Annotated in this window: 42 protein-coding genes, 1 tRNA gene and 2 pseudogenes; 27 read left to right on the forward strand and 18 right to left on the reverse strand. The window is 44.6% G+C overall.

The annotated features are described in order from the left end of the window. Positions 1-253: 253 nt before the first annotated feature. From CIK89_RS03230 to CIK89_RS13440, 4 genes and pseudogenes are all read left to right on the forward strand, one after another. Positions 254-754 carry a hypothetical protein gene (locus CIK89_RS03230; protein WP_094390065.1) on the forward strand — a complete coding sequence of 167 codons (501 nt, stop codon included), beginning with the start codon at positions 254-256 and terminating at the stop codon, positions 752-754. Further along, a complete protein-coding gene (locus CIK89_RS03235) occupies positions 751-1,344 on the forward strand; it encodes a hypothetical protein (protein ID WP_094390006.1) in 594 nt (197 codons plus the stop codon). The genes CIK89_RS03230 and CIK89_RS03235 overlap by 4 nt, the downstream gene beginning before the upstream one ends. 142 nt (positions 1,345-1,486) lie before the next feature. Then, on the forward strand, positions 1,487-2,125 hold the full coding sequence (locus tag CIK89_RS03240; protein ID WP_094390007.1) for a LexA family transcriptional regulator: 639 nt from the start codon (positions 1,487-1,489) through the stop codon (positions 2,123-2,125). Next, positions 2,126-2,266 (forward strand): annotated as a pseudogene (locus tag CIK89_RS13440) (Y-family DNA polymerase); the annotation flags it as partial. A gap of 1,125 nt (positions 2,267-3,391) precedes the next feature. Here the strand turns inward: CIK89_RS13440 and CIK89_RS13800 are convergent. The 6 genes and pseudogenes from CIK89_RS13800 to mltG all read right to left on the reverse strand — a co-directional run. Continuing rightward, positions 3,392-3,706: pseudogene (locus CIK89_RS13800) on the reverse strand (helix-turn-helix domain-containing protein); the annotation flags it as partial. Between the two features lie 315 nt (positions 3,707-4,021). Further along, entirely contained in the window at positions 4,022-5,374 is a 1,353-nt protein-coding gene (gene mnmE / locus CIK89_RS03250) for a tRNA uridine-5-carboxymethylaminomethyl(34) synthesis GTPase MnmE (protein ID WP_094390009.1), read from the reverse strand. Beyond that, entirely contained in the window at positions 5,375-6,247 is an 873-nt protein-coding gene (locus CIK89_RS03255; protein WP_094390010.1) for a nucleoside phosphorylase, read from the reverse strand. An 18-nt stretch (positions 6,248-6,265) separates the two neighbouring features. Continuing rightward, the gene (locus tag CIK89_RS03260) at positions 6,266-7,438 is read right to left on the reverse strand and encodes a hypothetical protein (protein ID WP_094390011.1); all 1,173 of its coding nucleotides are present in this window, start codon (positions 7,436-7,438) and stop codon (positions 6,266-6,268) included. A gap of 163 nt (positions 7,439-7,601) precedes the next feature. Beyond that, complete coding sequence (locus CIK89_RS03265; protein WP_094390012.1) at positions 7,602-8,336, reverse strand: tRNA 2-thiocytidine biosynthesis TtcA family protein; 735 nt, start codon at positions 8,334-8,336, stop codon at positions 7,602-7,604. A 5-nt stretch (positions 8,337-8,341) separates the two neighbouring features. After that, positions 8,342-9,367, reverse strand: a complete 1,026-nt coding sequence (gene mltG, locus CIK89_RS03270) for an endolytic transglycosylase MltG (RefSeq protein WP_094390066.1) — start codon at positions 9,365-9,367, stop codon at positions 8,342-8,344. A 105-nt stretch (positions 9,368-9,472) separates the two neighbouring features. Between mltG and CIK89_RS03275 the strand changes: the two genes are divergently transcribed. Genes CIK89_RS03275 through CIK89_RS03295 form a run of 5 tightly spaced genes read left to right on the forward strand, consistent with a single transcriptional unit; the run spans position 9,473 to position 20,557 of the window. After that, entirely contained in the window at positions 9,473-12,097 is a 2,625-nt protein-coding gene (locus tag CIK89_RS03275) for a 4-alpha-glucanotransferase (protein WP_094390013.1), read from the forward strand. A 30-nt stretch (positions 12,098-12,127) separates the two neighbouring features. Then, positions 12,128-12,778: an HAD family hydrolase gene (locus tag CIK89_RS03280; RefSeq protein ID WP_094390014.1), complete on the forward strand. Its 651-nt coding sequence runs from the start codon at positions 12,128-12,130 to the stop codon at positions 12,776-12,778. Positions 12,779-12,790: 12 nt separating this feature from the next. Beyond that, on the forward strand, positions 12,791-13,480 hold the full coding sequence (locus CIK89_RS03285; RefSeq protein WP_094390015.1) for an RluA family pseudouridine synthase: 690 nt from the start codon (positions 12,791-12,793) through the stop codon (positions 13,478-13,480). 57 nt (positions 13,481-13,537) lie between these two features. Next, entirely contained in the window at positions 13,538-18,187 is a 4,650-nt protein-coding gene (locus tag CIK89_RS03290) for a translocation/assembly module TamB domain-containing protein (protein ID WP_094390016.1), read from the forward strand. Positions 18,188-18,196: 9 nt separating this feature from the next. Next, on the forward strand, positions 18,197-20,557 hold the full coding sequence (locus tag CIK89_RS03295) for a BamA/TamA family outer membrane protein (protein WP_371593207.1): 2,361 nt from the start codon (positions 18,197-18,199) through the stop codon (positions 20,555-20,557). A 1,182-nt stretch (positions 20,558-21,739) separates the two neighbouring features. Here CIK89_RS03295 and CIK89_RS03300 read toward each other — a convergent pair. Further along, positions 21,740-23,689, reverse strand: coding sequence for a nucleoside-diphosphate sugar epimerase/dehydratase (locus tag CIK89_RS03300; protein WP_094390017.1), 1,950 nt, complete (start codon positions 23,687-23,689; stop codon positions 21,740-21,742). Between the two features lie 136 nt (positions 23,690-23,825). Continuing rightward, entirely contained in the window at positions 23,826-24,251 is a 426-nt protein-coding gene (locus tag CIK89_RS03305) for a hypothetical protein (RefSeq protein ID WP_094390018.1), read from the reverse strand. A 129-nt stretch (positions 24,252-24,380) separates the two neighbouring features. On the opposite strand from CIK89_RS03305, the gene CIK89_RS03310 reads away from it, so the two are divergent. Together CIK89_RS03310 and glgP are read left to right on the forward strand one after the other, a co-directional pair. Next, positions 24,381-26,048 (forward strand): glycogen/starch synthase, encoded by a 1,668-nt coding sequence (locus CIK89_RS03310; protein ID WP_094390019.1) that lies wholly within the window; start codon positions 24,381-24,383, stop codon positions 26,046-26,048. Between the two features lie 34 nt (positions 26,049-26,082). Further along, entirely contained in the window at positions 26,083-28,656 is a 2,574-nt protein-coding gene (gene glgP, locus CIK89_RS03315) for an alpha-glucan family phosphorylase (protein ID WP_094390020.1), read from the forward strand. Positions 28,657-28,808: 152 nt separating this feature from the next. On the opposite strand, the gene CIK89_RS03320 is transcribed toward glgP, so the two are convergent. The 3 genes from CIK89_RS03320 to CIK89_RS03330 are packed head-to-tail and all read right to left on the reverse strand — an operon-like array spanning position 28,809 to position 31,500. Continuing rightward, complete coding sequence (locus tag CIK89_RS03320; protein ID WP_094390021.1) at positions 28,809-29,906, reverse strand: TlpA disulfide reductase family protein; 1,098 nt, start codon at positions 29,904-29,906, stop codon at positions 28,809-28,811. A gap of 14 nt (positions 29,907-29,920) precedes the next feature. Beyond that, positions 29,921-30,859, reverse strand: a complete 939-nt coding sequence (locus tag CIK89_RS03325) for a ribose-phosphate pyrophosphokinase (RefSeq protein ID WP_094390022.1) — start codon at positions 30,857-30,859, stop codon at positions 29,921-29,923. 35 nt (positions 30,860-30,894) lie between these two features. After that, entirely contained in the window at positions 30,895-31,500 is a 606-nt protein-coding gene (locus CIK89_RS03330) for a thiamine phosphate synthase (protein WP_094390023.1), read from the reverse strand. 110 nt (positions 31,501-31,610) lie between these two features. Between CIK89_RS03330 and nspC the strand changes: the two genes are divergently transcribed. The 5 genes from nspC to gldE all read left to right on the forward strand — a co-directional run bounded on the left by nspC (position 31,611) and on the right by gldE (position 35,406). Further along, positions 31,611-32,738: a carboxynorspermidine decarboxylase gene (nspC, locus tag CIK89_RS03335; protein WP_094390024.1), complete on the forward strand. Its 1,128-nt coding sequence runs from the start codon at positions 31,611-31,613 to the stop codon at positions 32,736-32,738. Positions 32,739-32,840: 102 nt separating this feature from the next. Beyond that, positions 32,841-32,913 (forward strand) — tRNA-Gly (locus tag CIK89_RS03340). Between the two features lie 67 nt (positions 32,914-32,980). Continuing rightward, positions 32,981-33,520, forward strand: coding sequence for a hypothetical protein (locus tag CIK89_RS03345; RefSeq protein ID WP_094390025.1), 540 nt, complete (start codon positions 32,981-32,983; stop codon positions 33,518-33,520). Between the two features lie 47 nt (positions 33,521-33,567). Further along, a complete protein-coding gene (locus tag CIK89_RS03350) occupies positions 33,568-34,065 on the forward strand; it encodes a single-stranded DNA-binding protein (protein WP_094390026.1) in 498 nt (165 codons plus the stop codon). Between the two features lie 42 nt (positions 34,066-34,107). After that, positions 34,108-35,406, forward strand: coding sequence for a gliding motility-associated protein GldE (gene gldE / locus CIK89_RS03355; protein WP_371593216.1), 1,299 nt, complete (start codon positions 34,108-34,110; stop codon positions 35,404-35,406). A 20-nt stretch (positions 35,407-35,426) separates the two neighbouring features. Here gldE and CIK89_RS03360 read toward each other — a convergent pair whose 3' ends face one another. Beyond that, positions 35,427-36,647 carry a clostripain-related cysteine peptidase gene (locus CIK89_RS03360; RefSeq protein ID WP_094390028.1) on the reverse strand — a complete coding sequence of 407 codons (1,221 nt, stop codon included), beginning with the start codon at positions 36,645-36,647 and terminating at the stop codon, positions 35,427-35,429. A gap of 86 nt (positions 36,648-36,733) precedes the next feature. Between CIK89_RS03360 and CIK89_RS03365 the strand changes: the two genes are divergently transcribed. The 10 genes from CIK89_RS03365 to CIK89_RS03410 all read left to right on the forward strand — a co-directional run bounded on the left by CIK89_RS03365 (position 36,734) and on the right by CIK89_RS03410 (position 48,707). Then, entirely contained in the window at positions 36,734-37,438 is a 705-nt protein-coding gene (locus CIK89_RS03365; RefSeq protein ID WP_094390029.1) for a glycoside hydrolase family 25 protein, read from the forward strand. A gap of 44 nt (positions 37,439-37,482) precedes the next feature. Then, a complete protein-coding gene (locus tag CIK89_RS03370) occupies positions 37,483-38,565 on the forward strand; it encodes a zinc ribbon domain-containing protein (RefSeq protein ID WP_094390030.1) in 1,083 nt (360 codons plus the stop codon). 13 nt (positions 38,566-38,578) lie between these two features. Next, positions 38,579-38,980 (forward strand): FKBP-type peptidyl-prolyl cis-trans isomerase, encoded by a 402-nt coding sequence (locus CIK89_RS03375; RefSeq protein ID WP_094390068.1) that lies wholly within the window; start codon positions 38,579-38,581, stop codon positions 38,978-38,980. Positions 38,981-39,145: 165 nt separating this feature from the next. Continuing rightward, positions 39,146-40,543 carry an ABC transporter ATP-binding protein gene (locus CIK89_RS03380; protein ID WP_094390031.1) on the forward strand — a complete coding sequence of 466 codons (1,398 nt, stop codon included), beginning with the start codon at positions 39,146-39,148 and terminating at the stop codon, positions 40,541-40,543. Between the two features lie 19 nt (positions 40,544-40,562). Further along, positions 40,563-41,354: an ABC transporter permease gene (locus tag CIK89_RS03385; RefSeq protein WP_173815110.1), complete on the forward strand. Its 792-nt coding sequence runs from the start codon at positions 40,563-40,565 to the stop codon at positions 41,352-41,354. After that, entirely contained in the window at positions 41,351-42,148 is a 798-nt protein-coding gene (locus CIK89_RS03390; RefSeq protein ID WP_094390032.1) for an ABC transporter permease, read from the forward strand. The genes CIK89_RS03385 and CIK89_RS03390 overlap by 4 nt, the downstream gene beginning before the upstream one ends. A 24-nt stretch (positions 42,149-42,172) precedes the next feature. Continuing rightward, positions 42,173-43,513 (forward strand): ABC transporter substrate-binding protein, encoded by a 1,341-nt coding sequence (locus tag CIK89_RS03395; protein ID WP_094390033.1) that lies wholly within the window; start codon positions 42,173-42,175, stop codon positions 43,511-43,513. Between the two features lie 194 nt (positions 43,514-43,707). Further along, the gene (gyrA, locus tag CIK89_RS03400; protein WP_094390034.1) at positions 43,708-46,212 is read left to right on the forward strand and encodes a DNA gyrase subunit A; all 2,505 of its coding nucleotides are present in this window, start codon (positions 43,708-43,710) and stop codon (positions 46,210-46,212) included. Between the two features lie 55 nt (positions 46,213-46,267). Next, positions 46,268-47,482, forward strand: a complete 1,215-nt coding sequence (locus tag CIK89_RS03405; RefSeq protein WP_094390035.1) for a hypothetical protein — start codon at positions 46,268-46,270, stop codon at positions 47,480-47,482. 19 nt (positions 47,483-47,501) lie between these two features. Next, complete coding sequence (locus tag CIK89_RS03410) at positions 47,502-48,707, forward strand: tetratricopeptide repeat protein (RefSeq protein WP_094390036.1); 1,206 nt, start codon at positions 47,502-47,504, stop codon at positions 48,705-48,707. Between the two features lie 764 nt (positions 48,708-49,471). Here the strand turns inward: CIK89_RS03410 and CIK89_RS03415 are convergent. The 6 genes from CIK89_RS03415 to dnaN form a co-directional block, all read right to left on the reverse strand. Beyond that, the gene (locus CIK89_RS03415; protein WP_094390037.1) at positions 49,472-51,175 is read right to left on the reverse strand and encodes a serine protease; all 1,704 of its coding nucleotides are present in this window, start codon (positions 51,173-51,175) and stop codon (positions 49,472-49,474) included. A 23-nt stretch (positions 51,176-51,198) separates the two neighbouring features. Further along, positions 51,199-52,860 (reverse strand): DNA repair protein RecN, encoded by a 1,662-nt coding sequence (recN, locus tag CIK89_RS03420; RefSeq protein WP_094390038.1) that lies wholly within the window; start codon positions 52,858-52,860, stop codon positions 51,199-51,201. 20 nt (positions 52,861-52,880) lie between these two features. Further along, positions 52,881-53,786 carry a DUF4835 family protein gene (locus tag CIK89_RS03425; protein WP_094390039.1) on the reverse strand — a complete coding sequence of 302 codons (906 nt, stop codon included), beginning with the start codon at positions 53,784-53,786 and terminating at the stop codon, positions 52,881-52,883. Next, on the reverse strand, positions 53,783-54,976 hold the full coding sequence (coaBC, locus tag CIK89_RS03430) for a bifunctional phosphopantothenoylcysteine decarboxylase/phosphopantothenate--cysteine ligase CoaBC (protein ID WP_094390040.1): 1,194 nt from the start codon (positions 54,974-54,976) through the stop codon (positions 53,783-53,785). The genes CIK89_RS03425 and coaBC overlap by 4 nt, the downstream gene beginning before the upstream one ends. Positions 54,977-54,979: 3 nt before the next feature. Then, positions 54,980-55,840, reverse strand: a complete 861-nt coding sequence (locus CIK89_RS03435; protein ID WP_094390041.1) for a 3'-5' exonuclease — start codon at positions 55,838-55,840, stop codon at positions 54,980-54,982. Positions 55,841-55,955: 115 nt separating this feature from the next. After that, positions 55,956-57,080, reverse strand: a complete 1,125-nt coding sequence (gene dnaN / locus CIK89_RS03440; protein ID WP_094390042.1) for a DNA polymerase III subunit beta — start codon at positions 57,078-57,080, stop codon at positions 55,956-55,958. 164 nt (positions 57,081-57,244) lie between these two features. Between dnaN and CIK89_RS03445 the strand changes: the two genes are divergently transcribed. Then, positions 57,245-57,631, forward strand: coding sequence for a DUF3127 domain-containing protein (locus CIK89_RS03445; RefSeq protein ID WP_094390043.1), 387 nt, complete (start codon positions 57,245-57,247; stop codon positions 57,629-57,631). The last annotated feature ends 40 nt before the right edge of the window (positions 57,632-57,671 follow it).

A 57,671-nucleotide genomic window follows, 5' to 3' on the forward strand; every position in this document is an offset into this window, starting at 1 on the left:
TTTGTCCTCGGTGATCATAGCGATTATTGTTTGTAAACTTTTGATTTTTTAGCACCTTAAAGTTACAACAATTTTCGCTAATCACCAAATTTTTAGACACTTATATTTCGTCGAACTCACGTTAAATTAACGGCAAAAACAGGCAAAAATTGCCTATGTTCTGCGGAAATTTTGCAGAGAAGACTGAAAAATGACCGATTTTGAAGAAATCTCATCGTATAAAGTAATAGTAATAATCATATTTATACAAAGTATGGCAAAGAAAAAGAATCAGAAGAAAGCTGAATCACATGCAAAGAAGAGTGCAGTTGAGACCCTCCGCTTTCAGGCACACTGGGGACTGAAACAACTCGGTCACAAAGATGACATGTTTAACCAGCTTATTGATGCAGAGGTGGACTTCATTGCAGAACTTGAACTTGCCCAGGATTTGCTCGCTATCAAATCACTTGTTGATGGAGTAAAGCAATACTTTGCGGTGGTTCCAACTCTGGAGAAGGGCGATTTTACGAAAAGCCTTACAGCAGTGGCTCTTGGTATTGCACAGATCAATGAAATCAACAACATTGGTATTCCTCTTACATGGAGCGAGATGGTTGAGAAGAAGATGCTTACTATCTATTATCCTGAAGAATACCGAAACCAAATAATCGACTGGGCAAAAGCAAATGGTTATAACACTTCAACCTACCTTGGTCGCCCAATAGTAAAGTTCAGTAAGTTGTATATAATCATAGAAAGGACACGCGCATGAAAAGGATGACAGAGGAGAAGGCAGAGCAGATGCTCGCCTTTATTGCTGACAAGTTTGACGCAAATAATCTTCCGTTCGATGATGTTGCTACGTTTGAGTTGTTTCAACGAGCAGACACAGACGGTATCTTTATGATGGAATCCGAATGGGACAAGTATGACCTTCTCCAGATTAAGCCTAAGGATATGGATGAATTAACAGCAACAATCGCACTTAGCCATGGGTTGGCAGTTAATCCGTACATCTATACATATCTGAAAATACAGAAGATACAACCATTTACATATCCAAGGTTCACAGAAATGGAGAGGGTAAAGGAAATCCTTAGTGATACTCACGGCATCTTATTGTGGAAAGAACAGAAGGAAGAAATCATTGCCTACATAGATTCTCTTTCTGAGGAAGAGAAGGAACGTTACAAATCTGCTATTAAGATAGTTCTTCACGAGATTGAATTACGTCAGCATTCTCTCTCAAACAGGAAATTCTTCCGAAATCGTGCAATGATTTGTTATAAATTGGCGTATATTAAGACTCATATGCCAGATGAATTTACCGAATATTACAAAAAACTTTGTTCAACTGATTAATGTTAAAAAAACATTGTTATTGTCCATATTTGCCGTCTGCTCTTGGTAAATATGGTCTTTTTGCTTTATAAATCTTAATTTTATGAATAATGTAATACGGTATTCAATTAAAATAAGTACCTTTCACCAAAATTTGATTTATATGGCAGAAAAGAATAAAAAATCAGGTCGAGGCGGTGCAAGACCTGGGGCAGGAAGACCTCGTAAACAGGAGGGAAGTAAACTGTACACATTCCGAGCTTCGGGGGAAATTGCCAGATTTCTCGATGCCCAGGAGCAAAGGACGGAGTTCATCAAGGAGTGCATAGATCGTTCCATGATGGAATCAGAGCCATACTTCTCACAGATAGGTACTGCCTATCCTGCAACGATGGTCAAGAAAATGAAGATGCATTTCTTTGACGTTGGCATTGTTGCCGGCTTTCCTATTTCTTTGGATAACGACGAGAAGGCTCAGAGCATTGAACTTCTGCAAATGCTTTGTCCTTATCCTGAATCTTCATACCTCATTCGAGTAGAAGGTAACTCAATGATAGATGCCGACATCTATTCAGGCGACATTGTTATCGTGGATAAGAGCAATCGTAATCCTTCTCCAAGTGAGGTTGCCGTCTGTGAACTGAACGGCGAATACACTTTGAAGCGTTTTGAGAAACGTGATGGAGTAGGATGGCTGATACCTGCCAATCCCGATTATCCTGAGATAAAGGTTACTGAAGATGATGCTTTCAGTATCTGGGGAACTGTTACCTACATCATTCACAAGCCACATAACAAATAAATGTACTCTCTCGTTGACTGCAACTCTTTCTTCTGTTCTGTGGAAAAGGTCTTCCATCCTGGACTTGAAGGTAAACCCGTCTGTGTTCTCTCGAACAACGATGGGTGCATTGTTGCGTTGACTCCAGAGGCAAAGGCAATAGTAGGTAATTCCATATTCCTTCTTGTTTGGTATCTTGTGACGTGAGACAAAAGTACGTCTTGCCACAACGGTTGAGTTGAGCATCTGGTCAACTTGTTCACCAGTCAGCCACTCTGCTGTTTCATCACCTTGGAGTTCCAGACTTGCCTCATTCTTGCCAAACAATGCTTCTATTGCTTTTAGTTCATAGAAGTTAACATGCTTAACGGTTATCTTTGGCGTGTTAGCAGTGCGTGTTCTGTTATGCACATAGTGCACTGTGACCTTGAATCTCTTGGCCACCTGTTCTGCAGTAATATAGTCCTCTGGCACCTCGAACTTTTCAGGATCTCGATTGAAGAGTGCTTCTATGGCTTCCTCATTGTAGTAGTTGAAATGCTTTATCACGAGCTTCGGAACTTTGCCTTCTCTGGTCTTGGCAGTAACATGTTTCTGTGAAACTCCGTACTTTTCCGCTATCTGTGCAACTGAGAGGTAGCCTTCTGGGACAACGCATGTTTTTGGCTGTTGTTCTCTGCGTTCTTTCTCCTTTGCGAGAGAGTTGGTTTCCATACGCTCTTTGATGATGCGGTCAAAGACCATTCTCTCTACCAGCGTAAAGCGACCGTGCTTATGGTTTGGTATGTCATAGTTGTGGATGTAATAACTTACCTGATCTTTGCTGAAGCTGTATTTCTCCATGATTTCACTATAGGTATAGTAATTCGGATCAACCTTCTCTCGTTCACCTTTGAACGTATCGACATGAACCTTGGAGTAGTAAACGCTTCTTCCTTGAGTGATGCGAGGAATCTTGTTTCGCTGGACAAAGGATAGAACTGCTTGGTGGCTCATCTGGAATTTCTCCTCCAACTGATCTATTGTATAATAGTCTCTCCTGTCAAACTCTGCTATAAGCTCGGCAAAGTGAAGGTCAACAAGGGCTTTATCAAAGTAGGTGTTCCTGCCTTGATAAATCTTTGGGATGTTAAATTTCTCAATCCTGGTTCTGATAGCTTTCTTTGAACATTTGAACTTTTCTTCAATCTGCCTCATGGTATAGTATTCATGCTTTTGCTTCATCTTAGGGTCAAGCGAACGTGTTTTGTATTCAGGTGGATTGTCAAACAAAAATTCAATGTCCTTTCTTCTAATGATGGTTTTCCCACGCATCTGAACGGCTTTGATCGTACCTTCGCGCATGTTCCTATAGAAAGTAGCTCTGCTTATTCCGAGAAGCTTTGCTCCTTCAGTAGGAGTTAGAAATTCCTTAGCCGTTGAAGTTGGCTTCACGACTCGTGGTGATGGGGTTGGATGTTGTGCCTGGTACTCTGCTATCTGCTTTTCCCTGATCTTGCTTTTGTAGTCCTTGTTATTGCACGAAGCTGAGCAATAGATTGTGGTCATCTTATGCGCAATAAAGGAACATCCGCAGTACTGGCATTGCTTTTTAATCTCCATTGTATTACAAACGTTGGTGCTATTTATTTCTCCTAAAGTGTATCATTGTGTCTCACCACGTCTCATGGCGTCTCACGGTTGTACCCTCAATGTCATTTGGCATTTTCTCACAGCGTCTCACGCTTGTGTCTTCAATGTCAAAAGGGAGTGACTGAGAAAGCCGTTTCGAGTGTCGCGGTAGAAAGACGATACAAAATTAGTTGGAATATTTCGGAATAGCAAATTGTTTGTTCAAAGTGTTAAAAAACAAAAGTGCCTCAAAATGAGGCACTTATTCATAAATGTTCCGTAATGTTCAAGTTTGTTCAAACAGGGCTACTTTCCGATGCAGAAGTGCTGGAAGATATTGCCGAGTATTTCGTTGGGAGTGATTTGGCCTTGTCCGGTGATTTCTGCCAAGTCGGAAAGGACGAGGCGGAGGTCTTCAGCAATGAGGTCACCAGACAGTTGGTTGTTAAGTCCTGCGATGACGCGGCTCAGATTGTTTTGGGCATGGAGTAATGCCTCATAGTGTCGTGCATTGGTGATGATGATATCCGACTCTTTTATTTCGGGAATCTGGGCTGCTTCATAGATGAGGCTTTCCAGCGCTTCTATGTTAATGCCGAACTTGGCGCTAACGGCTATATGCGGGAAGCGTGAGGCATCTTCTGACAAGGTAATGGCTTGTTGGTCGGACTTATTGCAGACGAGAATCAAGGCCTTGTTGTTGATGTGGTTCATCATGTCTTCGAACTCTTCTTGGGAGGGTGTGGCGTCGATGAGCCAGAGTACAATACGAGCTTTGTCTATGGTTTGATAGGTGCGCTCGATACCTATCTGTTCAACAGCATCGTTGGTTTGGCGGATGCCAGCAGTATCAATAAAACGAAACTGTACTCCATTGATGGTCATCACGTCTTCAATGGTATCGCGTGTTGTTCCGTGGATATCGGAAACGATAGCACGTTCTTCTTTCAACAGTTTATTGAGTAATGTGGATTTTCCTACATTGGTTTTTCCGACAATGGCCACCGGTATGCCTTGTTTGATAGCCTGTCCCATTTGAAACGATGTTGCCAACTTTTGAATATGACTCTCAATATGTTGGGCGAGTTGCAGTAATTCGGTACGGTCGGCAAATTCCAAGTCTTCGTGGTCAGAGAAATCGAGTTCGAGTTCCAGTAGTGAAGTCAGTCGTAGCAGTTGTTCGCGCAGCTTTGACAATTCGTTGGAGATACCTCCCCGCAGTTGGCTCATGGCCAAGTGGTGTGTTGCTTTGTTGTTTGCCGCGATAAGGTCAGCTACAGCTTCTGCTTGTGAGAGGTCGAGTTTTCCGTTAAGGTAGGCTCGTTGTGTATATTCGCCCGGTTGTGCTATGCGGCATCCTTGTGCAACAAGCAGTTCTATGACTTTGTTGATGATATACTGGCTTCCGTGGCATGATATTTCTGCACTTTCCTCTCCTGTGTAAGAGTGAGGTGCTCGGAATACGGAAACGAGGACTTCATCTATGACTTCATCATGGTTGACGATATGTCCATAGACGATAGAGTTAGCCTGCGCCTTTGTAAGGTCATGGGTGAAAATATGGGAAAGAATCTCAAGAGTTTGTGCTCCTGAGATTCTGATTATTCCTAAAGCGCCTCCCGTCTTAGTGGCGAGCGCGCAGATTGTGTCGTTTTGCATTTATATTCTGTCGAGTACTTTTTCGATAAGTGTGTCGATGGAGTTTTTGTATTCAGTATTCATCTTCTGTGCATAGCGGTTGGCGATGACCATGCAACAGGTCATGGCTTTATGTCCGAGCAACGACGATAGTCCTGCTAATGCACTCGACTCCATCTCGAAGTTACATATTTTCATGCCATCGTATTCGAAGGCTTCAACTTTCTCGTTTTGTGTGGGATCTGCCAAGGGGATGCGTAGTTGTCTGCCTTGTGGTCCGTAGAATCCTCCACAGGCGATAGTATATCCGCGTACCATGTCATCTTGTGCGATACGGTCGATAAGTTCTTCATCGGCTTGTGCCACGTATGGTGCGCCCAATAGTGGATTCCAGTTCATGTGTTGTTTGAACGCTTCTTCCATTTTAAGGTCACACACATTGTTTCGTCCGCCATAGAAGTTGAGCAGTCCATCGAAACCGATGCTCTTTACCGATGCAACAAATGTGCCTGTAGGTGTGAAGGGTTGGAGACCTCCACAGGTTCCGATGCGTACGAGTGTCAGGGTGCGATGTTCTTCTCTCTCTTCTCGTGTTTGGTAGTCGATATTAGCCAACGAGTCGAGTTCGTTAACCACGATGTCTATGTTATCGCATCCAATACCTGTTGATTGTACTGTGATGCGTTTTCCTTTATAGTTGCCTGTGATGGTATGAAACTCTCTGCTGCTCACTTCACATTCTTTAGTATCGAAGTGGTTAGCCACAGTATTTACTCTTCCGGGGTCACCCACAAGGATGACCTTATCTGCCAGTTGTTCGGGGCGTAGATGTAGATGGAAGCATGATCCATCGTTGTTGATAATTAGTTCTGATTCTGGGAATTTTCTTTTCATAGGTTTTCTCCTTTCTTCTTATTTTTGAGTATTTCTAAGAGTAATGTTTTCTTCGTTTCTGATTATTTTTTCGAGGTTGTGGATCTCTATATGTATTTGATGCTGTTGTTGTTCTGTAGCAATGATTTCGGGCGCCATTTCTCGTTTCTCATCAGCCGTTGCACCACTATAATACTCTCTAACCCGTTCGATGGCTTGCTGGAGTGCAGTCTGTTGAGACCGCAATTTTACCAGTTGTAGGTAGCGTTGTGCATTACCTTTCGCTTTGAAATCAGACAGTTTGTGATAATCCACATCATCGTTGATGACGAAGGTGAATTCTTCATTATCTGTATTTTTCTTTTGTCTTGCCTTGGCTTTTTCAAGTCGTTCGAGCGCTTGGTCTATATCAGGCGACACCCATGTTTCTGTGATGTCGGTAATTCGTGCGAAGTTTGTGATCTGTTCTTTGGAATAGGTTTCTGGGTCGTAGGTCTGTCTGACGTCTGATGGTACGAAAGTATAGATACACACTTTGCCATCTTCCTGTCCTCGATCTGTGGCAAACCAACCGATACGATCATATTCGTCGATAACCATCATATAGTCGTTTGCTTCAGAATTGAAAGGCATTCCGATATTCTCTGGTGTCAGAAATCTGTCTTCTTCCGTATCGTATGTCGTCACGAAGATATCGTAACCTCCTAAGCTTTCGTCACCTTCTGCTGCGAAGTATAGGGTAACGCCGTCAGGCATCATAAAGGGATAGTTGACGTGGAAGAATTGTTTTGCATCGTTGACGCCTTGCAGCAATCTTGGTTTAGTCCATTTATTGCCTTCTTTGTCGCTTTCATAGAGATTGATAATTCCATCTTCGTCTTCTTGTGACAGGATGCATTGGTTACCAATGGCATTAAGATAGACATAGGCATTAGGTTGTTGCTGGGTGTTGAAGAAATGACTGTAGGAGTCGATGTGTCCCTCTTCTGGATTGAGATAATAGTGTTGTAGGAAGTCGTTTTTATCGACCACAATACTATCGATGACCATGATGCGTTGTGTCGCCATGGTCATTCTGTCAAGCCGTTCTTGCCATGCTGCCACCTCAGGAGACACCTGTGTCTTGTGGCGGGGTGTCTGCTTACGTTTCTGTGCTGCTCCAATGATTGTTATCATGAGCATCAGGATGATAGTCAGGCTGCGTAGTTTCATATGTGGCTTTTTCTAATTAATTTCTAAATAATAATGAATAACAAAATTACGAAATTCCTTGATGAAAGGCGAATGTCGTCACGGATATTAATATATTTTAACCGAAATCAGAGTTTTGTCATTCTGCGGTATTCTTCTTCGGTATCAATCTGTTGATTCGGATTTAATACTCTGTGAGTTTTTCTTCGGCTTCAAGGGCGTTCCAGATGGAGTAGCGTGCTTCTGGGTTGATGCTTTCCATTTGTTTGTAGAGGTCTGCTATTTCAGCCCGTTTGGTGTCTTTCTCGTATGGGCACAACTTCCGTTGTTTCTGATAGTTGTGTTGTTCTGCATAGGTTTTGATGTCAGCTTCCCGACAGAGACATAGCGGTCTGATCAGGGCGAGTGGCATTTTTTTCATGCGTAGCAAGGCTGGCATAGTGGAGAAATGTCCTTGAAACGATAGGTTCATGAGTGCAGTATGAATAATATCATCCTGATGGTGTCCTAATGCTATTTTGTTACATCCTATTTGTTGTGCGAGATTGAAAATCTGCTTACGTCTGTTCCATGAGCACAGGAAGCAAGCTGGTTTGCGAGGATTGACTGTAGGATCGAATGCTGTTGTCACGACATGGAGTGGAACTCCTACCGATTGTGCGAAGTCTTCCAGATATTTGGTATCGCTCTCGTAGGCAATATTTTCCATTCTCACGTGTATCGCCTCCACTTCGAAGTGTGGACGTTGTATTTTTGCTCGTTTTCCCAACATTTCCAATAGGAACAAAGAATCTTTTCCTCCTGACAGGGCTACGAGTATTTTATCGCCATCTTCGATGAGGTGATATTGTGTCATGGCTTTCTGAAACTGACTTTTCAGTCTGCGTTCCAGCCGCTGTTCATCCGTAGGTATGGGCATTGGCTTTATTTGATGCCGTTTTCGTTGAGTGCTTTTGAATAGCGTGCTGCATTCTTGAGATGTTCAGCATAGGTCTTCGCAAAGTTGTGGGTACCTGAGAAGTCCTCTTTTGCGCACATATAGAGATAGTCATGGTTGACCGCATTAAGTACGGCATCTATACCTTTAATCGATGCTATCTTGATGGGACCAGGGGGCAGACCTTCGTTGATGTAAGTATTGTAGGGACTTTGGAAGCGAGTCAGTTTGTTGTATATTCGTTTCAACTCAAACTGCTTGAGTGCAAATTTTACAGTAGGGTCAGCCTGCAAGGGCATGTGGCTCTTGAGCCGGTTCAGATACATACCTGCTATCATAGGCTTTTCTGCTGTGTTAGCTGTTTCCTCGTCGATGATGCTTGCCAAGGTAGCCACTTGTACTGGCGTGAGGTTTCTGGCTTCAGCCTTAACGGTTCGTTCGCCTTTCCAGAAATGGTCGTGTTCGCGTTGCATACGTTGGAGCAGGGCATCGATACTGATGTCCCAATACACTTCGTAGGTGTCGGGTACAAACATGGCGCTGATGGTGCATGTATCATAGCCGTATTTGTTGCAGGTCTTTTCAGACAGAAGAGCTTGTGCAATAGTGGTAGAGTCAAGCATCAGTTTCTTGGAGAGCTGTGCTGCCAGTCTGTCCATTGTTCTTGCTTCAGGAATGGTCAGTCGCAGGCTGGCTTGCTGTCCGTTTCTCAGTTTGCGGAACAATTTCAGCGCGCCTTCTCCTGGCGTGATAGCATATCGTCCTGTCCGTACATGCTTGCTGTAGCTGGTGTGGCGCAGCAGCGTCTTGAGTCCTGCCATCGCCATAGGCGAAGCCTGAGGTTGTATCTTGGCAAAAACAGAATCTTGCGTATCGTCTTTGTCGATGTATATATAATATGTATCCTTTTGTGCCGATACAGAGGCAAAAAAGAAGTAGGCTACAAGGGCCACGATAATCACCATACCTGCAAAAGCGGGGTAGAGAAATTTCTTATTGTTTTGAATCTTCATCATAATAAGCTGTTTTTTTCAACTGCAAAGGTACAAATAAAAATATAATCGTGAGAAGTAATCCGAATTTATTTTGTAACTTTGCCCAGAAAACCGATAGTAAAGATGAAACTCAAGTTCAGAATCAAATATGCGACATCATGGGGTGAACGTCTCTGTGTAGTTTTAAACTGTTGCAGCAAAGACGGAACTGTGCGGCAGCATCACCTTGAAATGAAGACAGATGATGGTGAATGGTGGTTGTTGGAGACTTCAGTCTTGGAGTCGCGCCAACATCCTCTTTCCCATATCGTATATGCCTATCATGTGGAAGACTCCAAAGGTTTTGTACAGCGTCGGGAATGGAATCTTGTAGCCCGTTGCTACCATTTCGATACTGCCAAAGACTATGAGTTCTGCGACCAATGGCGTGACCGTCCGTTGCTTTATCATCTTTATACCGATGCTTGTGCGGTAACGCGGCACGAACCCTTGTGTCAAGAGGTTGAGGCTCGTGTGTTCCCTTTGTATCGTAAGACCTTGATGTTTCGTGTCTCTGCTCCCCAGTTGCGTTTAGGACAGTCGGTAGCACTTTGTGGCAGCCACCCTTCCATGGGAAGCTGGAATCCCAGTCGTTTCCTGCGTATGGAATATGTGGGTCAGCATGAATGGATGTTGACCATCAATGCTGTCGGCATGTTTCTGCCTTTGGAATACAAATATATCGTGGTAGATGATGCCACCAATAGTATCGTTAGTTGGGAAGAAGGAGATAACCGCCAGGTAGAGCAGACGGAGTTGGTGGATGGTCAAGTCTATGTGATGTATGGTGAACAGTTGCGGTTGCCCGAAAAACTATGGCGTGCCGCAGGAGTTGCCATACCTGTTGCCGCCTTGCGTAGCGAACACTCTTATGGTGTGGGTGATTTTGGCGATTTGAAACATTTTATGGATTGGGTGGCACGTACCGGAATGAATGTTGTACAACTGTTGCCAATATTTGATACTACAACCAATCATCATGCTCCAGACGCCTGCCCGTATAAACCGATTAGCGGTTTTGCCCTTCATCCACATTATATAGATCTTGATGCTGCAGGAACGCTCCGTTCAAAAACCGCCATGACGCAGTTTATGCGCCGCCGCCAGGAACTTAATGCGCAAGCCACAGTTGATTACGAAGCCGTGGATTGTGTAAAGACAGACTATCTCCGTCAACTCTTTGCAGAGCAAGGCAAGCGAACGCTTTCTACAGCCTCTTGTCAGGCATTTGTGGCAAGTGCGAGTGAGTGGCTCAAGCCCTATGCCGACTATCGTGGTGAACCTTACGATTATGTTTGCTATGTGCAGTATCTGTTGCATAGCCAATTGAAAGCAGCAGCCGATTATGGCCGTGCCAAAGGTGTTGTCTTGAAAGGAGACCTTCCTCTCGGTATGCATCGTGAGAGTGTAGATGTCAGACAATATCCAGAGCTGTTTCGTTTGGACGGACAAATGGGGGGGGCGCCAGACCATTCTACTACGAAGGGGCAGAACTGGCAGTCGCCTACTTATCAATGGACCACAGACGGAGATTCGCGTCAACATCATATTGAAGAATGGTTGCAGAAGCGCCTCCGTCACCTGACGCAATATTTCGGAGCCATCAAGTTAGACCATATCGTAGGCTATTTCTGCCAATGGGAATTGCCAGATGATGCCGTTGATGCCCGATTAGGACATTATATTCCCTCGTTGCCTCTGACTGTTGATGAGATAGAATATTTTGGACTTCATTTCCGTCACGATCTTTTTACCCGTCCTTTCATCAACGATCATATTATCGGTCAAACGTTTGGTATTCATGCAGACTATGTTCGCGAACATTACTTGAACGCTTTGGCCTATCAACTCTATGAACTCAAGCCAGAGTTTAATACCCAACGTAAAGTTGTGCAGGCATTCTGTGGCAGAAACGATGAGAACAGCCTATGGATTCGTGACGGGCTGTTGCGCTTGATCGCCAATGTGCTTTTTGTCGAGGACCATGATCAGAAAGAAATGTATCATCCTCGGATGCAGGCCGTAGAAGAACCCGTTTTCGATGCCCTTAATGCCGATGAGAAAGAAGCCTATCTGCGACTCTATTACAATTATTTTCGTCAACGCCATTCCTTCTATTGGGGACAATTGGCAACTCGCCGACTTGCTGAACTGTCTGACCATTGCCGGATGTTGGTATGTGGTGATGATCTTGGTCAACAGCCCGAAAGCGTGTCGTCAGTACTCGATACCTTGCGCTTTCTCTCGCTTGAAGTGCAACAGATGCCCAAACAGCATGGGCTGGAGTTTGCCCATCTCGAAGCCAATCCCTATCGTTCGGTAGCCACCATTTCTACTCCCGACATGGCTCCGTTACGACTATGGTGGCAGGACAATCCCGAACGTCGCCAACGCTACTATATCACCATGTTGCAGAAAGAGGGTAGGGCTCCCGAACAGTTGCCAGCCTTCTTGGCAGAAGAGATTATAGCCCGCCACCTTTATTGTCCTTCGATGCTTTGCATCTTGCAACTACAGGATTGGCTTGCTATGGATGGCGAACTCCGTCGTTCGCGTCCGCAGGATGAGCGCATCAATACACTATCAGATCCGTCTCATTGTTGGAACTATCGTATGCACATCACCATCGATCAGTTGCTTCAAGCCGATAGGCTGAATGATAAAATCCTGACCATGGTGAAACGTAGCCATCGTTACAATCCTGAATAATATCGTTATATCCCTGAATAATCAAAGAATATGAAACAGTATAAAACATATATTTTCGACCTTGACGGCACTTTGCTCAACACGTTGAATGATCTTGCCGCCTCTACCAATTATGCACTCCGACAATTCGCTATGCCCGAACACGACATAGATTCCATTCGCCGCTTCGTAGGTAATGGTGTCCGTTTGTTGATGGAGCGTGCCATACCAGATGGAGCCCGCAATCCACAGTTTGAGGAATGTTTTGCCACATTCCGCAAGCATTATATGGAACATTCACTCGACACCACAGTACCTTACGAGGGAATATCCGCTCTTATCCATGCGCTTAGCCAACGAGGCAATAACATGGCTGTGGTGAGCAATAAGTTCTATGCTGCTACCCGTGAGTTGGTGGCTCATTACTTTCCAGAGATTCCTGTGGCTGTAGGAGAACATGAGGCAGAAGGCATTCGTAAGAAACCAGCTCCTGATACGGTAGAAGAAGCACTCCGCCTGCTGGGTGTCGGCAAAGACGATGCTGTGTATGTAGGTGATAGTGATGTGGATCTTGCAACCGCTCGCAATAGCGGTTTGCCTTGTATTAGTGTGCTGTGGGGATTCCGCGATCGTGATTTCCTCATAGAATATGGTGCTACTACGTTTGTCAATCATCCAATGGAAATAATAGCAGAAGACTAATCCCACATTCCCATGCAAGTAGTTTACGAAGACAACCATATTATTGTCGTTTATAAGGAAAGCGGCGAGATCGTTCAAGGTGACAAAACGGGTGATACTCCATTGGCAGAAACCGTAAAAGCCTATATCAAGGAGAAATACCAGAAGCCAGGAGCCGTATTTCTTGGCGTGGTCCATCGTCTTGACCGTCCTGTTAGCGGATTGGTGGTGTTTGCCCGTACTTCTAAAGCGCTATCACGACTTAACGAAATGTTTCGCAAGGGTGAGGTTCATAAAACCTATTGGGCTTTGGTTCAACCTTCAGGCAATCCTGTGACTTCCAACACTTTTGTTACCGCCACCCATTGGGTGACTCGCAATGAGAAGCAAAACAAATCGTATGCCTACGATCGTGAGGTACCCGGTTCGAAGAAGGCTGTCTTACGCTACCGTACCATCGGTCAGACCGAACGTTATCAGCTGGTAGAAGTGGAGTTGCTGACAGGACGTCATCATCAGATACGCTGCCAGTTGTCCACCTTGGGGATGCCCATTCGTGGAGACTTGAAATATGGTGCAAAGCGTAGTAATCCAGATGGAAGCATCTCGTTGTTGTCTCATCATGTGGAATTTATCCATCCTGTGTCAAAACAGAAAATAGTCCTCGACTCTCCATTACCAGACGATAAAATCTGGCATAATATTGCATTTTTCGACAAATAGCCTTGTAGTTCAGAATATTTCGCTTATTTTTGCACTACATTTTGTAAAGAACCATATATGAAGAAAGCACTTTGGTGGATCATGGGCATTCTATTGAGCCCCATCCTGTTGTTTCTTATCTTGACCGTATTGATTTATCTGCCGCCTGTTCAAAATTGGGTGGTGGACAAGGTTGCGCAGGTTGCTTCGGAAAAGACGGGCCTCACCATTACTATTGACCACGTGAACCTTTCCTTCCCCCTTGATCTCGGAGTTGATGGCATGCAGGTGGTTCAAATAGATTCTGTTACCGGACGTCCAGACACGTTGATGCGTGTTGATCGCACGGTGGTGGATGTGCAACTTTTTCCGTTGATAGACAACCGTGTGGTGATCAGTCAATTGGAAATCAATCGTGCGCAAGTCAATACCTTGGGAATGATAGCCGCAGCCCGTGTGAAGGGCGAAATTGGGCGATTCTCCGTCACCAGTCGGGGGATAGACCTTGATGATGAGACTATGGAACTGAATGGCGCCAGACTGGAAGACGGCCGGTTGGATATCGCTCTTAACGATAGTGTTCCAGAGGACACGACGACCTCTGAAAACCGTTGGAAAATCATGGCAGACAGTATTGTTGTCCACCAGACCTCGGTAGCCTTTCATATGCCCGGAGATACTATGAGTGTGGATGCCCACCTTGGACATCTTTGTGTGCGTCAGGCAGATATCGATCTGGGCACACAAACCTATATGGTGCAATCGGTTGACTGGACGAAGGGAAATCTGCATTACGACCAGAATTTCGAACCTGTTGTCGATGGACTTGATTACAACCATTTGGCCCTCGACCAGATACATATCGGGATAGACAGCATTTACTATCATGATCCAACGTTGCGAATGACCTTCCGCGAGTTGAAAGTCAAGGAAAAATGTGGCCTCGCCATTACAGAGATGAATGGCAGGATGATGATGGCCAATGGCATGTTGCGGTTGCCATCATTCCGTTTGAAGACTCCCGATTCAGATCTTGATGTAGCCCTCGACCTTCCGTTCTCGATTATGGATGTCGGTTCGACGGAGAAACTTCGCTTGCGTCTGAATGCTCAGTTGGGAAAACAAGACCTGATGCGCTTCATGGGCATGATGCCTCAGAGTTTCCAGCGACAATGGCCCAACAGTCCGCTTACTGTAAAAGGAGTGCTTTCGGGTAATATGATGTACATGGATTTTTCCGGTATTGACGTATCGCTTCCGACCGCCTTCCATGCCAAGGCAACAGGTTTTGTAGCCAATCTCAACACTCCCGCTCAGCTACGCTCCAAAATCCGTTTCCAGGCAGAGACGGGAAATATAGGCTTTATTACCGGTTTGTTGCCTAAGGCAATCCAACGCAATTACCGCATCCCCAATGGTATTAGAGCCAACGGCTTGTTAGAGGCAGATGCAGCCCGTTATGCAGCCGATGTCACCCTCCGTGAGGGTCGGGGAACTGTCAAGGCGAAAGGTGCGTTGAATGCCAATAATATGTCCTATTCGGCAAATCTGCAGGTGCGCCAACTCAACCTTCACCACTTCATGCCTCATGACTCCATTTATACGTTGTCAGCAGATGTCCAGGTGAAAGGTCATGGTACCGATTTCTTCTCACCACGCACTATGGCGCAGGCAGAGGTGCAGTTGCATAGCCTGGGATATGGTTCTTGGACTCTCGATAAGGCACAGGCCACGCTTGACTTGCGCCATGGCGTAGCCCATGTTGAGGTGGACAGCCGAAACCAGTTGGCTACGGGTATTGTCACGCTCGATGCGTTGATGAATAAAAAACGTCTTCAAGCCACTCTGACAACCGACCTGCAGCGTCTGGACCTTTTCCATTTGCGCATGGTCGATAATCCTCTTGTGATAGGTCTCTGTGGACATATTGATGCCAGCAGTAATCTGCAAACCACGCATTATGTGAATGGTATTTTCAACGACCTTACCATCCGCGACTCCTCTCGTGTCTATCGTCCTCGCGACATCACCCTTTTTGCCAATCTCAATCCCGATACTACAGAAGCCCGTTTGGAATGTGGCGACCTCAACTTAAAACTTAACGCTTCAGGTAGTTATGAACACTTGATAGCCTCGCTGACACAGGTTTCCGGTTCGATTATATCGCAGATGGAGCATAAGGTTATCGATCAGTCTGCCATACGCAGTCTGTTGCCTGTTATGCGTCTTCATGTGGAGAGTCAGAGCGACAACCCCATAGCCAATCTGTTGCGTACAGGTCAACATATCGACTACAAGAATTTGCATTTAGATTTGGAGACTTCGCCTCAAAAAGGCATCAACGGCGATGGTTATATCCATTCGTTAGTCTATGATGGTACGCGTCTGGATACCATCAATTTGAAACTCCTACAGTATAAAGACCAGTTGGCATTCCATGGACAGGTTCGCAATAATAAGCGCAACCCGCAGTTTGTATTCAATACCTTGTTTAATGGTGTTGTTCAGGAGCGTGGTGCCTCGGTAGGTCTTCGTTTCTATGACGACAAAAACCAGTTGGGCTTGCGTCTTGGAGCCAAGGCAGAGATGGTGGATAGCGGCATTAGTATCCATCTCTTGCCCGATCGTCCTACTTTGGGATATAAGGAGTTTTCGCTGAATAAAGACAACTATATATTCCTTGGAGCCAACAATAAGGTGAAGGCCGATATCAATCTTGTTGCCGATGATGGCACGGGTGTGAAGGTCTATTCTACAGAGAGTGATCCTGATGCGTTGCAAGACATTACGGTCAGCATGAACCGCTTCAACCTTGCCAGCATCACAGCCGTTCTTCCCTATGTTCCTCGTTTGGGCGGTTTGATGGAAGGCGACTATCATGTGGTGCAACACTCTTCCGGTCGTTTCTCTGTCGTGGGAAGTGTGGCTGTTAGCGACATGGCTTATGAGGGTTGTAAATGGGGCGATATAAGTTCCGAAATCATATATCTGCAGAAAGAAGACGATGCCCATGCCGTTGAGGCGCGTCTGATGAAAGACGACGAGGAGATCGGCGTATTGACAGGAACCTATTATAATGCCGGTGAAGGTTCGCTCGATGCTGTATTGCAGTTGCAACGTCTGCCACTCGAACTGGTTAATGGTTTCGTACCCAACCAGATTGCCGGTCTTGAGGGTTTCGCAGAAGGGGAACTGACGATAAAGGGTCCTCTCAACAAACCCCAGGTGAATGGAGAGTTGATGCTTGAGAACTCCTATCTTGTCAGCGTGCCCTACGGCATGAAATTGCGCTTCGACGACGACCCTGTGCGTATCGTAGGCTCCAACCTGTTGCTTGAGAATTTTAACGTCTATGCCCATAACGACAATCCGTTGACCATCATGGGAAACGTCAATTTCTCAGACCTTGACCATATCACGGTTGATATGCGTATGAGAGCCGCCAACTATCAGATTATTGATGCCAAGGAGAATAGTAGGAGTGAGGCGTATGGTAAAGCCTTTGTCAATTTCATGGGTCGCATGAATGGCGAACTCTCCAATCTCACGATGCGTGGAAAACTTGACGTACTTGGTTCTACAGATATGCGTTACATTCTGCGTGACTCGCCACTCTCTACCGACAACCAACTTGACGAACTGGTGAAGTTTACAGACTTTAGCGATACAACGCAGACCGTGGTGAATCGCCCAGACCTGGCAGGCTTCAATATGAATCTGACGATGGAAGTATCGAAAGGCGCACACGTGATAGCCTATCTTAATGCCGACCATTCCAACTATGTTGACTTGATGGGTGGCGGCACGTTGCGCATGACCTATAATCCAGCCGACAATCTGCAACTGACGGGTAAATACACCTTGAGTAATGGTGAGATGAAATACTCGTTGCCCGTTATTCCGCTCAAGACTTTTGTTATCCAGGATGGATCGTATATTGAGTTTACGGGCGACATGATGAATCCCACTCTTCATATCACGGCAACAGAAGCAACCAAGGCTACCGTGACGGGAAGTAATGGAGTGGGTAGGAGCGTGGACTTCACTTGTGGTGTTATCATCACCCGTACGCTCAACGATATGGGTCTTGAGTTTACCCTTGATGCGCCTGAAGACATGCAGCTTCATAGTGAGTTGCAGGCCATGAGTGTGGAACGTCGTGGCAAACTTGCCGTTTCCATGCTCACCACGGGTATGTATCTCTCTGAAGGTAATACAAATGCTTTCTCGATGAACTCAGCCCTCAGCTCGTTCCTCAATTCCGAAATCAACCAGATTACGGGTAATGCCTTGCGCACCCTTGATCTCTCCTTCGGTCTTGATAATTCTACAGATGCCGCAGGAAATATGCATACAGACTACTCGTTTAAGTTTGCCAAGCGCTTCTGGAACAACCGCCTCAAAGTGGTAGTGGGCGGCAAGGTGTCGTCGGGTAGTGAGTATCAGAATGGTACAGAGTCAGTATTTGACAATGTGACGTTGGAATATCGGTTGGACGACAGCGCCAATAAATACGTGACCTTCTTCTATGATAATAATGCCTATGACTGGCTTGACGGTTACACCCAGAAGTATGGCGCAGGATTCGTATGGAGGCGCACCTTGCAGACCTTCAGCGATATCATCCGGTTCCGTAGTGGCAATACGCCCCTATATGTTCCACCAACGCCTATGCGTACCGATAGCCTGAAGCGTGATAGCGTGAGGGTGGTGAAGCTTAACAAATAATTCTCGATTATGATGCATTCAACAATCAAACGATACATTTATCTGTTGACAGGTGCTGTGGTGATTAGTGCCTGTAGTATGACCAAGGGTGTGCCTGACGACGACCAGCTCTTCATCGGATTAACGAAAATCAACTATACCGACTATGAAGAGAACGATAATTATTCTGCTACAAGAGAAGAGATAGACGCAGCCCTGGCAACAGCTCCTAATGGCGCGATATTGGGTAGCAGCTATCATCGCCTTCCTTTCTCCTTCGGTCTTTCGGTATGGAATGCTTTTTCTGCCGACAGTTCTGGTCTTGGTCATTGGATGAATAAGACGTTTGGCAAACAGCCTGTCCTCATGTCGTGGGTCAATCCTCAGTTGCGTGCACAGGTTGCCAAAAGTGTGTTGCGCAATCATGGTTATTTCCATGGAGATGTTGACGCAGAAGTGGTTCAGCAAAACAACATGAAAACAGCCAAGATCGGCTATGATGTGTCGTTCGGTCATCTCTTCACCTTAGATAGTGTGCGTTATGTGGGATTTAACCGTGAGGCAGACAGCCTGATCCATGCCACATCAGCCTCTGCTATCGTGCGCAAGGGTGATCCTTTCGTGGTGGCTAATCTCGATGGGGAGCGTAGCCGAATCAGCAATCTGCTCCGCAATAATGGCTACTATTATTACCAGCCCAGCTACGCCTCTTATCTGGCAGACACCTTTGCTGTGGACGGTAAGGTGCAGTTGCGCTTCCAGTTGGCAGAGGAGACACCAGCTCAGGCCCGTCACAAGTGGTATATCGGTCGTGTGAATATCAATATGCGCAAAACGTATAATGAGGCATTTACCGATTCTATGGTTTACCGCTATTTGACCATCCGTTATGCCGGTCGGCGCCCACCGGTTCGTCCGCGTGTCATTATAGCCGATATGAAAATTCGTCCGCGCCAGCTCTATAGCTATGACGATTACTTGCAGAGTGCCCAGAAAATCAATGCGATGGGATTGTTTTCCTCTACCGAGTTTCAGTTTACGCCGCGTGACAATTCGCCCTCTTGCGATACGCTGGACTTGACACTCAATTGCACCTTCGACAAACCGTGGGATTCGTATATCGAAACCAATTTCAATGGTAGTGCGATAGGTCGCGTGGGACCAGAGGTCAAACTTGGACTGGTGCGTCGCAATGCCTTCCATGGTGGCGAGAAGATAGATCTGTCGGTTCATGGATCCTATGAGTGGGCTACCAACAGCAGTTCCAGCATGAGCAACTACGAGTATGGCTTTGATGCGAGCATAGAGTTTCCACGCCTTATTGCACCATATTTTGGCGGTAATAGCACGCAACGCTATACGCTGCCCGACGGTCGCACGGTGCGCCTTCCTCGCCGGTTCTACGCAACACCCTCTACCGTTGCCAAGGTGTCGAGCAATACCATCCGTCGGCCTGGCTATTACAAGATGCATATTGTGAGTGGTAAGTGGGCATACAACTGGCAGACCTCTGCCACCAGCAAACATGAGTTCTCGCCGCTTACGGTGAAATACCAGTTTATGAATAGCCATACCGCCGAGTTTGACAAGGTGATGGAAGAGAATCCCTATCTCCGTGCCACCATGCAAGACTATTTCGTGCCAGAGATGCGCTATAGCTATACCTATACCAGTCCTTCTACGTTGCGTCATCCTGTGAGATGGACCGCCACGGTGTCTGAGTCGGGCAACTTCACTTCGTTGGCGCTTCTTGCCTTTGGTAAGAAATGGAACGAGAGAGAGAAGAAACTTTTCAAGAATCCTTATTCGCAGTTTGTCAAGATCGAAACGGATTTTACCAAAATATGGACGCTTGATGCTTCTTCGCAGTTGTTGGGACATGTCAACGCGGGTGTGCTCTATTGCTTCGGAAATACCGACTGGGCGCCCAATACCGAACTGTTTTATGTGGGTGGTGCCAATAGCATCCGTGCCTTTTCTGTGCGTGGTATAGGTCCTGGCAGCTTCCCTGGCATCGAGGATAAAGCCATGTCCTATCTGATGCAGAATGGTGATATCAAATTGGTGTGCAATCTTGAGTATCGCCGTAATCTTTTCGGTAGCCTCTATGGTGCTGTATTCCTTGACGCTGGTAATGTTTGGAATGTCCGCGACAACTATGGCACTTCAGTTCCTTATGCCACCACCAAGTTCAAGATTCAGAATGTGCTTCGTGAGATGGCTGTCGGCACGGGTCTTGGTTTGCGCTACGACCTCGACTTTATTGTGTTGCGTCTCGACTGGGGTATCGGTATTCATGTGCCTTACGATACGGGCAAGGGTGGTATCTACAATGTTGATGGTTTCAAAAAGAACCAGACCCTCCATTTTGCTATCGGATATCCATTCTGATTTCTCGGAAGTGGTATTGTTCGGCCATCTGGATTAACGCAGGATGCTTCCTTGTGCGTTCGGGTTATCATCGGGATATGTTCGGGTTTTGCTGTTTCATGATGTGATATTTTCTCGCTCTCCACATTCCCACATCGTGGTATTCTCCTGTTCTGTTCCTTGTTTCTCCCAACTTTGTCCCATCATTGTCCGCTCAATATTGGGACTTAGTGCGGATTCACTGGTGACTTACTTAGAAGTTGCCCACGTCTGTGTGCGGACGGAATGTTTTGTGCGATGAGTGATTCTCTCTTGAACCACGTTGCAAAGATACAACATCCCCCCCAACCAATCATACGTTTCTATACGTTTCTTGCGATTCGAGGACATTTTTATTATGAAATGTTTGCATGCCCATGAATAACCTTGTTTCACAAGGCGGAAACCTGTTTATACGGCTTTGACACCAAGGAGATGGAAATCCGCAGATTACACATTCTCTCCAAAATCCTAATGAGCGATTGGGCGTAATAGGCGTTTGAAAGTCGTAGTAGATGGTTTCAGTTATAGTTGAAAAAACACCATTTTTTGCAGTCTGACTGGGTTATAAAATGTGTCCAGTACATCCCAAAATCCATTTCAATGGTATCCAGAACGCATGAATGAGTGCGTTTTCTGTGTTTTGCATGGAAGGTGGAAATCATCGGAACAAGGGGGGCGAACTCGATTTTTGAGGATTTCATGAATAAAATAGCCCAAAAATGGGGTTTTTACCAGGATTTTGCGGCTTTGGAATGCTGATTTTGCTGGTAGCGCTGGGATATTCCTGCATTCTCTTATTACGTAAATTATTGATAATATGGCTCTTAGATGGATTCTTGATTGCGTAAATCTTCCAATTCCAGTTCTTCCAATTAATTTTTCGAGGGTGCTTTTTTCTCTTATTATATATATAACTATTTAATTATTAATAAGTTATAAGACTCTAAAATGAGGGTTTGCGTTTTCATACCCCTTATTGGAATTTGGAAGAACTGGAATATTGGAAGATTTGTCTTTTCTGATATGTCCAATTTCTGGTCCATAACTTCTTCCTCTCCAAAGCCATTCATGGTGTATGCAAAGGGTGGGATAAAACAAAAAGAAGCCCCTTCCTGCGTATGATAGAAGGGTCTTCTTAGTATGGAGTAAATGCTTGTTGCGCTATTTTTGGTCGAGAGCTTCGTAGCGTGAATGTTTGCTGATGTATTCCGGTACGATTTCCTTCATCTTCCTTACGGTGTTCATGTCGTCGTAAGCAGCGGAAATCTGGTATAGTTCGGTAATGCTCTGCTGTGCCTCTTCGTATTCGTAGCTACGAACCTCGGCAATACGTATTTTTTCGTGGAACGAAGGCTTGGTGTTTTCTTTCTCGTTGAGCACTTCCTCATAGAGTTTCTCGCCTTCGCGGAGTCCCGTGTATTTGATTTCTACGTTTTTGGCTCCGCTCAACTGTATCATGCGCTTTGCCAAGTCGGCAATAAGTACAGGTTCTCCCATGTCGAACACGAATATCTCGCCACCCTTACCATGTGTTCCAGCTTCGAGCACCAGTTTGCAAGCCTCTGGTATGAGCATGAAATAGCGAATGATCTTAGGGTGTGTGACGGTCAATGGACCGCCAGCCTCCAGTTGTTTACGGAATAGCGGAATGACAGATCCGTTGGAACCGAGCACGTTTCCGAAGCGTGTGGTGACAAACTGCGTGATGCCTTTGATTTTACCGTCTTTGATGGCCTTGTCAAGGCTTTGCACATAGATTTCGCAGATACGCTTCGAACAACCCATTACGTTTGTGGGATTGACCGCTTTGTCGGTAGAGATCATCACAAACTTCTTGATATTGTATTTCACGCTGAGGTCTGCAATGATTTTGGTGCCCCATACGTTGTTTTGAATGCTTTCGCTGGGGTTGTCTTCCATCATCGGCACGTGTTTGTAGGCAGCAGCATGGAAAACGTAATCAGGCTGGAATGTGCTGAAAATCTCCTCCATGCGTTTCTCTTTGCAGATAGAGGTCACTACGGTATGTGCCACGATGTCAGGATATTCGTTGCTCATCATCAGTCTGACGTCGTGTTGTGGAGTCTCAGCCTGGTCGATGAGCATCATTTCTGCGGGCTTGTAGATGGCAATCTGGCGAACCATTTCCGATCCGATAGAACCGGCAGATCCTGTGATGAGCACTTTCTTGCCTCTCAACAGGGCCCCGACGCTATTCATGTCAACCTGTATCTCATCGCGTGGCAGGAGGTCTTCAACGCTAACTTCCTTCATTTTGATGTTGGCAAGACTGCTGTCAGTCAATTTTCCGTTTTCAACCTGCATCTCATGGGCGCTGATTGTCATATAGATTTTGACACCGGTGGAAATCAGCGTGTTCTGCATCTCACGGTCGTTTTGGAAGTCTTTAGTGCGAGTAGGGGAGATGAGTACACCTTTGATGCCGTATTTCTTGATGATATGTGCAATATTGTCTTGGGTGTTATATACTTTCTTGCCCATCAGTCGGACATGGTGAAGTCGGTTCTCGTTGCTCTTTTCATGGGCAATGAATCCCATCAACACAAACTTGGCAGGTTGCTGGGAACGAATGTACTTGGCAAGTCCCACCGCTCCTTCCATTGTACCATAGATGAGTACGCGTACTGCCTTCTTATCCGCCAATATTACGTCGTATAGCATCTTTACCAGCACGCGAATGGTCCACATGGCTAATGTGGCAATGAGGAACATGGTGCATGTCTCGGTCAATGTGAGTATGCCTATTTTGTCAACATGCAGATACTCCATGGTGAAATGGGCTATCAGCGACAATGCCAAGCCGACGGCATTACTCATCGCCACATGCCATAAATCGACAAATGATGAGTAGCGAAGAATTCCAGAATAGGTGTGAAATATTCTGAAGCCTACGCAAGTGAGAAGTACGTAGAGCAAGAGGGTATATAGCAGTTCAAACCGATGGTCTATGAATGCTCCTGTCTTGTTGAAAATCCAATAGGTAAAGAGACCGGAGAAGAAAATAGTAGCAGTATCAATCAAGAACATGCACCAGTAGGGTAGTGCTTCTTTCTTGAAGTACCAATTCAGGATAGAGTTGAGTAGATTCATAGCTTTTCTTAAAATCTATATTATTTTTAACCGCAAAGATACGTAAAAAATATAAACTTTCTATAGTTTTGCGTTGTTTTTTTTACTAAGACGGTCGATTTTTTGAAAATATATCAAGGGGGGGGGTAAAGGCAATTTAATGTCCTTTTGTGAAGATTAGCATTTTGGGCAACTTCTGCCATTTCCCGTTTTTGGGAATTTTCAGCGTACTGCCACTTGTTTGTTTCAGCAGGTAGGTGGAGTCGCTTTGCAAGGTGAGGGTAGCGGTGAGATCTTCGCTGCCAAAATCGTTGACCATCGTCATGACAATCTCTCGGCTTCCTTTTTTCTTGACCGATGTGATCGGCCAGCAGAAAGAATTGTGTTTCTTTCCGAGATAGCCAGGAAGTTCACCATAGATCTCTTGTCCGGGGATGATGACATTCTGGTTCTGAAAATCGATTCGCAGATAAACGTCGTATTCCTCATTGGTGAGATATCCACTGAAAGTGCCCTGTGACTGTTGGGCACCGACTGTTGCGAAAATGGCTGTAAATATTATTATGAATAGTTTTCTTTTCATCTACGTATTAATTTGCCGCAAAGATAGTAAATCTATATCAATAAATATGTTTTTTGGTGAAAAATAATTGCCTAAACTCGCATGATTTTAATATTTTTAAGTAACTTTGTGGCCGTTATACATGTATATATGGGAAAAGAATTGATTAAGCCAGATTATGTCTTTGAATCGAGCTGGGAAGTTTGTAATAAAGTAGGAGGTATATATACCGTGCTTTCCAGCCGAGCTAAAACACTTCAAGATGCCATGTGCGACCGGATTATCTTCATCGGTCCAGATGTGTGGCATGATAACGAGAGTCCTTATTTTCAAGAGGAAAAGTCGCTATTGGCAGAATGGCAATGGCAGGCGAAAGAAGAGGGGCTGAAAGTAAAGGTAGGCCGTTGGGCTGTTCCTGGAAAACCTATTGCTATTTTGGTGGATTTCCAACCTTTTTTTGAGAAGAAAAATGAAATCTATGGCTGGTTGTGGGAACACTATCAGGTGGATTCGCTTCATGCCTATGGCGATTATGATGAAGCATCTATGTTCTCTTATGCCGCAGCACTCGTGGTAGAAAGCATCTACCGTTGGCTGGGCAAGGAAGTTGAGGGAAAACATGTGATTTACCATGCCAACGAATGGATGTGTGGACTCGGAGCATTATATATAAATAATGTGTTGCCGCAGATCGGTACCGTTTTCACCACTCACGCCACCAGTATCGGTCGTTCAATCGCAGGCAACCAGAAGCCACTCTATGACTATCTCTTTGCCTATAATGGCGATCAGATGGCAGAAGAGCTTAATATGCAGAGCAAGCACTCCATTGAGAAGCAAACTGCTCATTATGTAGATTGTTTTACTACGGTAAGTGATATTACCGCCAATGAATGTCGTGAACTCCTTGACAAGCCCGTTGATGTGGTATTGCCAAATGGTTTCGACAACAGTTTCGTGCCTAAAGCCGCCACATTCACCAAAAAGCGCAAGGCAGCTCGCTTGCGCCTTCTTGATGTGGCTAATGCCTTATTGGGCGAATCGCTCGACGACGATACACTTATCGTTTCAACATCAGGACGTTACGAATTCCGTAATAAGGGTATTGACGTGTTTGTGGAGGCCATGAATCGTCTGCTTCGCGACAGAGAACTGAAGAAAAAGGTCTTGGCATTTATTGAAGTGCCGGGATGGGTAGGCGAGCCACGTAAGGATTTGCAGGAACGTTTGGCGAAGAACGAAAAATATGAAACACCATTGGATGTTCCACAGCTGACCCATTGGCTGCATAATATGAGTCACGATAACGTGTTGGGCATGATGAAATACTACGATATGCACAACCGTAAGGACGATAAGGTGAAGGTCATCTTCCTGCCCTGCTATCTCGATGGACGTGACGGAATAGTCAATATGTCATATTATGATGTGGTATTGGGTAATGACCTGTGCATTTATCCATCGTATTACGAACCGTGGGGATATACTCCGCTGGAGGCCGTTGCCTTCAAAGTGCCTTGTATCACAACAGATCTGGCAGGCTTCGGACTTTGGGCTAACGGCGTGTTCGGTCATGCAGGTGAGATAGAGGATGGCGTGAAGGTCATTCATCGCACAGATTATAATTATTCTGAAGTAGCAGATGCCATCAAGGATACGGTGGCGAAATATTCGGCTATGCCGAAAAATGATGTTGAAAGTTGCCGACGCAAAGCCGATGCACTTTCGAAAAAAGCACTTTGGAGCGAGTTTATCGAATACTATTATGAGGCTTACGACATCGCTTTGCGTAAGGCTCAGAACCGTATGAACAAATAATAAATAGAGTATCAACGTATATATAGAGAAAAGTATGAAAATCAAAGCAGATTACGCAAATGCTCCTCAGTGGAAGGAATTGACTGTAAAATCGACCCTTCCTGAGCAGTTGAAATGTTTGAATGAGATTGCCCACAACATGTGGTGGGTGTGGAACTATGAGGCACGCGACTTGTTCCGTGACCTTGACCCTGAGCTTTATCATGATGCCAAGCACAATCCCGTAATGCTTCTTGAGCGTCTGAGCTTTACCCGTAAAGAGGAAATCCTCAAGGACAAGGCTCTGATGAAGCGCATCCAGAGTGTTTATGCACTCTTCCGTGAATATATGGATGTTAAGCCCGACAATACCCGTCCTTCTGTAGCTTATTTCTGCATGGAGTATGGTATCCATTCTGCCCTGAAAATCTACTCAGGCGGTCTCGGTATGTTGGCTGGTGACTATGTGAAAGAGGCTTCTGACTCTAATGTTGATATGTGTGCCGTGGGTTTCCTCTATCGTTTCGGCTATTTCACACAGAGTCTTTCTATGGACGGACAGCAGATTGCCAACTATGAGTCTCAGAACTTCGGTTCACTCCCCATCGAGCGCGAACTCGACGAGAACGGCAATCCTCTCGTAATAGATGTTCCTTACACCAACTATCAGGTTCATGCTTATGTTTGGCGTGTGAATGTGGGTCGTGTAAAGCTCTATCTGCTCGACACAGACAACGAACTGAACTCAGAATTCGACAGACCAATCACTCACTCACTCTATGGTGGCGACTGGGAAAACCGCCTGAAGCAGGAAATTCTGCTCGGTATCGGTGGTATGCTGCTGCTGAAGAAACTCGGCATTAAGAAGGATGTTTACCATTGCAACGAAGGCCATGCAGCACTTTGCAACCTGCAGCGCCTCTGCGACTATATCGATGGTGGAATGACCTTCAACGAAGCACTCGAACTCGTTCGCGCTTCTTCACTCTATACCGTTCACACTCCAGTACCTGCTGGTCACGACTACTTCGACGAAGGACTCTTCGGTAAGTATATGGGAGGCTATCCTGCAAAACTCGGTATCTCTTGGGATGAGTTCATCGGTATGGGACGTATCAACCCAGAAGACCATAACGAGCGCTTCTGCATGTCAACCTTTGCTTGCAACACTTGTCAGGAAGTAAACGGTGTATCTAAACTCCACGGATGGGTTAGTCAGCAGATGTTTGCTCCTATCTGGAACGGATACTATCCAGAGGAAAACCACGTGGGATATGTTACCAACGGTGTACACTTCCCAACATGGTGTGCTACAGAATGGCGTAAGGTTTATGGCAAGTATTTCAACGAGAACCACATGTACGATCAGTCGAACCAGAGCATCTGGGAGGCTATCTATAATGTGCCCGATGAAGAAATCTGGGAAACTCGTATGGCGCTGAAAAACAAATTGGTGTCATATATCCGCGAACAGTTCCGTGACACATGGTTGCGCAATCAGGGTGATCCCTCACGCGTGCTCAACCTGCTTGAGCGCATCAATCCTAATGCGTTGATTATCGGTTTCTGCCGTCGCTTCGCTACCTATAAGCGCGCTCACCTGTTGTTTACCGACCTCGACCGTCTGGCCAAGATCGTCAACGACCCAGAGCATCCCGTACAGTTCCTCTTCGCCGGTAAGGCTCACCCCGCAGATGGCGCAGGACAGGGACTCATCAAGAAGATTTATGAGATTAGCCAGCGTCCTGAGTTCCTCGGTAAGATCATCTTCCTTGAGGACTACGACTTCCTCTTGGCTCGTCGCCTTGTCAGCGGTGTTGATATTTGGATGAATACTCCAACTCGTCCGCTTGAGGCTTCTGGTACATCTGGTGAAAAGGCTGAGATGAATGGCGTTGTCAACCTCTCTGTACTTGATGGATGGTGGCTTGAAGGCTATCGTGAAGGTGCAGGATGGGCACTTACCGAAAAGCGTACCTATCAGAACCAGGGTCATCAGGACCAGCTCGATGCGGCTACAATCTACTCGCTACTCGAAAACGAGATTATTCCTCTTTACTATAAGAAGAACAAGAAGGGCTTCAGCGAGGGATGGATCAAGGTTATCAAGAACTCTATCGCTCAGATCGCTCCTCACTATACCATGAAGCGTCAGCTCGACGACTACTATGACAAGTTCTACACCAAAGAGGCTAAACGCTTCAAGGAAATCAGCAAGGACAACTGCCGTCTGGCTAAGGAAATTGCACAGTGGAAGGAAGTTGTTGCTGAGCGTTGGGATGCCATCAACGTCGTTTCTGCATCATGGGACTTCCCTGCAAGTGGTGCTGAAACCGGTGGTAAGTACAAGCTGACTTACGTCATCAACGAGCAAGGTCTTGAAGATGCAGTAGGATTGGAGAAGGTGAATCTCTATGTTAACAAGGAAGGACAGGAGCGTATCTTCAATGTAGAGCCTCTGAAGATGGTTGGTCATGAGGGTAACAACTATACCTTCGAAGTTGAGCTGACTCCTCAGCAGGCCGGTACCTATAAATCAGCTGTCCGCATGTATCCGAAGAACAAGAACCTGCCTCACCGTCAGGACTTCTGCTACGTGAAATGGCTTGAACTGCCCAACAACCAGTAATCTGTTGGACATTCAGAAGAGATAAGGAGAGTGGCTTGTCTTCCTCGTGTGGAAGAACAGCCACTCTCTTTCTTTTCTATACAACCGCCTTGATGATAAACCCCCAATCCGTCTGATGACCGATTGGGGGTTAAAGGTGGATGTTGCGATTGTTATTTCAGGTAATCAGCAACAAAGTTTCTGAGTTGTTCATCGCGGAGATCGCGACGCAGGATTTTGCCTTCTTGATCTACAATAACGGTACAAGGGATGCTTTTTACATTAAATAATGTAGCAGCAGACGATTCCCAGCCTTTCAGGTCGCTAACCTGTGTCCAACTCGTTCCCCATTGCTTGATGGCATTTGTCCAAGCGTCTTTGTTGTTGTCAAGAGAAACACCGAGAATGCCCAGACCCTTATCCTTGTAACTCTCGTAGAGGGAAATCACGGAAGGCATTTCTCTACGGCATGGGCCACACCAAGATGCCCAGAAATCTATAACGGTCAATTTGTGCTTCTTTATCTCTGCCAAAGCGCTCACAGGATTACCCTCTGCATCAGGAAGCGTGAAGTCGGGCATGACGGATCCTTCCGCTGTATTGGCTTGCTTGGCCAATTCCTGTTCCATTTGCTGGATGGCGGTACGCTGACGCAATTCCTTCGGCATCTGACTGATGAGATGCTTGGTCGTTGTGGCAGAGAATATATCCTTGGAAAAGTTGAGGATGAGAAAATAGCCGAATTCGTTGTCGATATTGCGTTCGGCGGCAACTTCTACCTTGTTGCTGAACTGTTTGTTGAGTTCTTCTATTTCCTTCATACCCTTTTCTCGTTCTGCCGGACTGACGGGATGGGCATAGATGCGTTCTGCAATAAGATTGATGGCTTTGCCTACAACCATCAACGAGTCGTTGAGACGTTGCCACTCGTTGTTGCAAGGCGTACCGCCAACCCTTGATGCGGAAGGTTCTGCGGAAAGCCGGATGTCGATATTGCCATTCTCCCTGAAGAATGTGGCGTTGATCTGGTGGGCTTTCGCACTATAAAGCATGCAGAAGCATGTAGAATCTGCACTTCCCGAAAGACTGAACTTTCCGTTTTTTACTACTAAGGTGTCGCAGGGAATGCCGGTTACCATGTCGGTCGTGAGAAAGAGTGTGTCTCCGTCTTGCATGTTTTCGGCAGAACCTTTGATATGGTACGTGTTTGAATGACAAGCAGCAAGCGTAATGCCTGCTGCTGTCACTATAAATAATGTCTTGATGTTCATCTGAAGGATGGATGTTATACAAGGTATTGACTTGAGATACTCTCGTTGTTGAGCACGCGGCGGATGGTTTCTGCAAACATATCTGCCACAGAGAGCTGTTTCACCTTAGCACAGCGTTGTGTGTAGGGGATAGAGTCTGTGAAGACAATTTCCTCAAGGGCCGATTCTTGTACGCGTTCGCTTGCAGGGCCACTCATCACACAATGGGATGCACATGCGCGAACAGTCTTAGCACCTGCTTCTTTCATGATGTCGGCAGCCTTGGTGATGGTTCCAGCAGTATCTACCATGTCGTCGATAATCACCACATTCTTGTCTTTGACGTCACCGATAATCTGCATGGTGGCTACAACGTTGGCGCGAGCGCGGGTCTTGTTGCAGAGAACCAGCGGGCAACCCAGATATTTAGCATAGGTGTTGGCGCGCTTAGAACCGCCGACATCAGGTGATGCAATAACGAGGTCGTCTAGATTGAGACTCTGAAGATAGGGGAGGATGACGCCGGAAGCATAGAGGTGGTCAACGGGAACATCAAAGAAACCTTGTATCTGGTCGGCATGCAAGTCCATGGTGATGACACGATCAACACCGGCTACGGAAAGCAAGTCGGCTACCAGTTTGGCACCAATGCTGACACGGGGCTTGTCTTTGCGATCCTGACGTGCCCATCCGAAATAGGGGATAACGGCATTGATGGTGCGTGCAGAGGCGCGCTTGGCAGCATCGATCATCAGCAACAGCTCCATCAGGTTGTCACTATTGGGGAATGTGCTCTGTACGAGGAAGATATCGCGACCGCGAATAGACTCCTCGAAAGAGACAGCAAACTCGCCGTCGGAGAACTTTGTGATTTGCAGTTCACCGAGCGGACATCCTAAACTAAGGCAGATTTTCTCTGCCAGATACTTTGTGGCAGTGCCTGAAAATACCATGTAAGAGTTCGATTCTCTCATTTTGTAGTAAATATTGTTGTTAGTTGTTTCTTTTTCTATCCAATGGCCTTTCTGAGCTTTTCGAAGTGGGCAATAAGTTCTTTGTAGTCTAATCCCTGATGGATGTTGAAGCGGTTCCACAGGTCACCACAAATGACAACTCCGCCAAAGCCGAGTTCTTTGGCCATGCGAATATTATCTATGTTCATGCCTCCTAATGCATACACGTGCCGGTCGATAAGTCCCAACTTAGAAGCCTGTTCCAGTTCGTTGGGAGTAAATGAGGCTTTCTCATTACCCGTCTGACTGTCGAAGATGTGTTTGAGAAACACGTAGTCTGCGTTGCGTTTAGTCACTTTGAGCTCGTCGAGCTTCTGACAGGTGCGACTCAGGCGTCCACGATAGCCTTGCGGGGCTGGTTGTCCTGCCTCGTCAATATGGATGCCTCTCAGATTGTATTCCTCCTTGAGGTAGAAGTGGTCATGTACTACAATCTTTGAACAGTAGTCTTCAGGCAGTAGAGTCAGCAGGCGCTCTGCATACATTGGCGAAGAACCAGGCTTGCATAAATGCAGGCAGTCGAGTCCCTCGTCGAAAAGTGTTGCCAATATTTTGTCTTCTTCCACGAAATACGTGGGCTTGGTCATTACTATGAGTTTCATTGCAATAATCTAGAATCAAATGCAAAAGTAATCATTTTATATGGAATAATGCAATTTAATGACAATAAAAAGCTAACTTTGCAGTCGAAATCAAGATTTATATCAAAAAAATGGAAAATAGTACACCTATATATATTATAGAGGAGGCGAAATTGCGACGTAATCTCGCTTTGATAAAAGACGTGGCTGAACGAACCGGTTCGGAGTTTATTCTTGCCTTCAAGGCATTCGCATTATGGAAAACATTTCCTATTTTTCGGGAGTATATTCAATCTACTACCGCTAGTTCGCTGTCTGAGGCTATGCTCGCTTATCATGAGTTTGGAAAGAAAGCCCATACCTTTTCGCCAGCTTTTACAGATGGAGAGTTTGATGATATTGTAGCTTGCTCATCGCATATCACGTTTAATTCGTTGTCGCAATACGAGCGCTTTCACCATCGTGCATCATCATGTTCGATAGGATTGCGTGTCAATCCTGAATATTCGGAAGTGGGTACCATGCTCTATAATCCCTGTGCTCCAGGTACACGCTTTGGTATTACGGCAGATAAGTTGCCGAAAGAACTGCCGTCGGATATTGACGGATTCCATTGCCATTGCCATTGTGAGAGTGGGGCAGATGTGTTTGAACGGACACTACGGCATATAGAAGAAAAATTCTCTCCTTGGTTCTCGCAGATAAAATGGATCAATTTCGGAGGAGGCCATTTGGTGACTCGCAAAGGTTACGATATAGAGTTGTTGGAATGTATAATGAAAGGTTTCCACCAGCGTTATCCCCATCTGAAGGTGATATTTGAACCAGGAAGCGCCTTTGCCTGGCAGACTGGACCGCTTGTGGCCCATGTTGTGGATATTGTGAATGATCGAGGAATCAAGACTGCCATCCTTGATGTCAGCTTCACATGCCACATGCCCGATTGTCTTGAAATGCCATATCATCCAGAGGTGCGTGGGGCAGAATTGGTCGATTTGGAGGAGGCAACGAAAGAAAATACCTATAGATTGGGTGGTAATAGTTGCCTGTCTGGAGATTTTATGGGGTCTTGGCGCTTTAAAAATCCATTGGTGATCGGTCAGGAGATTATTTTTGAGGATATGATTCATTATACAACGGTCAAGACAAACATGTTTAATGGTATTTCTCACCCGTCCATTGGAATGCTCCATATGGACGGGAAATTGGAAATATTGCGCCATTTTGGCTATGAAGACTATCGAAATCGCATGGATTGATACTTTTTTTAGAAAAAAATGCGAGAAAATTTTGGTAATTCAGAAAAATAGCGTACCTTTGCATCCGCAATCGAGAGAGATGCTCCTTGAGAGAGGAAATAAGCGGAAATAGCTCAGTTGGTAGAGCACAACCTTGCCAAGGTTGGGGTCGCGGGTCCGAGTCCCGTTTTCCGCTCATTTATTATTTATCCTAAGGAAAACCGAAATCTATTTTTTTATTTTAAAAAGATAAATATTTACCGATGAATTTATATATACGCTATTTTGATAAAGAGGTTCTTGTTGATAACGTTGATGATGCTATTCAGTTTCTTGCAGATATCGACGAGATTGGAATGAATCCTATTCTTGAGAAAGACATTCGCAACTACTATAACAGCGATATGTATTATCCTAAGCGTTATAAAGTTCGCCCACGAATCTATTTTATCATCATCAAGACTGAAGCCAAGACGATGCTTGACTTTAAGGAGAAGCGTGCGTTGCATCCTGTGCAAGAGGTTCATGAGAAAAAAAATGTATCGGCATTGGCAAGACTGAACGAAGAAAAGTTTGGCTGGTATGAAGGCTCGCTTGATTTTAAGCGTGTGCAAATAGTTCCTGGTACGGGTAAATTCCAATATCGAGATACCCATTTTGTAGCACAATGTAAGGCGGTATCAGGAATGGATTGTTATAATCGTATTATTGAGCACTTGCGTGAACGGGTTGACGAAAGAAGTCAGTTCCCATCTGCAAAAGGAAAGAATTTCCATTTCCAGTTCTTGGGACTGTGTAAATAACATGTTGCCAAACATGGCGGTTTGAATTTTATCATTATAGAGATATTATGAACAAAGTGATGCTGATAGGAAATGTTGGTGCCGACCCAGAGGTTAGATATGTTGACCAAGGTGTGGCAGTTGCACGGGTACGGCTTGCAACAACCGAACGTGGATATACCTTACAGAACGGTACGCAGGTTCCTGATCATACCGATTGGCACAACGTAATTCTGTGGAGACGTTTGGCAGAAATTGTGGAACAATATGTGCATAAAGGTGATAAACTGTATGTAGAAGGACGCATTCGCTATTCTTCGTATGATGATCGTCAGGGTCAGCGTCGTTTCAAAACAGAGATATGGGCTGATAACATAGAGTTGCTTTCTCCTAAGATGCAAAACAATCCTGCAACAGAAACTTCTCAGTATGCATCAAGTTCTTCTTCTGTTTCAGAGAACCCGACCATGGTAAATTCCAATGATAATACTCAAAGTTCTGTCAATGGGCAGAATGCATCAATGACTTCTGTGGATAATAATGATGCAGAAGCTCTTCCTTTCTAAGCGACAATGGATATCCAACATATTTTATCGGAAGTGCAGTTGATGACTCCAGATTATGGGGCCGTTATTGCATTGGTTTTGGCATTTGCCTTACTCTTTGTCTCTGGTTTCGCTTCTGGAAGCGAGATTGCTTTTTTCTCTTTGACACCAAATGACGAGAATGAATTGGAAGAGGAAAAGTCGGCATCAGACGGCAAGATCATAGCGCTTCGTAACGATTCTGAACGTACGTTGGCAACCATTCTGATTACCAACAATTTGGTGAATGTAACCATTATCATGCTGCTGAACTATTTCTTTGCACGTGTAGTTGATTTTGGTAATGCGGTATGGTTGCAGTTCTTGTGTATTACGGTTCTTTTGACATTTTTGTTGTTGCTCTTTGGAGAAATTATTCCGAAGATTTACACCCGTCAACAACCACTTCGCTTTTGTCGTCGTGTGGTGTCTGGCATTATGTTTTGCCGTAAACTGTTCTATCCTTTTGCAACCATTCTCATCAAGTCTGGTGTGTTGGCAGGAAAGGTGGTACAGAAGGATAATCATGTGTTGAGCGTTGATGACTTGGAACAGGCTCTTGAACTGACAGATAAGAATGATATCAAGGAAGAACAGCATATGCTTGAAGGTATCGTTCGGTTTGGTGATGAGACAGCTAAAGAGATTATGACGAGTCGTCAGGATGTTGTAGATTTGGATTTTCGTTCTTCATTTAGTGAGGTGCTGAAATGTATAGTAGATAATAACTATTCTCGCATACCTGTCTATCAAGATAATAGTGATAACATACGAGGCATTCTCTATATCAAGGATTTGTTGCCACATCTGGGTAAACCTGCCACATTCCGTTGGCAATCTCTTATCCGTCCTCCATATTTCGTTCCAGAGACTAAGAAAATAGACGATTTGCTGCGTGAGTTCCAGTCGAATCGCGTTCATATCGCCATTGTTGTTGATGAATTTGGTGGTACGAGCGGTATTGTCACATTGGAAGATGTATTGGAGGAAATTGTGGGTGAGATTAATGACGAATACGATGAGGATGAACATAATTATGTGCGTATCAACAGCAATACCTTTGTCTTTGAAGGAAAGACGCTGTTGAGTGACTTTTACCGTATTCTCAAGATTGATGATGATTTCTTTGTTGATGTTGAGGGAGATGCAGATACTGTTGCAGGTTTGCTGCTTGAAATCAAAGGAGATTTCCCACAGTTACATGAGCGGATAGACTATCGTCATTTTACCTTTGAGATATTGGAACTTGAAGAGCGCCGTATTTCAAAAGTAAAGGTTGTGGTTCATCAGTCAACACTAGAACCGTCTGTGGACAAGCAATAACGGTAATGCAACAAGGATGGTCACCATCCTATAGATGACCATCCTGCTGCATTATACCATTCCATTTGTTTGATAAGTTCGTTATAGTTTTTCTGTGTGCTGTTGTAACGGTTCAATGGTACGAACATACTCATTCCGCCGAAGTTGTCATCTGTTACGGTGAAGTCATCGAAGTCAACCAATCCGTTGGTATCCCATTTGCTGCTTTTCTTTTTGTAAACAACGGCGGCATCGTAGGTTTGTCTCCATTTCAGGTAAGCTTCGTTGCCCGTGTTTTGGCGCAGGAAATCCATCATGTCGTACATGATGCGCTCTGCCCGGTAAACATAGTTGACGTTGTTGTAATAATACACCAGTCCATCCATATTGAAGGTCTTACCGTTGAGTTCGTTGCTGATGATATCGTGTGTGGCGCTGGCAAGATCTGATAATTTTGCGGTATTTACCGTTGATATGGGAACCCTGTTTCCTGTTCCTCCAGCTTCATTGTAGCGATCGCATATTTGTTGATACATAGTGGCGTCTGTCTTGTTGAACATCGCCGGTATTATGTTGGCATAGGGGGCTCCTGCTCCTGGTATTTCTGCTGGTGATGCGATGATGTAATCTGTAGTGTTACGGAGCTCGTAAGCCACTTCTACGTTCTGGAAAGTACAACAGTCTGCGAAGATGAATTTGAAGGTGTGTGGCAAGGCTGCAAGCGCGTCACGCATTTCTGTTATCTCCATCCATTTCGTTTCTTCTTTGTTGAGGTCTTTACCTGAATCTTGTCCGAAGGCTTTTTTGATACTTGGCGTTGAGGCTTTGGGTGTTGTTGTGTTGTGAAACAGCCATCCGTCTGCATGTCCCCATAGAACGAGGCCATACGAATCGTTGGGGTATTCTTTCATGCACCATCCCAATATTTGTTTCATTTCTTCTGAATCAGAACTGTAGAAATCGTTGTTGAATTGATAAACGGTATCAACAGGTTGTTTGGCGTTGCCGGTCAGTCTGATGATAAAAGGTTTCTCCTGTGGGTTCTGTCTGTCAACAAACACGAGAAGTCTGTCTTTGCTTCCCAGCTTTTTTGCCCCGATGATCATATCGTTGATATTGACTTGTGCGATGGATGAGAGATTATTCTCAGCAGCCATATAAACGATGACCGTTCGTCCCTGTCCATTTGATTCTGATGAGTTATCATGTGAGCATGCTGTGAACGCTAATACAGCAAGAATTGTCGTTAATAGATATTTCATAAGTTTAAATTTGTGCTATTTCGAATGCAAAGATAAGTATATTTGTGAATAAATTAGTAACTTTGCATCTAAAATTTGGAAAGATAATGGGAAAAACGTTTATATCTACACTTATATTCCTTGTTGTCACCACTTTAGACGTCATGGCACAAGACCCTTTTTTGCAATGTGAGGACACCTGTAGTCATATTCATGGAATAGATTTGAGTCATTATCAGGGTAATGTCTTTTGGGAGACTATTGGCGACAATACCAAGATGGCTTATGTCTATCTCAAGGCGACGGAAGGGGGAACCCGTATCGATGAGATGTTTGAGCGCAATATAGAAATGGCCCAGCGTTATGGATTGAAAGTGGGTAGCTATCATTTCTATCGCCCAAAGGTGGAGCAAAAGTTGCAGTTGCAGAATTTCCGTTCTCAATGTCTGCCTGACCAGCAGGATCTTATCCCTATGATTGATGTGGAGACCACAAGTGGGTTGCCGACCGATGAGTTTTGCGACTCTCTGTTCCGGTTTCTCGGCTTGGTGGAAGAAGAATATGGGCAGAAGCCTTTGGTTTATACTTACCGCAACTTCTACAATAAGCATCTTTTAGGAAAACTCGACGGGTATAAACTCATGATAGCCATGTACACCGATGAAGAACCTGTTTTAGCTGACGAGCGAGACATTCATTTATGGCAATATACCGGTAAGGGGCGTATCGTGGGTATTAGCGGTTATGTTGATAAAAGCAGATTTATGGGACATCATAAGTTGCGTGAGATACGCTTTCATCATCGGAAATAGTCTTTTTGTAGAAAAACCAAGTAATAAAGAAATAAGAATCAGATATGCCAATTATCAAATGTCCTGAGTGTGGCCGTCAGGTTAGCAGTTTGGCCGCCACTTGTCCCAGTTGTGGGGTAGCTATTGCTGGTAATATTGTAAAGTGTCCCCATTGTGGAGAAATAGTATTAGCGAATCAGAATGTATGTCCGAACTGTCATACGAATATTGCGCTCAAAAGTCAGCAAGTTCCTATTGCTGCAAAGAATCCTTCGGGCAGTCATCGGGTTGCGGTCGGGCAACCTTCCGTACAATCAACAGTAGGCAAGCAAGGAAATCAGACTGGAGCTCCTGCATCAGATAATGCCGCAGAAGAGCAGCCCAATCATTCTAAATCCTGGAAGTTGTTTTTGGCCTCTTTCCTTATTGCCCTTACAATAATCTTTGTTGGTTGGTATTTTTATAATAAGACGCAACAGGATAACGAGACAGCCGCTTATGAAAATGCCATGGAGAGTAATGAACTTGCTGTGCTTCAGAATTATCTTGATATGTATCCCGAAGCACCACAGGAACGTCGCGACTCCATCATGGCCCACATAGATATTCTGAAACAGATAGACAACGATTGGTATAATGCTCTTGCCAGTCAGTCTGCCTATGCCCTTGAACGATACATTCAAGAACATCCAGAGAGCGTTCATGCAACAGAGGCACGTATTAAGATCGATTCACTTGATTGGGTTTCTGCTGTTACTCAGAATACTTTGGAATCGTATAAGAAATATATTGAAAAGCATGCCGATGGCGAATATATTGATGATGCGAAGACGAATTTTGAAAAATGCTCCAGCATGCAAGTGTCTTCTGCCGACATCGAAATGGTTAGCGGGCTTGTACGAGCCTATTGTGCCAATAGCGCCAACCGCGAACTGCTTGCCTCTCGTGGTGTTGACCTGACGAATGCAGATATTACTTTTGCGGACGACTGGGAAGTGAAAAAGGTAGAAAATGAGACTACGGGCGAAATGGATTATCACGTAAGCGTAACCATGCAGGCTGTGCAACGTGATGCGTCCCATAGTCAGACTTTACGTTTTACAGCCACTATTGCTGCAGGTCGCCTTACAGATGTTCATGTTCAATAAAATTCGTTTAAAAATGGCATCAAAGCGTGCTTATATTCAGGCCAACAAGGATTGGTTGAACAATAAAGCGAAGGAGAAAGATGTTTTGCCTCTATCCAATGGCATATATTATAAAGTTTTGGAAACGGGGAGTTCATCTGGTCTTATGCCTACTGTGAGAAGTATTGTTACGGCCCATTATACAGGACGGACCATAGACAATCGGGTCTTTGACACTAGTCGTGGTGGTGTGCCGTTGGCTTGTCGGCTATGCGATCTTATCCAGGGATGGATTGTTGCTATGCAACAGATGCATGTTGGGGACAAATGGGAAGTGTATATCCCTGCAGAAATGGGATATGGGAAATTTTCCCAACCAGGGATTCCTGCCGGTTCTACTCTGATATTTGAGATAGAACTGTTGGCTTGTGATTGAAAGTTGCTGACGTTGATGGCAGAGAAGTGATTTCAAACTAACAAATGGGCTGATCATGGGCAAACAAGGGCTAAACATGATAAAAGTGAAGGTGAATCATGTCGCGAAAGGAGTGCAAACAGAAAAATAAGATGTACTTTTGTTGGTAATTTTAATAACATACTAATGAAAGAAACAACTCAAAATATTATAAATATACAACACGTCACCAAAAGGTTTGGCGAGAAGGTGGCACTTGCCGACATCAATCTCTACGTCCGTAAAGGTGAGTTTATGACCATTTTGGGACCATCAGGATGTGGTAAAACCACCTTGCTTCGCCTGTTGGCAGGATTCGAAACAGCTACAGAGGGAGTTATCTCTTTTGACGGTACTGACATTACCAACACACCACCTTATAAACGCAATGTCAATACGGTATTTCAGAAATATGCATTATTTCCACATCTTAACGTCTATGATAATATAGCTTTCGGATTGAAGTTGAAAAATACGCCTAAAGCCGAAATCATGCCGAAAATAAAAGCTGCGTTGAAGATGGTAAACATGAGCGATTATGAATATCGTGATGTCAACTCCTTGTCGGGAGGACAGCAACAACGTATTGCTATCGCCAGAGCTATTGTCAACGAACCAGAGGTGCTTCTGTTGGATGAACCGTTGGCGGCTCTTGATCTGAAAATGCGGAAGGATATGCAACTCGAACTGAAAGAGATGCATGAACGGTTAGGGATTACTTTCGTTTACGTTACCCACGACCAAGAAGAAGCCCTTACGCTGAGCGACCGTATCGTGGTGATGAGTGAAGGAGAGGTTCAGCAGATAGGAACTCCTACAGATATTTATAACGAACCGGCCAATGCCTTCGTGGCAGATTTTATAGGAGAGAGTAATATTCTTGACGGAACGATGCGCCATGATTGTCTTGTTACTGTGGCAGAAAAAGACATCGCTTGTGTGGATAAGGGATTCTTGATTGATGAACAAGTGGATGTGGTGATACGACCTGAAGATGTTGAGATGACAACCAATACGGCTGAAGCCCAGTTCGTTGGACAGGTTACCTCGTCCATATTCAAAGGCGTACATTATGAGATGTTGGTGGTAACCGACAACGGATACGAACTGCTGGTTCAGAATTACAAACACTTCGAAGTGGGGCAGACTGTGGGTATGAATATCACTCCAGACAATATTCATATTATGCGGAAGGATTGTACCGCCAATATTTATCGGGCGAAGGTGAATGCTCCGGACGTGGTGGAATTTCTCGGACAGGAATTCCGGTTGTCACTTCCAGAACGGCTGCAGAACGCATACGCAATTGATGTGAAAGTTGCGTTTGATGCCGTTGAATTGTTTGATAACGAGCAAGACGGCACATTTACGGGCGATATTTGTTTTATACTCTATAAAGGAAATCACTACCATCTTACCATAGATACCGATTGGGGCGAAAAACTCTATGTTGACACACAAGACGTGTGGGATTTGGGCGATCATGTTGGCATTACCATACAGAAAGTGGAATGTGGCGAGATGAAGTATGAAGCAGTTCCCTGACAACAATACCAGAAAGACAATGGAGAAAAGAAGGATAAAGCTAATGGTTTCCAGGCAGAGTTGGACGATGCCCTATGCTATTTTTGCAGCCATTTTTGTCGTACTGCCTTTGCTGCTTATTGTAGCCTTTGCTTTTACCGATGAAGAAGGGTGTTTCACACTTTATAATTTTCAGAAGTTCTTGGCCCATCCGGAAGCCATTAATACCTTTGTCTATTCTATCGGAATAGCCTTTGTCAATACGCTGATCTGTATAGCGCTTGGATATCCGGCAGCCTATATTTTGGCGCAGACCAAGATGAAATATTCTTCTACGATAGTGATGCTCTTTATTCTTCCCATGTGGGTGAATGTGCTGGTACGTACGTTGGCAACGGTTGCTTTATTCGACTTTGTTGATATTCCCCTGGGTGAAACAGCATTACTTTTTGGTATGGTATATAATTTCATACCGTTCATGATTTATCCCATTTATAATACGTTGCAAAAGATGGACCGTAGCTATCTTGAGGCTGCGGAAGATTTGGGCGCCTCGCCCTTCCAACGTTTCTACAAAGTGGTTTTGCCACTTTCCATGCCTGGTGTGGCAAGCGGAATACTGATGGTTTTCATGCCAACGATCTCCACCTTTGCCATCTCCGAACTGTTGACCATGAACAATATAAAATTGTTTGGAACAACAATTCAAGAGAATATCAACAACTCTATGTGGAATTATGGTGCCGCGCTTTCGCTTATCATGCTCTTCCTCATAGGAGCATCTACATTTATTGCTGGTGACGATGCCAGCCAGGAAGGAGGCATCAGATGATTAAACGCATACTTTGCCAGGGCTACCTGTGGCTGTTGCTCTTGCTCCTCTATGCCCCAATTATCATCATAGTAGTATTCTCGTTTACCGAGGCTAAGGTTATGGGAAACTGGACGGGATTTTCCACTCAGCTGTACCGGAATCTTTTTTCGGATAATGTACATCACTCCTTAACGGCTGCATTTATTAACACGGTAAGCATCGCACTCATCACCGCAACCGTATCAACAGTTTTCGGTACCATCACAGCCATAGGTATCCATAATCTGCGCAATAGGCGCATTCGGCGAGCTATTTCTTTTGTCAACACCATCCCCATCCTTAATGGTGATGTGATTATTGGTATTTCGCTCTTTTTACTCTTTATTACGTTGGGCATCCCGCAAGGCTATACTACTGTTGTTCTGTCGCATATCACCTTTTGTCTGCCTTATGTCATCCTGTGTGTCTTGCCACGTTTGAAGCAGATGAATCCGAATCTTTATGAGGCAGCACTCGATTTGGGAGCATCGCCCATGCAGGCACTCCGCAAAATCATTATCCCTGAAGTCTTACCAGGAATGGTGTCGGGCTTCATGCTTGCCGTTACGATGAGTATTGATGATTTTGCCGTTACTATCTTTACCATTGGTAATGAAGGTCTTGAAACTCTTTCCACCTATATTTATGCCGATGCAAGAAAAGGAGGCCTGACTCCAGAGTTGCGTCCGCTTAGTACTATTATCTTTGTTGTTGTGCTGCTCATGCTTGTAGCGCTTAATCGAAGAAAAGTGAAGAGTGAATCAAATACCTGAATATAAGAGACTGTACTGTTGACAATGAAGAAAATAAACTCGATAATATGTTCGTTGATGCTCTCGTTGCTGTTGCTGACATCTTGCTATAATAGCGAAAACAGAGAGGAAATACTCAAGGTCTATAATTGGGCAGATTATATCGATGAGAACGTTTTGACTGATTTCCCAAAATGGTATGAAGAGCAAACGGGAAGAAAGGTGCGAATCATCTTTCAGACATTTGATATCAACGAGGTCATGCTTACCAAAATCGAGCGGGGGCATGAAGACTATGATGTGGTGTGCCCGTCAGAATATATTATTGAACGTATGTTGCGCAAGAATCTGCTCTTGCCGATAGATACTTGTTTTGGAAAAACTCCCAATTATATACGGAATATTTCCCCCTATATCATTCGGCAGATTGATGCAACAAGTAATAACGGGCGTGTGGCTCACCATTATGCCGTGCCTTATATGTGGGGAACTTGTGGCATCTTGTATAATAAAGCGTATGTAGATAGAAAAGACGCCCAAACGTGGGGGACGTTGTGGAATAGCAATTATCGCAACCGTTTACTTATGAAAGACTCCTATCGTGATTCCTACGGAACAGCACTCATTTGGGCACATCACAAGGAAATTGCTTCAGGAAAATTGAGCGTAACCCAACTGATGAATGATTATTCTCCAGAAGCCATCAAAACTGTGGAACGGGAATTGAAGGCTATAAAACCTAATATTGAAGGATGGGAGTCTGATTTTGGCAAAGAAACGATGACCAAAGGAAAGTCATGGCTGAATATGACGTGGAGCGGAGATGCTGTCTGGGCTATTGAAGAGGCTGGTAAAATGGGAGTAGCTCTGGGGTACGAAGTTCCTCGCGAAGGAAGTAATGTTTGGTTTGACGGATGGGTAATTCCCAAATATGCACGTAATCCGAAAGCCGCAGCTTATTTTATCAACTACCTATGTCAACCCAAGGTGGCTCTTGCAAATATGGAGACAACGGGGTATGTCAGTAGTGTGGCAACTCCAGAAATTCTGGCGCAAATGAGTGATAGTGTGGAATATCCGGAAACAGTCAATTTAGGTTATTTCTTTGGAAAAGACGCACATAAGGCGCACCTCAATCCTATTATGTATCCAGACAGTCAGGTGGTATCCCGATGCGCTATGATTCATGATGCAGGCGAACATACGGCAGAGGTGCTCGACATGTGGTCAAAAGTAAAAGGAGATAATCTTGGAGGGGGACTTGCGGTATTCCTTCTGACTGCTGTTGCCATACTTACAGTTGTTGTGGTCATACGCAAATATGAACACAACAAGCACCGTAGACTTTCACGCAAACACCGTCGACGTCATGTAATCCGCTTGTAAATGGCATCGTGAACTGCGAATTAGCCAAAAAGAACAGTATTTTGTTCCCAATAATCATTAAAATATTTTGTGTTCTGCTCACTTTTTTATACCTTTGTACATTGAAATTGAAGTGGCGAAATGCGTCAGAGGCCACGAAAACGGCCTTAAACGCGATTTTGCACAAAAATGACGAAAACAAAAACAATTAAATAATGGATCAAACTATCGACAACGACAGAATCCTTAAAATTAACATCGAAGAAGAGATGAAGTCGTCATATATTGACTACTCCATGTCGGTTATTGTAGCACGAGCCCTTCCAGATGTTAGAGACGGATTCAAACCTGTTCATCGCCGTATCCTTTATGGTATGATGAATGTAAACAACGTATCAACTCAACCTTATAAGAAATGTGCACGTATCGTTGGTGAGGTGCTTGGTAAATACCACCCCCACGGAGACTCTTCTATCTATGGCGCACTTGTGCGCATGGCGCAAGATTGGAACCTTCGTTATACGTTGGTTGACGGTCAGGGTAACTTTGGTTCGGTGGATGGAGACTCACCTGCTGCCATGCGTTACACAGAGTGCCGACTTTCGAAAATGGGTGAGCACATCATGGATGACCTTGATAAGGACACCGTAGATATGACCAACAACTTCGACGACTCCCTCCAAGAGCCTACCGTAATGCCTACCAAGATTCCTAATCTGTTGGTTAATGGCGGTAACGGTATTGCCGTGGGTATGGCCACCAATATGCCTACCCATAACCTGAATGAGGTGATTGACGGATGCTGTGCATATATTGATAATCCAGACATTGATGTGGATGGACTTATGGAATACATCCCTGGACCCGATTTCCCAACAGGAGCATACATCTATGGTCTGCAGGGCGTGAAAGATGCATATGCAACTGGTCGCGGACGTATTGTAATGCGTGCAAAGGCTGAAATTGAGACCGGTGAAACCCATGATAAAATTGTGGTAACAGAAATTCCTTATGGTGTCAATAAGGCTGATCTTGTTAAATATATTGCCGACTTGGCCAATGAACACAAGATAGAAGGTGTTGCCAATGTTAACGACGAGTCTGGCCGACAGGGTATGCGTATCGTGGTAGATTGCAAGCGTGACGCTAATGCCAATGTACTGCTCAACAAACTGTTCAAGATGACTGCTCTGCAGAGCAGTTTCTCTGTCAATACCATCGCGCTTGTCAATGGTCGTCCTCGCCTGCTGACACTCAAGGATTGCGTGAAGTACTTCGTAGAACATCGTCACGATGTGACCATACGTCGCACCAAATACGATTTGAAGAAAGCACAGGAGCGCGCACATATTCTTGAAGGATTGATTATTGCTGTCAACAATATCGATGAGGTCATTCATCTGATTCGTCAGAGCAAAACGCCAAGCGATGCGCAACGCGCTTTGGAACAGCGTTTTGAACTTGATGAAATGCAGTCGAAAGCAATCGTTGACATGCGTTTGGCACAACTCACAGGATTGCGCGTGGATCAGCTCCATCAGGAGTATGATGATATTATGAAACTCATTGCCGACTTGGAGGAAATCCTGAACAATCCTGAGCGTTGTAAGGAAGTGATGAAAGAGGAACTCCAGGAAGTGAAGGAAAAATATGGAGACGAGCGTCGTACCGTAATCATTCCATTTGATCATGAGTTTAATGCAGAAGACTTCTATCCAGACGATCCTGTGGTGATTACCATTTCGCACATGGGGTACATCAAGCGCACGAAACTTGACGAATTCCACGAGCAAGGACGTGGTGGAGTGGGAGCCAAGGCTGCCCGACATCGTGACAACGATTTCACAGAGTATATTTATCCTGCCACTATGCACAACACGCTTCTCTTCTTTACTCGTAAGGGACGTTGCTATTGGCAGAAATGCTATGAAGTGCCCGAGGGCGACAAGAACTCGAAGGGACGTGCCATCCAGAACATGCTCAACATCGAGTCTGACGACGCTATTAATGCTGTACTCCGCGTGAAAAACTTCAACGATGAGGAATTCCTCAAAACACACTTTGTGGTGTTTGCTACCAAGAAGGGTATCATCAAGAAGACTTGTCTTGAAGCATATCGCCATCAGCGTGCTATCGGTGTGAAGGCTATCAATATCAACGATGATGATGAAGTGGTTGCAGTACGTCTGACCAATGGTCATAACGAGTTGCTGCTGGCTAACCGAAACGGACGTGCTGTACGTTTCAATGAAGATCAGGTACGCACAATGGGACGTGTCTCTACCGGTGTTATCGGTATGCGACTTGACGAAGGAGATGACGAACTCGTAGGAATGGTATGCGTCAACGATCCACAGACAGAGTCTATCATGGTTGTGTCAGAAAACGGTTATGGAAAACGTTCCGATGTAGAAGACTATAGAAAGACTTCACGTGGAGCTAAGGGTGTGAAGACTCTTGCCGTGACCGAAAAAACTGGTCGCCTTGTAGCCATCAAGGTGGTAACCGACGAGAATGATCTGATGATTATCAATAAAAGCGGTATTCTTATTCGTCTTAAAGTTGCCGATGTACGAATCATGGGACGTGCTACCCAAGGTGTACGTCTTATCAACCTTACCAAGAAAAACGATACAATCGCTTCCGTATGTAAGGTTGATAGCAATGCCGATGAAGATATCGAAACCGAAGAGGTGGATGTGAATGACGATGAGGCATAATAGCTTGAAAAAAGGAAAAAGTATAAAATAACAGTTTAATTAATAATTAAAGCTTATGAAAAAATTATTTGTAATGGCAATGATGTGCATCGCAAGCGGTGCTGCATTTGCTGGGGACAGCCCCGAATTGAAGGCTATCCTGAAGGCTAAGACTTACGATGAGGCTGCAAGTCTTGTCAAAGCTGCTAATCTGCCTAATGCAGAAGAGAAAGCTAAGGCTTACAACAAATTGGTAGATTTGGCCATGTCGAAGGTTACCAAGGAAACTGGTACTATTGCAGAGAACCAGTTGGCAGAGCAGATGAAGACCGGTAAAGTGGAGCAATACGATACACTCGGACTTGCTGATGCTATCTGCAATGCAATCAACGACGCTATCGAGTGTAACAAATACGATCAAGAGCCCAACGCCAAAGGCAAAGTAGCTCCTAAGTTTGCAGAGAAGAATGCTCAGCGTATATGGTCTGTACGTACTCATCTTGTAAATATCGGTCAGGATGTTTCACGTTCAGGAAACGATGCTGCTGTGCTGAAATATTGGGGCGCATTCCTCGATTCATCAGCTGATCCCCTTTTCGCTTCACAGGAACATGAGTCACAGAAGGCTTATTTCGGACAGGTTGCATTCTTCGCCGGTCGCTATGCTGCCCAGGCAAAGGATATGACTCGTGCAAATAAATACCTCGATATGGCTATGGAAGATCCCGAACAGAAGACTGAAGCTCTGAATCTGAAACTGTATCTTGGTCGTAGCGAACTGAAGACCAAGCAGGACTCTCTTCAGTATATTGAAACCTTGAAGGATCTTTATGTGAAGAACCCAGAAAATGCTGTCGTACTTGATGGTCTTTATATCATGTATGGTGAGATGAAAGACAGAAAAGCTCAGGATGCTTTGCTCGACAATCACTTGGCTAAATACCCTAACGATTTCACAGCTCTTGCAGACAAAGGTATGCTTCTCGCTATTGACGACAACGATCCTAAAGCTGGTGCAGAATGGCTGCGTAAGGCAATTGCTGTAAACGACAAAAATGCTGTGGTACAGTACTATCTTGGAACTTGTTTGATTGTTCAAGCTGGAAATACTGAAGATACGAATGCTCGCAAGGCACTCTTCCAGGAGGCTGTAAAGGCACTTGATGCTGCCAAGGAAATTGATCCAGACAAGGCGCAGGTACGTTGGGGCTACAACCGTTACCAGGCATATTACGGCCTTTATGGTGCAGACGATCCCAAAACAAAGGCTGCAGAAGCAGAAGCAAAATAATTAGACAATACTATAGCAGATGAAGAAGCAACGCTTGCTTGCCTTGTTTCTCTTGCTGCTCTCCTTTATACCGTGCCTGCAGGCTCAGAAGAAAGAGCTTGGTCAGGCACGGTCTTATATCAAGAGTGGCAAAGATTATGACAAGGCGGAAAAACTCATGACAGACCTGCTTCAGAAAGACTCTACGTGTCATACGAATGAAAAAGTCTATCTGATGTGGTTTACTTCTGTTTTGAAACAATACGAAGCGGCCAACGAAAAATTGTATCTTAAACAGAAATACGATACAGCGGCCTTCTTCGGATTGACTCACCGTCTATATGCCATTGCTGAGTCGCTCGATTCAATAGATGTGGCAGAACATGGTGGAAAGAAACCGCGATTGAAGTATCGGGAGGGTCATGCGCGTTTGCTCAACCAGCTTCGTCCCAACCTCTATTTCGGCGGAACCTATCATGTAGGTAAGGGTAATTATAAAGAGGCAATACGCTTCTTTGAAACCTATTTGGAAGCCGACAACCAACCACTTTTCCAAGGATATAATTATTCTTCAAAAGATTCCAGAATGCCACAGGCGGCCTATTGGGCTGTCTATTCGGCTTACAAATTGAATGATGCCGACAAGGTGTTGCGCTATGCTCCTATGGCGATGGCTGACACTGCAAAGACCGCCTATACGCTGTTGCATGTGGCTGAGGCTTACGAATGGCAACGGAATGATTCGGCTTATCTCGCAACTCTTGACGAGGGGTTCGTGCGTTTCCCAGAACATCCTTATTTTTTTCCACATTTGGAAGACTATTATACGGGGAATGGTAATTTTGAGATGGCGCTGAAATATGCAGAACGTGCTCTTGAGGTAAATCCACAGAACACTATCTTCCAATTGGCCAAAGCCACGTCTCTGCTTAATCTTGAACGTTATGATGAGAGTGTGCGGATCAGCGAGCGGCTTATTGCCGATTGTGATACGATGCCGGAACCATACTATACGATAGGGTCTGCTTATCTAAATCAGGCTTTGACAATGGAAACGGGAGTGAAGGCACGCGACAACAAAACGAAGATTCGTGAATTTTATATCAAAGCGCGGCCTTATATGGAGGCTTATCGCAAACTTGCACCTAATGAGAAAAAGAAATGGGCTCCTGCACTTTACCGTATTTATCTCAACCTCAATATGGGGAAGCAGTTTGAGGAAATTGACCATTTGATGCATGATTGATAACCAGATCAGATCTTTTAGGTATTAGTAGTTGATCAGAACTTCAAAGATTAATAGTAATCCTTATAGTTTGAAAACATTTATGGAAAGACGAGGCTTGCTAACCATAGCATGCCTCGTCTTTGGTAGGTATACGCGGCATGGGCATTGGCTAATGGGCGAAGTGTAGATTCATGATAATGTATTAGTAGAAACATATAATAGGGTGAAGGGGCTTCGTTGAGAAGTCAATTCTGAAACTGAAATAATAAAAGTGATTTGACGCCTTGTCGATATTTACCTTAGTAGTCTTTTACTTCTCCTATCAAGTTCCCTTTGTTTCTGTATGGTTATGGGACTTAATTGGGACTCACTTGGGATTTTGTTAGGAATTACTGTTTTTGTATGTGAAAGGAATATGTTGTGTGATGATGGACGATAAGGTAATTGTCAAAGAAATATTCGATTAAACTCGTAGCGTCGAGAATAAAAAATTCTCTTACGCATTACAGTATTACAGTATTACAGTTTTTGAAAACGGAATTTTTACCAGTATGAATGCGATTTTGATATCTTTAAGATGGCAAATTTACTATTAACTCATCGTATTTGCTCCTTGAAAACTGTAATACTGTAATAACTGTAAATTTTGAAAATGTAAATAAAATGACTTCTTTTGTGTATTGGAGTAATCCTTTGATGATATAATACGGACTGTAATAGGATAGAAAAACGAGGCATACTTGATTACAGTATGCCTCGTTTTTGAAAGTTATTATTTATTGTTATTTAGTGTGTCGATCCATGAAGATTTGTACGGCAGTATTGCCCATTTGTTTGGCCTTCTGTAGATTGGCCATTCCATCTTTTTTATTATCTGACAGCCATTGTGCTGCGCCAAGGAAATAATAGCCGTCGCTTTCGTCTGGTGCCAATGTGATGAGTTGTTGTGAGGCTTCAATAGCTTCTTTGTACATGGCAACTCTTACCAGAAGTGCTGCTTTTTCTGCTAGGTATAGTGTGGCTTGAGGAGCTAGTTCTACTGCCTTGTCTATGTCGCTGAGAGCTTGTTGGTAAAGGCGTCCTGCCACTTCCGACTGTTCTCTCATATAATAGAATGGTGCGTCGAGTTGGGCAACCATTAGAGTGCCATATTCGTTATAGTCGGCAACAGCCAAACGGTATTTTCCTGCGTCATGTCTGGCTTGTGCGCGTGCTAGAAGAAATGGTGCAGCTTCTTTCAAATACGGTTTGTTGTATAGAGCTACTGCACTATCGAGGAGTGCAAGTTGCTGTACGGTATCTTTCTTCTGAGCTTTGCATAGTGAGGCGGCATAGAAGATGTCTGCACTTCTGAGGTCGCTGTTTGTCAACTTCATATAGAGGTCACCGGCTTCGTCGTATTTCCCTTGTGTATATAGAATTTGAGCTTCCTGTTGCATATAAACGCTTTGTGGTTCTGTCTTGTAGGCTTCGCGTGCTTCTGCAAGTGCCTTGTCGAGAGTCCATGGGGCAAAAGTTTTTTTATCGTTGCTCTGGAGGCAGTATTGTAATACCGTTTGTGCATACTGATAGTGTGCATCAGCTTTGTTGCTTCCCATCTTCACAGCTTGTTGAAGGTATTTGTCGGCCTCTTCATAGCTTTCGTTGCTGATGGCAATTCTTGCTAGATTGACGTAGCCGTCGGCTGATTCAGGAAACTGTTTCACGAAACGTCTGACGTAATCTGTGTATTTTTGCGTCTTGAAAGCGTTGCGTGCAACGAATAGTGTCAGTAGTGCATCGTTGATGTCTGAGGGAATGGCAATATCGATGTTTGTAGCTTGTATTGCAGGATCATTGAAACTTAATCCGTTAAGTTTCAGGTTTGCCGCAAATGGTGCAGAAACAGCATAGGCATCGGCCTGTTTGGTATTTGAAGATGGTTGGATGAGTCCTATGAGTTCTCCTTTATCGTTCATTACTGGTGAACCGTTTTCAATATTAGATGCTGTTGTCTGGATATTGTAGTAACGGTACGAATCCATGAATGTTTCCCCACTTTTAACAGAGGCTTTGATTGTTCCTGGTTTTTTGTTGGCAGAGTAGGGTAGAATCCATACTTCTGATCCGTCTGTGGCTTGAGATTCTGCAATGTTTATGGCGTTGGCTTTTTTGGTCTGTACTCTGAATTTTGCCACATCGTACATTTCGTTTGCACCCATGAGATTCTCAACGGTCCATTCCTTTCCTGTGGCGTCGATAACCACAGCTTTTTGTGCACCTCTGAATGGTGTGTAACTGCTGATTGCCTCTCCATCTTCTGTAATAAACACACCTGTAGTGCTTGCAAGAAGACTACCGTCTGTTGCGAAGGTTTTGAGCGTGAATACACTTTTTGCTGCTTTTGCCGCCCATGATGGCGTTTGTGCATTTGTTGTGGTCAATGCCATGAAGGCAAGGATGAAAGCTATAGTTTTCCTTTTGTATGATATCAGTATTTTCTTCATATTCTTGTTTTTTTATGCTTTGGTTATGAGTGTTTCAACAGTTGTCTTGCATTAGCGATGGCGGCTTCAGAAACGTCGCTACCGCTTAGCATCTGTGCAATTTCATTAACTCTTTCTTCTTCGTTGAGTCGTTGCATTTTGCTGATGGTTCCTTGGGTACTTTCCTGTTTCGATACTTTATAGTGTACAGTTCCGAGTGCTGCAATCTGCGGTAGGTGTGTGATGGATATGACTTGTCGGTCCTTGTCTCCCATTTCCTGCATGATTTCAGCCATGCGTTCTGCAATTTTTCCACTTACTCCAGTATCTATTTCATCGAAGATGATGGTTGGTAGTTTGACAGCTCCGCTAATCATGGCTTTCAGCGAGAGCATGATGCGTGCTATTTCTCCTCCCGATGCTACGTGAGCAATGGGTTGGAGCGGACTTGATGTGTTGGCGCTGAATAGAAAAGCTACTTCATCGTGTCCGTCACGTCTGAGTGTAGTGGTATTGATGCTGATTTTGAATTGGAGTTTTGGCATTCCAAGTGCTGTGAGTCGTTCGTGCATTTGCTTCTCTATAATTGTTGAAGCCTTTTGTCGTTTCTGTGAGAGCTTTGATGCTAGTTTCTCGCAGTTGTCATGAAGTTGCTTGATTTCATTTCTCAACGTGTCGAGTGCTTCGTCTCCGTTCTCCATATCTTGCAGTTGTGCGGCATATTTGTTTCGCAACTCTATGAGTTCTGCTACAGTATCTACATGATGTTTGTTTTGCAACGAGTAGAGTGTATCGAGTCTTTTTTCTATCTGTTCTTGTTCTGCAGGGTCGAATTCCACATTTGACAATTGGTATTCCATGTCCTGTGCCAAGTCTTTGACTTCAATATAACATGCTTGTATGCGTTCTGTCCATGCTGTGGCTTCGGGCAGGATGTTGCAGATGGAGTTGAGTGCGCTTAGAGCTTTTCTCAACTGTGGCTCTGTTCCATATTCTTCTGCGGTTAGACAATTGTTGGCGGTGAAGAGTGATGTCTTGATGTCTTCGCTGTGTGCCATCATATCGCGTTGCTGCTCAAGTTCTTCAAGTTCACCTTCCTGTAGTTGAGCATCTTGCAGTTCGTTATATTGGAATTGTATGAAGTCTTGATTTTGTCTGTTCTGTCTGATTTGTTCTTCCAATTCGTGGAGTTCGTGCTGTTTTTTCTGCAAGCGTTCATATTGGGCAGCATAGTCTCCGAGCAGAGTTTGGTTTTCTGCAAGAATATCTACCACCTCCATTTGGAAGTCCTGTTTTCCGAGCAGCAGATTCTGATGTTGTGAGTGCACATCTACTAATTGTTCTCCGAGTTCTTTGAGTAGCGAGAGTGAAACAGGTGTGTCGTTGATGAATGCTCTGCTTTTTCCGGCAGCAGTCAGTTCCCTTCTGACGATGCAATCTTGAGCATCGTAGTCAATATCATTTCGTTCGAAAAACTCTTTCATCTTGTATTTTTCCAAGTTGAAATGAGCCTCTATGACGCATCTGTCTGTACCTTGCTTGATGGATTTTGTGTCCGCCCTTTGTCCCAAGAGTAATCCTATGGCTCCGAGTATAATGCTTTTTCCCGCGCCAGTTTCTCCTGTGATGACAGAAAAACCTGTTTCGAACTCCATGTCAAGCAGGTCAATGAGTGTAAAGTTTTTGATGTATAATCGTTTAAGCATGATGCATTACATTTTCATTTTTACTCTTTTATTTTCTCCCATGCATTGTTTTGCGAAGCATTGATATCTGTGAGCAGATTGTATATCTCTTCGCGCTCTTTTGCCGTACCTTTTCCTTGGAAGATGTTGGTCAGTTCGTCGCGCTTGTAGTCGGTCCATATTTGTGGCATTCTGCTCATCATTTTGTTTTGGTGTGCTTGTTTGAGGAGTTGTAGTGCGCTGCTGATGGTTTTTCTTGCCCTTTCAGTATTGGTAACCATCTGATCGAGTCCTTTTCGATAGTATTCGTATTGCAGTTGGCGAATGGGGCGCATAGGTTCATCGAGATAGTCGCTAATGATGCTGTATCTGTTTCTGTCGTTGTCGAATGCTTTCCATCCTGCAAATCCCAATGACTGAGCGTTGTTGACCAACAGGTAACATTGTTGCAACACATCTGTTCCCCCCATTGGTGAGAAGGTGTCGAGATCTATTCCTATGATGAGGTAGGCGTAATAGGCCATGAGCGCTGTGAGTTGATGGTCTATTGTTTCGGGGTGAAAATTGAGTTGGTCGTATTCTGCATAATCAAAGTTGAAGTCAGTATCTTGATTGCTGTAGATGGTTGTGGTGTATGTTGATCCATAAACCGGTCTTATTGCCTGTATATTGGCTGTTGCTTCCATCCTTCCTGTGCTTTTGTCGTATTTGCCGACGGTGATGTTAAATACACAGTTGATGCGCTCTTTCTTATCAAACTGGAGGTCAGTCCATTGCCTGTCGTTGACAAATTGCTGGAGTGATTGTTCCAGTTGTTTGAATACACGTTCATCAGTTCCTTGCACCTGCGCATGGTTTATACTGACGCGTGCTTGTAGTTCTTGGGCTTTGATTTCTCCCCAGCAAGCAGCGACAATCAGTATGACCATTATGCGCCAGTGTTTCATATAATCTCCTCCAGTTCGTTGACGATATCGATGGCAACTTCTTGTTTGTTTTTCTTCCCGAACTCCTTTTGTTCCTCTCTTGTGACGATGCAGATTTTGTTCTGGTCAGATTTGAAACAAGTACCTTCATTTCTCAATGAGTTGAGCACGATGAAATCGAGGTTCTTGCGCACGAGCTTATCTTGTGCATGAGCCATTTCGTTGTTTGTCTCAAGTGCAAAGCCCACAAGTCTTTGCCCTTCTTTTTTCATTTTTCCGAGTTGGGCAGCGATATCATGGGTAGGCTTGAGCCTAATGACGAGGTCATCTTTTTCTCGCTTTATTTTCTCTTGGGCCATGTTTTCTGGCTTGAAGTCTGCCACTGCTGCACATAGAATTGCAGCATTTGCCTGTTTAAAATGTTCGACAGTAGCTTCATACATTTCTTCGCAGCTTTCCACGTCAATACGATTGATAGCGGAATGTGGTGTTTCCAGTGAAACTGGGCCGGCAACGAGTGTGACATTCGCTCCTCTTAATGCACATTCTCTAGCGAGTGCAAATCCCATTTTTCCGCTTGAATAGTTGCCGATAAACCTCACGGGGTCTATCTTTTCGAATGTGGGACCTGCGGTGATGAGAATGTTTTTGTTTTGCATGGAGCTCTGTGTGTTAAGTGCGCTGTCGAGGAAATCCACGATGCGTTCAGGCTCTTCCATGCGTCCTTTTCCTTCCAAGCCTGATGCCAAAAATCCGCTTTTGGGTTCGATAATGGTATTGCCGAAGGATTGTAGGCGTTTCATATTGTCCTGTGTGGTAGGATGTTTGTACATGTCGAGATCCATGGCAGGAGCAATAAACACAGGGGCTTTCATTGACAGATAGGTGGTAATGAGCATATTGTCTGCCACTCCATTTGCCATTTTTCCCAGGGTTGAAGCGGTACAGGGAGCTATGAGCATAGCATCAGCCCAGAGTCCGAGTGTAACGTGCGAGTTCCATGTTCCGTCACGTTGCGAGAAGAATTCGCTGATGACTGGTTTTTGAGTGAGTGCCGATAGTGTGATGGGAGTGATAAATTCTTTTCCAGCAGGAGTAATGACCACTTGTACTTCAGCGCCTCTTTTAATCAGTCCTCTTATGATGAGACATGCTTTGTAGGCTGCGATAGATCCTGTGATGCCTAATACTATTTTTTTCCCTTTAAGCATTTATTATCGTGTTAAATTGGAAGCTTCGCGCAATCTGATGCGTGTCAGCACTTGTTTGGTATTGTTGGTGAAGTCTCCTTGCATAATCCAGCTATAGTAGCCCGGATCGATATTGAGTACGGTAGTTACGGGGGTTCCTTTGTATTTACCGAAGTTGAACATTTCTGTCATAATGGGGTTACCGTCTTTATCGAGTATGTTTTTTCCTGCTCGGTCTTTCAGTTCTCCCCAAACAATTCGTCCGGCAAAATCCACGTTGTTGTTCATACGTGAGAATTCTGCGAGAAACTTCATGTCGTTCTGTAGTATGCGCTCTGGCTCTTCTTGTCGCTCTGCGGTGTACATGTCGAGTTCGCCTTGTAACACTCTGTATGTTGCCTCTGTGTCTTCGTCGGCGCGGTGTGCGGTGAAGTCTTCTTCCATTTTTCTTCCGCAATAGAATTTATAGGCTGCAGCCAAGTTTCTACGCTCCATTTTGTGGTAAATGGTTTGTACGTCAATCATGTTTCGTTTTGAAAAGTCGAAGTCGATATTGGCGCGCAGAAATTCTTCTGCAAGAAGAGGTACGTCGAAGTGATTGGAGTTGTAACCAGCGATGTCGCTGTCAGCGAAAATTTTATTGATGGTCTGGGCTATTTCCTTGAAAGTGGGTTGTCCTTGTACATCTTCGTTGCTGATGCCTGTGAGTTGTACGACGACGTCAGGAATGGGTTTCTCTGGGTTGACGAGATAGTTTCCTCTTTCTTCTCGTCCGTCAGGGAATACCTTGATGTAGGATATCTGTATGATTCGGTCTTTGACGATGTCTAATCCTGTTGTTTCAAGATCAAAGATGACAAGTGGTTTCTGTAAGTTGAGTTTCATGATGGTTGTATTTAATAGATATAAAAAAGGCGATTGATAACCGCGCGCTTGCTACTCGTAATTCCGAGCGTGCTATACTATTGCGCTACGATTACCAATCGTCCGTTGTGTCTTATCAGTCGTTGAGGAGCATAGGCATCATCAGCATGAGCACGTCTTGCCCTTCTGGCTGTTCTGATGGAATGACGAGTCCTGCACGGCTTGGGTCAGCCAATTGTATGATAACCTCTTCGCAATCGAAGTTGGTAAGTATTTCGATGAATGCTGATCCTTTGAATCCAATGCTCATGGGCTGTCCGTTGTAGTCGCAAATCATGCGTTCGGTAGCTGTCTTTGAGAAGTCGAAATCTTCTGCGTCGAGCTGTAGGGTGCTTCCTTCTACATGGAATCGGATAAGGTTGCTTGAGTCGTTGGCAAAAGGTTGTACGCGGCGAAGAGCTGCGAGTAGAGCCAGCCTGTCAACGGTTAGCGTGTTGGTGTTGTTCTGTGGAATTACAGAATTGTAGTTTGGATAACGTCCTTCAATCAGTCGGCATGAGAGTCTTCCATCACCGTAGTTGATTTCCGCATTGCGTTCGTTGAATTTGATTTCTACGTCACCTCCATCCTTCTGCAACAGGTTTTTCAGCAGGCCAGCAGGTTTTTTGGGGAGAATAAATGATGCAGGCTGTTCGCTTTGTACGGTGAATACTTTGTTGCGAACGAGTTTGTGACCGTCTGAAGCCACCACAGCGAGATGTTCAGGAGTGAGATCAAAGTATATTCCGTTCATTACCGGTCTGAGTTCGTCTTGAGCTGTTGCGAAGAGAGAACGGTTGATGTTGTCGGCAAGCACGTTGCTTGGCATCACGATGGTGTTTATTCCTTCTGTGATAGGTTGGCTCTGTGGGTATTCGTCTGCATTCTCCACAGGCAGCGAGAAAAGGCCGTTTTGGTAACTGATCTTTGCGATGTTATCCTGAAGGTTGACATCGAATGTGATCGGCTGCTCTGAGAATCCCTTGATGGCTTCGAGCAAGTCATGGTTGTTGATGGCGAAACGACCGTTTGCGTCGCTTTCGGTCAGTTCCATCTGTGTGTTGATGACATTCTCGCTGTCAGAGGCTGTCAGATAGAGCACATTGTCTTGGATGTCGAACAGGAAGTCGGCCAAGATAGGCAGTGAGTTCTTGCTGTTGATGACTTTTGCGAGAGCATTGAGTTTGCTGCTGAGCGCAGTGCTTGATACTGTAAATCTCATGAATATTGTTGTTTATATGTTTTTAGCATTTTTACCGAGTACAAAAATACAAAAATAGTTGTTGACTTGCAAAAATATTTGGAGAAAAGTGTTCTTTTTAGAACTATTTTTCGTAATTTCGCAATCTGAAACATAAATTCAATAAATAAGACTAATATTACATTATGGAATTAACAGGAAAAATCATTGCCGTATTGCCGGCAAACAGTGGCGTGTCTGCACGTACAGGAAACCCTTGGATGTCTCAGGAATATGTCATTGAGGTACCGGGTCAATATCCCAAAAAGTGTGTATTCCGCATTTTCGGTGAGGATCGTATAAAACAGTTCAATATCCAGCAGGGCGAGGATCTTACTGTTAGTTTTGACATTGATGCACACGAGTACAATGGTCGTTGGTTCAATGAAATCCGTGCTTACAATGTGAACCGCGGTGTTGCCGCTGCTCCTGTGGGTGCTCCTATGGCTGGTGCTGCTCCTCAGACTGCTACATCTCCATTCCCTCCTACTCAGGAGCCTGCTGAGGGAAGTAGCGATGATCTGCCTTTCTAATAGTCTGTCGTTCACTCAAACAGATATTCGAGCAATTGAC

Source organism: Prevotella sp. P4-119 (assembly GCF_002251345.1).
In the GTDB taxonomy this organism is placed as follows: Bacteria; Bacteroidota; Bacteroidia; order Bacteroidales; family Bacteroidaceae; genus Prevotella.

Coding starts and splice junctions, on each gene's coding strand:
- CIK89_RS03230 (WP_094390065.1), top strand. CDS start 254: ATGGCAAAGAAAAAGAATCAGAAGAAAGCTGAATCACATGCAAAGAAG.
- CIK89_RS03235 (WP_094390006.1), top strand. CDS start 751: ATGAAAAGGATGACAGAGGAGAAGGCAGAGCAGATGCTCGCCTTTATT.
- CIK89_RS03240 (WP_094390007.1), top strand. CDS start 1,487: ATGGCAGAAAAGAATAAAAAATCAGGTCGAGGCGGTGCAAGACCTGGG.
- mnmE (WP_094390009.1), bottom strand. CDS start 5,374: ATGCAAAACGACACAATCTGCGCGCTCGCCACTAAGACGGGAGGCGCT.
- CIK89_RS03255 (WP_094390010.1), bottom strand. CDS start 6,247: ATGAAAAGAAAATTCCCAGAATCAGAACTAATTATCAACAACGATGGA.
- CIK89_RS03260 (WP_094390011.1), bottom strand. CDS start 7,438: ATGAAACTACGCAGCCTGACTATCATCCTGATGCTCATGATAACAATC.
- CIK89_RS03265 (WP_094390012.1), bottom strand. CDS start 8,336: ATGCCCATACCTACGGATGAACAGCGGCTGGAACGCAGACTGAAAAGT.
- mltG (WP_094390066.1), bottom strand. CDS start 9,367: ATGAAGATTCAAAACAATAAGAAATTTCTCTACCCCGCTTTTGCAGGT.
- CIK89_RS03275 (WP_094390013.1), top strand. CDS start 9,473: ATGAAACTCAAGTTCAGAATCAAATATGCGACATCATGGGGTGAACGT.
- CIK89_RS03280 (WP_094390014.1), top strand. CDS start 12,128: ATGAAACAGTATAAAACATATATTTTCGACCTTGACGGCACTTTGCTC.
- CIK89_RS03285 (WP_094390015.1), top strand. CDS start 12,791: ATGCAAGTAGTTTACGAAGACAACCATATTATTGTCGTTTATAAGGAA.
- CIK89_RS03290 (WP_094390016.1), top strand. CDS start 13,538: ATGAAGAAAGCACTTTGGTGGATCATGGGCATTCTATTGAGCCCCATC.
- CIK89_RS03295 (WP_371593207.1), top strand. CDS start 18,197: ATGATGCATTCAACAATCAAACGATACATTTATCTGTTGACAGGTGCT.
- CIK89_RS03300 (WP_094390017.1), bottom strand. CDS start 23,689: ATGAATCTACTCAACTCTATCCTGAATTGGTACTTCAAGAAAGAAGCA.
- CIK89_RS03305 (WP_094390018.1), bottom strand. CDS start 24,251: ATGAAAAGAAAACTATTCATAATAATATTTACAGCCATTTTCGCAACA.
- CIK89_RS03310 (WP_094390019.1), top strand. CDS start 24,381: ATGGGAAAAGAATTGATTAAGCCAGATTATGTCTTTGAATCGAGCTGG.
- glgP (WP_094390020.1), top strand. CDS start 26,083: ATGAAAATCAAAGCAGATTACGCAAATGCTCCTCAGTGGAAGGAATTG.
- CIK89_RS03320 (WP_094390021.1), bottom strand. CDS start 29,906: ATGAACATCAAGACATTATTTATAGTGACAGCAGCAGGCATTACGCTT.
- CIK89_RS03325 (WP_094390022.1), bottom strand. CDS start 30,859: ATGAGAGAATCGAACTCTTACATGGTATTTTCAGGCACTGCCACAAAG.
- CIK89_RS03330 (WP_094390023.1), bottom strand. CDS start 31,500: ATGAAACTCATAGTAATGACCAAGCCCACGTATTTCGTGGAAGAAGAC.
- nspC (WP_094390024.1), top strand. CDS start 31,611: ATGGAAAATAGTACACCTATATATATTATAGAGGAGGCGAAATTGCGA.
- CIK89_RS03345 (WP_094390025.1), top strand. CDS start 32,981: ATGAATTTATATATACGCTATTTTGATAAAGAGGTTCTTGTTGATAAC.
- CIK89_RS03350 (WP_094390026.1), top strand. CDS start 33,568: ATGAACAAAGTGATGCTGATAGGAAATGTTGGTGCCGACCCAGAGGTT.
- gldE (WP_371593216.1), top strand. CDS start 34,108: ATGACTCCAGATTATGGGGCCGTTATTGCATTGGTTTTGGCATTTGCC.
- CIK89_RS03360 (WP_094390028.1), bottom strand. CDS start 36,647: ATGAAATATCTATTAACGACAATTCTTGCTGTATTAGCGTTCACAGCA.
- CIK89_RS03365 (WP_094390029.1), top strand. CDS start 36,734: ATGGGAAAAACGTTTATATCTACACTTATATTCCTTGTTGTCACCACT.
- CIK89_RS03370 (WP_094390030.1), top strand. CDS start 37,483: ATGCCAATTATCAAATGTCCTGAGTGTGGCCGTCAGGTTAGCAGTTTG.
- CIK89_RS03375 (WP_094390068.1), top strand. CDS start 38,579: ATGGCATCAAAGCGTGCTTATATTCAGGCCAACAAGGATTGGTTGAAC.
- CIK89_RS03380 (WP_094390031.1), top strand. CDS start 39,146: ATGAAAGAAACAACTCAAAATATTATAAATATACAACACGTCACCAAA.
- CIK89_RS03385 (WP_173815110.1), top strand. CDS start 40,563: ATGGAGAAAAGAAGGATAAAGCTAATGGTTTCCAGGCAGAGTTGGACG.
- CIK89_RS03390 (WP_094390032.1), top strand. CDS start 41,351: ATGATTAAACGCATACTTTGCCAGGGCTACCTGTGGCTGTTGCTCTTG.
- CIK89_RS03395 (WP_094390033.1), top strand. CDS start 42,173: ATGAAGAAAATAAACTCGATAATATGTTCGTTGATGCTCTCGTTGCTG.
- gyrA (WP_094390034.1), top strand. CDS start 43,708: ATGGATCAAACTATCGACAACGACAGAATCCTTAAAATTAACATCGAA.
- CIK89_RS03405 (WP_094390035.1), top strand. CDS start 46,268: ATGAAAAAATTATTTGTAATGGCAATGATGTGCATCGCAAGCGGTGCT.
- CIK89_RS03410 (WP_094390036.1), top strand. CDS start 47,502: ATGAAGAAGCAACGCTTGCTTGCCTTGTTTCTCTTGCTGCTCTCCTTT.
- CIK89_RS03415 (WP_094390037.1), bottom strand. CDS start 51,175: ATGAAGAAAATACTGATATCATACAAAAGGAAAACTATAGCTTTCATC.
- recN (WP_094390038.1), bottom strand. CDS start 52,860: ATGCTTAAACGATTATACATCAAAAACTTTACACTCATTGACCTGCTT.
- CIK89_RS03425 (WP_094390039.1), bottom strand. CDS start 53,786: ATGAAACACTGGCGCATAATGGTCATACTGATTGTCGCTGCTTGCTGG.
- coaBC (WP_094390040.1), bottom strand. CDS start 54,976: ATGCTTAAAGGGAAAAAAATAGTATTAGGCATCACAGGATCTATCGCA.
- CIK89_RS03435 (WP_094390041.1), bottom strand. CDS start 55,840: ATGAAACTCAACTTACAGAAACCACTTGTCATCTTTGATCTTGAAACA.
- dnaN (WP_094390042.1), bottom strand. CDS start 57,080: ATGAGATTTACAGTATCAAGCACTGCGCTCAGCAGCAAACTCAATGCT.
- CIK89_RS03445 (WP_094390043.1), top strand. CDS start 57,245: ATGGAATTAACAGGAAAAATCATTGCCGTATTGCCGGCAAACAGTGGC.